At 33.5% G+C, this 57,671-nt stretch carries 56 protein-coding genes (2 of these 56 only partly in view); 30 read left to right on the top strand and 26 right to left on the bottom strand.

The features are described from left to right. From LNP04_RS01695 to pdeM, 9 genes are all read left to right on the top strand, one after another. Positions 1-28: the 3' portion of a PPC domain-containing DNA-binding protein gene (locus LNP04_RS01695; RefSeq protein ID WP_229984862.1), read on the top strand. Its footprint begins 443 nt before the window's first position; the window shows 28 of its 471 coding nt (coding positions 444-471); its start codon lies off the left edge, out of view; it ends in the stop codon at positions 26-28. A gap of 149 nt (positions 29-177) precedes the next feature. Further along, positions 178-630: a Crp/Fnr family transcriptional regulator gene (locus LNP04_RS01690; protein WP_229986334.1), complete on the top strand. Its 453-nt coding sequence runs from the start codon at positions 178-180 to the stop codon at positions 628-630. A gap of 105 nt (positions 631-735) precedes the next feature. After that, a complete protein-coding gene (locus tag LNP04_RS01685; protein WP_229984861.1) occupies positions 736-1,812 on the top strand; it encodes an SDR family oxidoreductase in 1,077 nt (358 codons plus the stop codon). 212 nt (positions 1,813-2,024) lie between these two features. Continuing rightward, positions 2,025-3,059, top strand: a complete 1,035-nt coding sequence (locus LNP04_RS01680; protein WP_229984860.1) for a ligase-associated DNA damage response exonuclease — start codon at positions 2,025-2,027, stop codon at positions 3,057-3,059. Between the two features lie 300 nt (positions 3,060-3,359). Then, positions 3,360-4,940: an ATP-dependent DNA ligase gene (locus LNP04_RS01675; protein ID WP_229984859.1), complete on the top strand. Its 1,581-nt coding sequence runs from the start codon at positions 3,360-3,362 to the stop codon at positions 4,938-4,940. Between the two features lie 54 nt (positions 4,941-4,994). Further along, positions 4,995-7,034, top strand: coding sequence for an AAA family ATPase (locus tag LNP04_RS01670; protein WP_229984858.1), 2,040 nt, complete (start codon positions 4,995-4,997; stop codon positions 7,032-7,034). Then, positions 7,034-7,963 carry an HNH endonuclease gene (locus tag LNP04_RS01665; protein WP_229984857.1) on the top strand — a complete coding sequence of 310 codons (930 nt, stop codon included), beginning with the start codon at positions 7,034-7,036 and terminating at the stop codon, positions 7,961-7,963. Before LNP04_RS01670 ends, LNP04_RS01665 begins: the two co-directional genes overlap by 1 nt. A 67-nt stretch (positions 7,964-8,030) precedes the next feature. Then, positions 8,031-10,439, top strand: coding sequence for a ligase-associated DNA damage response DEXH box helicase (locus tag LNP04_RS01660; protein ID WP_229986333.1), 2,409 nt, complete (start codon positions 8,031-8,033; stop codon positions 10,437-10,439). Positions 10,440-10,463: 24 nt separating this feature from the next. Further along, the gene (pdeM, locus tag LNP04_RS01655; RefSeq protein ID WP_229984856.1) at positions 10,464-11,108 is read left to right on the top strand and encodes a ligase-associated DNA damage response endonuclease PdeM; all 645 of its coding nucleotides are present in this window, start codon (positions 10,464-10,466) and stop codon (positions 11,106-11,108) included. A gap of 6 nt (positions 11,109-11,114) precedes the next feature. Here the strand turns inward: pdeM and LNP04_RS01650 are convergent, their stop codons facing one another. Beyond that, on the bottom strand, positions 11,115-11,417 hold the full coding sequence (locus LNP04_RS01650; RefSeq protein ID WP_229984855.1) for a hypothetical protein: 303 nt from the start codon (positions 11,415-11,417) through the stop codon (positions 11,115-11,117). Positions 11,418-11,719: 302 nt separating this feature from the next. Here LNP04_RS01650 and LNP04_RS01645 point away from each other — a divergent pair, with 302 nt between their 5' ends. Beyond that, on the top strand, positions 11,720-12,313 hold the full coding sequence (locus tag LNP04_RS01645; RefSeq protein WP_229984854.1) for a Crp/Fnr family transcriptional regulator: 594 nt from the start codon (positions 11,720-11,722) through the stop codon (positions 12,311-12,313). A 31-nt stretch (positions 12,314-12,344) separates the two neighbouring features. Here LNP04_RS01645 and LNP04_RS01640 read toward each other — a convergent pair whose 3' ends face one another. Then, on the bottom strand, positions 12,345-13,088 hold the full coding sequence (locus tag LNP04_RS01640) for an SDR family oxidoreductase (protein WP_229984853.1): 744 nt from the start codon (positions 13,086-13,088) through the stop codon (positions 12,345-12,347). Between the two features lie 35 nt (positions 13,089-13,123). Continuing rightward, a complete protein-coding gene (locus LNP04_RS01635; protein ID WP_229984852.1) occupies positions 13,124-13,738 on the bottom strand; it encodes a Crp/Fnr family transcriptional regulator in 615 nt (204 codons plus the stop codon). Between the two features lie 315 nt (positions 13,739-14,053). Here LNP04_RS01635 and LNP04_RS01630 point away from each other — a divergent pair, with 315 nt between their 5' ends. Continuing rightward, the gene (locus LNP04_RS01630; RefSeq protein WP_229984851.1) at positions 14,054-14,560 is read left to right on the top strand and encodes a pyridoxamine 5'-phosphate oxidase family protein; all 507 of its coding nucleotides are present in this window, start codon (positions 14,054-14,056) and stop codon (positions 14,558-14,560) included. A 30-nt stretch (positions 14,561-14,590) separates the two neighbouring features. Beyond that, positions 14,591-14,941, top strand: coding sequence for a hypothetical protein (locus tag LNP04_RS01625; protein ID WP_229984850.1), 351 nt, complete (start codon positions 14,591-14,593; stop codon positions 14,939-14,941). 3 nt (positions 14,942-14,944) lie between these two features. Here LNP04_RS01625 and LNP04_RS01620 read toward each other — a convergent pair whose 3' ends face one another. From LNP04_RS01620 to LNP04_RS01600, 5 genes are all read right to left on the bottom strand, one after another. Further along, positions 14,945-15,535 (bottom strand): Crp/Fnr family transcriptional regulator, encoded by a 591-nt coding sequence (locus LNP04_RS01620; RefSeq protein ID WP_229984849.1) that lies wholly within the window; start codon positions 15,533-15,535, stop codon positions 14,945-14,947. After that, entirely contained in the window at positions 15,532-15,915 is a 384-nt protein-coding gene (ytxJ, locus tag LNP04_RS01615; protein ID WP_229984848.1) for a bacillithiol system redox-active protein YtxJ, read from the bottom strand. The genes LNP04_RS01620 and ytxJ overlap by 4 nt, the downstream gene beginning before the upstream one ends. Then, positions 15,912-16,373 carry a DUF1569 domain-containing protein gene (locus LNP04_RS01610; RefSeq protein WP_229984847.1) on the bottom strand — a complete coding sequence of 154 codons (462 nt, stop codon included), beginning with the start codon at positions 16,371-16,373 and terminating at the stop codon, positions 15,912-15,914. Before LNP04_RS01610 ends, ytxJ begins: the two co-directional genes overlap by 4 nt. Next, on the bottom strand, positions 16,367-16,903 hold the full coding sequence (locus tag LNP04_RS01605) for a YfiT family bacillithiol transferase (protein ID WP_229984846.1): 537 nt from the start codon (positions 16,901-16,903) through the stop codon (positions 16,367-16,369). Before LNP04_RS01605 ends, LNP04_RS01610 begins: the two co-directional genes overlap by 7 nt. Before the next feature lie 200 nt (positions 16,904-17,103). After that, positions 17,104-18,246 carry a DEAD/DEAH box helicase gene (locus tag LNP04_RS01600; RefSeq protein WP_229984845.1) on the bottom strand — a complete coding sequence of 381 codons (1,143 nt, stop codon included), beginning with the start codon at positions 18,244-18,246 and terminating at the stop codon, positions 17,104-17,106. Between the two features lie 343 nt (positions 18,247-18,589). Here LNP04_RS01600 and pncA point away from each other — a divergent pair, with 343 nt between their 5' ends. Next, positions 18,590-19,195, top strand: a complete 606-nt coding sequence (gene pncA / locus LNP04_RS01595) for a bifunctional nicotinamidase/pyrazinamidase (protein ID WP_229984844.1) — start codon at positions 18,590-18,592, stop codon at positions 19,193-19,195. 127 nt (positions 19,196-19,322) lie between these two features. Here pncA and LNP04_RS01590 read toward each other — a convergent pair whose 3' ends face one another. Next, positions 19,323-20,270, bottom strand: a complete 948-nt coding sequence (locus LNP04_RS01590) for a pseudouridine synthase (RefSeq protein WP_229986332.1) — start codon at positions 20,268-20,270, stop codon at positions 19,323-19,325. A 390-nt stretch (positions 20,271-20,660) separates the two neighbouring features. On the opposite strand from LNP04_RS01590, the gene aroB reads away from it, so the two are divergent. The 4 genes from aroB (at position 20,661) to LNP04_RS01570 (ending at position 24,166) form a co-directional block, all read left to right on the top strand. After that, positions 20,661-21,707 (top strand): 3-dehydroquinate synthase, encoded by a 1,047-nt coding sequence (aroB, locus tag LNP04_RS01585; protein ID WP_229984843.1) that lies wholly within the window; start codon positions 20,661-20,663, stop codon positions 21,705-21,707. Between the two features lie 230 nt (positions 21,708-21,937). Next, a complete protein-coding gene (locus LNP04_RS01580; RefSeq protein WP_229984842.1) occupies positions 21,938-22,642 on the top strand; it encodes a porin family protein in 705 nt (234 codons plus the stop codon). Between the two features lie 296 nt (positions 22,643-22,938). Continuing rightward, positions 22,939-23,238 (top strand): hypothetical protein, encoded by a 300-nt coding sequence (locus LNP04_RS01575; protein WP_229984841.1) that lies wholly within the window; start codon positions 22,939-22,941, stop codon positions 23,236-23,238. A gap of 121 nt (positions 23,239-23,359) precedes the next feature. Then, entirely contained in the window at positions 23,360-24,166 is an 807-nt protein-coding gene (locus tag LNP04_RS01570; protein ID WP_229984840.1) for an enoyl-ACP reductase, read from the top strand. Positions 24,167-24,368: 202 nt separating this feature from the next. On the opposite strand, the gene LNP04_RS01565 is transcribed toward LNP04_RS01570, so the two are convergent. The 8 genes from LNP04_RS01565 to LNP04_RS01530 all read right to left on the bottom strand — a co-directional run bounded on the left by LNP04_RS01565 (position 24,369) and on the right by LNP04_RS01530 (position 37,505). Beyond that, entirely contained in the window at positions 24,369-25,190 is an 822-nt protein-coding gene (locus LNP04_RS01565; protein WP_229984839.1) for a hypothetical protein, read from the bottom strand. A 266-nt stretch (positions 25,191-25,456) separates the two neighbouring features. Beyond that, positions 25,457-26,392: a hypothetical protein gene (locus LNP04_RS01560; RefSeq protein ID WP_229984838.1), complete on the bottom strand. Its 936-nt coding sequence runs from the start codon at positions 26,390-26,392 to the stop codon at positions 25,457-25,459. A 209-nt stretch (positions 26,393-26,601) separates the two neighbouring features. Continuing rightward, positions 26,602-28,041: a glycoside hydrolase family 30 beta sandwich domain-containing protein gene (locus tag LNP04_RS01555; protein WP_229984837.1), complete on the bottom strand. Its 1,440-nt coding sequence runs from the start codon at positions 28,039-28,041 to the stop codon at positions 26,602-26,604. A 93-nt stretch (positions 28,042-28,134) separates the two neighbouring features. Then, positions 28,135-28,944 carry a family 16 glycosylhydrolase gene (locus LNP04_RS01550; protein WP_229984836.1) on the bottom strand — a complete coding sequence of 270 codons (810 nt, stop codon included), beginning with the start codon at positions 28,942-28,944 and terminating at the stop codon, positions 28,135-28,137. Positions 28,945-29,218: 274 nt separating this feature from the next. Continuing rightward, positions 29,219-31,441: a beta-glucosidase BglX gene (gene bglX / locus LNP04_RS01545; protein ID WP_229984835.1), complete on the bottom strand. Its 2,223-nt coding sequence runs from the start codon at positions 31,439-31,441 to the stop codon at positions 29,219-29,221. A 166-nt stretch (positions 31,442-31,607) separates the two neighbouring features. Next, a complete protein-coding gene (locus tag LNP04_RS01540) occupies positions 31,608-33,038 on the bottom strand; it encodes a glycoside hydrolase family 30 beta sandwich domain-containing protein (protein ID WP_229984834.1) in 1,431 nt (476 codons plus the stop codon). Between the two features lies 1 nt (position 33,039). Further along, positions 33,040-34,584: a RagB/SusD family nutrient uptake outer membrane protein gene (locus LNP04_RS01535; protein WP_229984833.1), complete on the bottom strand. Its 1,545-nt coding sequence runs from the start codon at positions 34,582-34,584 to the stop codon at positions 33,040-33,042. Between the two features lie 11 nt (positions 34,585-34,595). Next, entirely contained in the window at positions 34,596-37,505 is a 2,910-nt protein-coding gene (locus LNP04_RS01530; protein ID WP_229984832.1) for a TonB-dependent receptor, read from the bottom strand. Positions 37,506-37,681: 176 nt separating this feature from the next. Between LNP04_RS01530 and LNP04_RS01525 the strand changes: the two genes are divergently transcribed. The 4 genes from LNP04_RS01525 to LNP04_RS01510 all read left to right on the top strand — a co-directional run bounded on the left by LNP04_RS01525 (position 37,682) and on the right by LNP04_RS01510 (position 41,709). Further along, positions 37,682-38,866, top strand: a complete 1,185-nt coding sequence (locus tag LNP04_RS01525; protein ID WP_229984831.1) for a sugar MFS transporter — start codon at positions 37,682-37,684, stop codon at positions 38,864-38,866. Positions 38,867-38,888: 22 nt separating this feature from the next. Next, complete coding sequence (locus LNP04_RS01520; RefSeq protein ID WP_229984830.1) at positions 38,889-39,629, top strand: NrtR DNA-binding winged helix domain-containing protein; 741 nt, start codon at positions 38,889-38,891, stop codon at positions 39,627-39,629. A gap of 70 nt (positions 39,630-39,699) precedes the next feature. Next, positions 39,700-40,878 carry an acyl-CoA dehydrogenase family protein gene (locus LNP04_RS01515; protein WP_229984829.1) on the top strand — a complete coding sequence of 393 codons (1,179 nt, stop codon included), beginning with the start codon at positions 39,700-39,702 and terminating at the stop codon, positions 40,876-40,878. 156 nt (positions 40,879-41,034) lie between these two features. Beyond that, a complete protein-coding gene (locus LNP04_RS01510; protein ID WP_229984828.1) occupies positions 41,035-41,709 on the top strand; it encodes a GLPGLI family protein in 675 nt (224 codons plus the stop codon). A 7-nt stretch (positions 41,710-41,716) separates the two neighbouring features. On the opposite strand, the gene LNP04_RS01505 is transcribed toward LNP04_RS01510, so the two are convergent. The 5 genes from LNP04_RS01505 to LNP04_RS01485 all read right to left on the bottom strand — a co-directional run bounded on the left by LNP04_RS01505 (position 41,717) and on the right by LNP04_RS01485 (position 46,869). Further along, a complete protein-coding gene (locus LNP04_RS01505; protein ID WP_229984827.1) occupies positions 41,717-44,419 on the bottom strand; it encodes a PD-(D/E)XK nuclease family protein in 2,703 nt (900 codons plus the stop codon). After that, positions 44,416-44,952 carry a DUF922 domain-containing protein gene (locus tag LNP04_RS01500; protein WP_229984826.1) on the bottom strand — a complete coding sequence of 179 codons (537 nt, stop codon included), beginning with the start codon at positions 44,950-44,952 and terminating at the stop codon, positions 44,416-44,418. The genes LNP04_RS01505 and LNP04_RS01500 overlap by 4 nt, the downstream gene beginning before the upstream one ends. Then, positions 44,952-45,359 carry a hypothetical protein gene (locus LNP04_RS01495; protein WP_229984825.1) on the bottom strand — a complete coding sequence of 136 codons (408 nt, stop codon included), beginning with the start codon at positions 45,357-45,359 and terminating at the stop codon, positions 44,952-44,954. The genes LNP04_RS01500 and LNP04_RS01495 overlap by 1 nt, the downstream gene beginning before the upstream one ends. Before the next feature lie 65 nt (positions 45,360-45,424). After that, complete coding sequence (gene rsmG / locus LNP04_RS01490) at positions 45,425-46,060, bottom strand: 16S rRNA (guanine(527)-N(7))-methyltransferase RsmG (protein WP_229984824.1); 636 nt, start codon at positions 46,058-46,060, stop codon at positions 45,425-45,427. A gap of 92 nt (positions 46,061-46,152) precedes the next feature. After that, positions 46,153-46,869, bottom strand: coding sequence for a hypothetical protein (locus tag LNP04_RS01485; RefSeq protein ID WP_229984823.1), 717 nt, complete (start codon positions 46,867-46,869; stop codon positions 46,153-46,155). A 149-nt stretch (positions 46,870-47,018) separates the two neighbouring features. Between LNP04_RS01485 and LNP04_RS01480 the strand changes: the two genes are divergently transcribed. Next, entirely contained in the window at positions 47,019-48,209 is a 1,191-nt protein-coding gene (locus LNP04_RS01480; RefSeq protein ID WP_229984822.1) for a pyridoxal phosphate-dependent aminotransferase, read from the top strand. Between the two features lie 36 nt (positions 48,210-48,245). Here LNP04_RS01480 and LNP04_RS01475 read toward each other — a convergent pair whose 3' ends face one another. Then, the gene (locus LNP04_RS01475; RefSeq protein ID WP_229984821.1) at positions 48,246-48,422 is read right to left on the bottom strand and encodes a bacteriocin-like protein; all 177 of its coding nucleotides are present in this window, start codon (positions 48,420-48,422) and stop codon (positions 48,246-48,248) included. Positions 48,423-48,629: 207 nt separating this feature from the next. Here LNP04_RS01475 and LNP04_RS01470 point away from each other — a divergent pair, with 207 nt between their 5' ends. The 3 genes from LNP04_RS01470 to LNP04_RS01460 all read left to right on the top strand — a co-directional run bounded on the left by LNP04_RS01470 (position 48,630) and on the right by LNP04_RS01460 (position 49,944). Next, a complete protein-coding gene (locus tag LNP04_RS01470) occupies positions 48,630-49,262 on the top strand; it encodes a peroxiredoxin (protein WP_229984820.1) in 633 nt (210 codons plus the stop codon). 125 nt (positions 49,263-49,387) lie between these two features. After that, positions 49,388-49,693 carry a co-chaperone YbbN gene (locus tag LNP04_RS01465; protein WP_229984819.1) on the top strand — a complete coding sequence of 102 codons (306 nt, stop codon included), beginning with the start codon at positions 49,388-49,390 and terminating at the stop codon, positions 49,691-49,693. Between the two features lie 2 nt (positions 49,694-49,695). Then, a complete protein-coding gene (locus LNP04_RS01460; protein ID WP_059136935.1) occupies positions 49,696-49,944 on the top strand; it encodes a DUF6952 family protein in 249 nt (82 codons plus the stop codon). Between the two features lie 121 nt (positions 49,945-50,065). On the opposite strand, the gene LNP04_RS01455 is transcribed toward LNP04_RS01460, so the two are convergent. Both LNP04_RS01455 and LNP04_RS01450 read right to left on the bottom strand, forming a co-directional pair. After that, positions 50,066-50,755, bottom strand: coding sequence for a Bax inhibitor-1 family protein (locus LNP04_RS01455; protein WP_229984818.1), 690 nt, complete (start codon positions 50,753-50,755; stop codon positions 50,066-50,068). A gap of 23 nt (positions 50,756-50,778) precedes the next feature. Then, positions 50,779-51,237 carry a peptidylprolyl isomerase gene (locus LNP04_RS01450; protein WP_229984817.1) on the bottom strand — a complete coding sequence of 153 codons (459 nt, stop codon included), beginning with the start codon at positions 51,235-51,237 and terminating at the stop codon, positions 50,779-50,781. Between the two features lie 370 nt (positions 51,238-51,607). On the opposite strand from LNP04_RS01450, the gene LNP04_RS01445 reads away from it, so the two are divergent. After that, the gene (locus LNP04_RS01445) at positions 51,608-52,609 is read left to right on the top strand and encodes an IS110 family transposase (RefSeq protein ID WP_229984816.1); all 1,002 of its coding nucleotides are present in this window, start codon (positions 51,608-51,610) and stop codon (positions 52,607-52,609) included. A gap of 158 nt (positions 52,610-52,767) precedes the next feature. Here LNP04_RS01445 and LNP04_RS01440 read toward each other — a convergent pair whose 3' ends face one another. After that, positions 52,768-53,802 carry an acyl-CoA reductase gene (locus LNP04_RS01440; protein ID WP_229984815.1) on the bottom strand — a complete coding sequence of 345 codons (1,035 nt, stop codon included), beginning with the start codon at positions 53,800-53,802 and terminating at the stop codon, positions 52,768-52,770. 59 nt (positions 53,803-53,861) lie between these two features. Here LNP04_RS01440 and LNP04_RS01435 point away from each other — a divergent pair, with 59 nt between their 5' ends. The 4 genes from LNP04_RS01435 to LNP04_RS01420 form a co-directional block, all read left to right on the top strand. Next, a complete protein-coding gene (locus tag LNP04_RS01435) occupies positions 53,862-54,212 on the top strand; it encodes a 4Fe-4S binding protein (protein ID WP_054508722.1) in 351 nt (116 codons plus the stop codon). Between the two features lie 116 nt (positions 54,213-54,328). Next, the gene (serC, locus tag LNP04_RS01430) at positions 54,329-55,393 is read left to right on the top strand and encodes a 3-phosphoserine/phosphohydroxythreonine transaminase (protein WP_229984814.1); all 1,065 of its coding nucleotides are present in this window, start codon (positions 54,329-54,331) and stop codon (positions 55,391-55,393) included. A 107-nt stretch (positions 55,394-55,500) separates the two neighbouring features. Next, positions 55,501-56,460: a D-2-hydroxyacid dehydrogenase gene (locus tag LNP04_RS01425; RefSeq protein WP_229984813.1), complete on the top strand. Its 960-nt coding sequence runs from the start codon at positions 55,501-55,503 to the stop codon at positions 56,458-56,460. A gap of 7 nt (positions 56,461-56,467) precedes the next feature. Further along, positions 56,468-57,671: the 5' portion of a DUF1015 domain-containing protein gene (locus LNP04_RS01420; protein ID WP_229984812.1), read on the top strand. Its footprint extends 38 nt past the window's final position; the window shows 1,204 of its 1,242 coding nt (coding positions 1-1,204); its start codon is at positions 56,468-56,470; the stop codon falls past the right edge of the window.

Here is a 57,671-nt window from a genome sequence, read left to right as displayed (position 1 = left end):
TTTTGAAAAGTCTGATGAGAAAGCATAATTTTGTTTTAAATTACCCAGATGTTTGACGTACTCATTTCACATATTCAAAACAAAGTACATTTAACCGAAAAAGAAAAAATCTAATTACAATCTTTTTTCTCGGTTAAAAAATTAAAGAGAAAACAGTTCTTACTTCAGGAAGGAAATATCTGCACACATCTTTCTTTCGTAAGTAAAGGTTTGCTCAAATCTTATTTTGTTGATGAAAAAGGTGGTGAAAACATCAATATGTTTGCTTTCGAAGGCTGGTGGATTTCAGATTTTAAAAGTTTTATCAATAAGGAAAAAGCAGTTTTAAATATCGATGCAGTTGAAGAAACAGAAATACTCATGATCACTCTTGAAGGTTATGAAAAATTGATGCTCAAAATTCCGGTGATGGATCGTTATTTCAGAATTCTGTATCAGAATAGTCTGGTGACAAAAGATTATCGTTTGATTGCTTCCAACAGTTATACAGCCGAAGAAAAATATCTTGAGCTGTCTAAGAAAAATCCCGAAATGATCAAAAGAATTCCTCACAATCTGATTGCTTCATTTTTAGGTTTAGCTCCCGAAACCGTCAGCAGAATTCGTAAAAAACTTTTATTAAAAAGTTAAATCTAAATTTTTACCTTCAACTATCAACTATCAACTAAAACTCATGACTTAGATCAAGTGTTTTCGATTCTCATCCTCATAGCTTTGTAGAAGAAATTTTACAAAATGGAAAACAATAAAAATATCGCATTGGTCGTCGGCGCAACCGGAATTACGGGTAGCAATTTGGCAAACGAACTTATTTCTCAGGGCTGGACAACCTACGGAATCTCCAGAAATACAAACAACAATATCGAAGGATTAATTTCTGTAAAAGCTGATCTTTTGGATATCGAAAGTTTAGAAAATGCTTTAGAAAACATCGCTCCCACTCATGTTTTTTTTACAACATGGATGCGAAATGATACTGAAGAAGAAAATATCCGTGTCAACAGTGCTTTGGTGAGAAATCTGTTAAATGTTTTGTCTGAAAAAAAGTCAGTGCAGCACGTTGCTTTGGTAACCGGATTGAAGCATTATTTAGGACCATTCGAAGCCTACGCAAAAGAAGGAAAACTTCCCGAAACTCCTTTAAGAGAAGAACAGCCGAGACTCCCACTTCCCAATTTTTACTATGCTCAGGAAGATGAGGTTTATGCAGCTTCTGAACGAGATGGTTTTAGCTGGAGTATTCACAGACCCCATACCGTAATTGGCTATGCAGTCGGAAATGCAATGAATTTAGGAACGACATTAGCAGTTTATGCAAGCATTTGCAAAGAGACCGGTAGAAAATTTATCTGGCCTGGATCATCCGCACAGTGGAACGGAATTTCGGATGTGACGGATGCAAGAATTTTAGCTAAACAATTAGTTTGGGCATCAACCACAGAAGAAGCGAAAAATACAGCATTTAATATCACAAACGGAGACATTTTCCGTTGGAAATGGTTGTGGTACAGATTGGCAGATTATTTTGGTGTGGAAGCAATTGGTTATGAAGACGAAATCAAACCTCTCGAAAAAGAAATGCAGAATAATCAGGAAATCTGGAGAAAAATAGTCAAGAAATACAATTTAAAGGAAAAAAATATAGAAAGATTGTCATCGGCATGGCATACCGATCTTGATTTAGGAAGACCACTTGAGGTGATGACAGACATGACCAACAGCAGAAAAGCGGGATTCAGAGAATTTCAAAATACCGAAGATTCTTTCTTTGATTTGTTTAAAAAATTGAAGGAAGAAAAAATTATACCTTAAATATTTGTGAGAAGAGTTGTTTAGAAGCAACTCTTTTTTTTGATTAATAAAATTGTTTCAAAAGAAATATAAAAACAATTCAAGTTTTTAAATAATTTGAATAAGAAAATTTGAAAACGAACTTAAATTTAGAGCTAATTGCATATAAGTATCGAAAAAACATAATTTGGTTAGGTTTTTGAATATTCAGAAACACACTAATCATCACTCATTTGAAACTCATCACATTCACAAACAAAGGTATTTACTGTCCGCAGGGTAAATTTTATATTGACCCGTGGCGACCTGTAGATTTTGCAGTTATCACGCACGGTCACGCAGATCACGCCCGTTGGGGAATGAAAAAATATCTTTGCCATCACTTCACAAAACCCATCTTACATCAAAGGATTTCTCCGGATATCGAATGTCAGACTTTGCAATACGGCGAAGTTTTAGACATTAATGGGGTCAAACTTTCACTGCATCCGGCTGGTCACATTATTGGTTCGGCTCAGATTCGTTTGGAATATAAAGGTTATGTGAGCGTGGTTTCAGGTGATTATAAAGTTCAGGATGACGGTTTGAGTACGCCTTTTGAATTGGTAAAGTGTAATGAATTTGTTACAGAAAGTACTTTCGGACTTCCTATTTACAATTGGCTTGAAGTTCCTGATTTAAATAAAAGACTTCAGAATTGGGTTTTGCGGAATCAGGAAAATCAGAAAACTTCCGTGTTTATCGGATATTCTTTGGGTAAAGCGCAGCGAATTATGAAAGCCGTTGAAGGAATGGGAAAAATACACGTCCACTACTCGATTGGAAAACTCAATAAAGCCTTTGAAGAAGTCGGAATCGTGCTTCCAGATTATGAAGTTCCAGATTTCAGGGAAAGCATCAAACACGTTGCAGGTGACATTGTCATTGTTCCGCCGGCATTGTTAGACAGCAATGTAATTAAGAAAATTCCTGATGCTGCGACAGCAATTTGCTCCGGTTGGATGCAGGTTCGTGGTGCGAGAAGATGGCGAAGTATGGACGCTGGTTTTCCGATGAGTGACCATGCCGACTGGAAAGGATTGTTACAGGCAATCAAAGCAACTGAAGCTGAAATCGTTCACGTAACACACGGTCAAACCGAAGTTTTTTCTAAATATTTAAATGAAATCGGAATTAAATCTGATGTTGTGGAAACGCTGTATGGAGATGATGACGATGAAGTGACTGAAAAGGAAGTTGTATCAGATAAAAAAGATAAGCAAGCTTGAATAAGCGATTAATTTTCATTAAACCTTGAAAGTTTCGGAAGCTCCGTAGGAGCGAAATGTTTGTAGAAGAAGGTAATAATGTGAGAAGTTTGAGCTCCGTAGGAGCGACATTAAGTAATTAGTTTTAAACGTCGAATTGCCCGCAGCCCGACTTGAGTGGATTTCGAGGGAACAGAAGGCATAAATGAAAGAAAGGCGTAGACTTTTATTGAAATAAATTTACGAACGAAGGTCATAGCTGCCCAAAAATACAAAACATTCAATGGATGTAAATTATATCCAAATTAAAGAAATGAAGAAATGAAAAATTTCGCAGAACTCATCAATGCCTTAGAAAGCACCAATAAAACCAATGCTAAAATCGATGCCATCATCGATTATCTTGAGCGTGCGCCTGATGATGATAAATTGTGGTTCATCGCCTTGTTTACGGGGAAAAGACCCAAGCGGAATGTGAACACCAACTATATGAAAGAATGGGCTTTGGAAATTATCCAACTGCCTTTTTGGCTGTTTCAAGAAAGCTATTCTTCGGTCGGAGATTTGGGTGAAACGATATCATTGATTCTTCCTCCGCCTACAGAAAAAATCGAGAAAACACTGTCTGAATGGATGAATGAAATCATCGGACTGAAAACCAAAACTGAAGCCGAGAAAAAAGAATTTGTCTTAAATTCCTGGGCTGGTTTAGATTATACCGAACGATTAATTTTCAATAAATTATTAGGCGGAAGTTTCAGAATTGGGGTTTCCTCAAAGACTTTGATTAATTCTTTAACCAAATTTTCCGGACAGGAAGCAAGCACTTTGATGCACAGTTTAATGGGGAAATGGCAACCTGATGAAGTTTCATTCAAAGAATTGATTTCGGCTGAAAACATCAATCCCGATAATTCAAAACCCTACCCTTTTTGTTTGGCCTATCCACTGGAAAAAGAGTTGGAAGATTTAGGAAAACCTGAAGAATGGTTGATTGAATATAAGTGGGACGGAATCCGTGGACAAATCATCAGAAGAAATGAAGAAGTTTTTATCTGGTCGCGCGGGGAAGAATTGGTGACCGAACAATTTCCCGAAATTGCCGAGACCGTAAAAGCGATGAAAGGCAACTTTGTAATAGATGGAGAAATACTTGCGGTAAAGGAAGGTAACGTTTTAAATTTTAATGAATTACAGAAACGATTAAATCGTAAAACTTTAACTAAAAAAATGCTTACTGAAATTCCGATTGAGGTTTTTGCGTATGATATTCTGGAACTGGAAGGAACGGATTTAAGAGAAAAACCCATTTCTGCCAGAAGAGCAATGTTGCAGGAATTATTATTAAATGAATCTCCCGAAAACATCAAAATTTCTCAGGCTATTGATTATGAAGATTGGAGTAAATTAGATTTAATCAGAGAAAATTCAAGGGAAATCAACAGCGAAGGTTTGATGCTGAAACAGAAAAATTCGCATTATCATTCAGGACGAAAAAAAGGGGATTGGTGGAAATGGAAAATCAGTCCGTTGACGATTGATGCAGTTTTGATTTACGCCCAAAAAGGTAGCGGACGAAGAAGTGCCTACTACACTGATTACAGCTTTGCCGTGAAAAGTGGCGATAAATTGGTCACCATTGCCAAAGCATATTCTGGACTGACCGACAAGGAAATTATGGAAGTCAGCAAGTTTGTGAATAAAAATGCGATTGAAAAATTCGGTCCTGTCCGTACCGTAAAAGCTGAATTGGTTTTCGAAATTGCGTTTGAAGGAATTGGCTTCAGCAACCGTCACAAAAGCGGTGTGGCATTGCGTTTTCCAAGGATTCTAAGATGGCGGAAAGATAAAACAGTAAATGATATTGATGATATTGAAGAGATTAAGAAATTGATACAGTAATTTATTATTAGTTTCTTATTTTTTGTTTAGATATTTTTGTTAAAATTAATAATTATGAGTTTTAAAATTTTAGCAATTAGACCATTAAAAAACTGTAAAAAATCGTTTCTTAAAAACTTAGAGATTAATAGATTTTATAAGTTTTATAATGATTACGAATTTTTTAATGGAGATACAAAAATTGACAATTACGAAAATGAAATAGATATTTCAGACAAATCGATTACAGAAATTAAATACAATGAATCGATTCCTGAAAATTTCTATGGAAACAAAATCAATATTTCAGCCGTAGTTGGAAAAAATGGAAGTGGTAAAAGTAGTTTATTAGAGTTAATTTATATAGCATTTTATAATTTATCGATTGAAAATGGTGTCATCAAAAAAAGCAACAAATTTTTACAAATATCTGATATTAATTTAGAGCTTTATTTTCTTTTAGAAGAAAAAATTTATCAGATAATATTTTCCGCTAAGCCTACACAAATTAGATGTTTTGAAAAAGACAAACTAAAATTCGTACTAATTGATGATGAAAAAAATCATCTAAAAGAATTATTAGATAAAAACTCATTCTTATATAATATTGTAATTAATTATTCTCTTTATGGTCTAAATTCAAAAGAAGTTGGAGATTGGATAGAGTCTATTTTTCACAAGAATGATGGATATCAAACTCCCATAGTTTTAAATCCAATGAGAACAGAAGGGAATTTCGATATTAATACAGAAACTGATTTGGCGAAGCAAAGATTCATTACAAATTTAGTTCTTAACGAAAGTTTATTATCAATCGGATCCAATAAAAAAATTTTGAATTTTACAATTGAATTGAAGGAGTATGAAAATGATTTTGGTTATTATATTGATGATAATGATTCTTCTCGCTACTATGATGACCCTGATGTATATTTTAAGAATTATCTTCTAAAATTCTTTTTCAAATTTAATTCGAATGAACTGGATTTAACATATGATGGAATAAATAAAATCCTTATAAATTACATTCTACGAAAATTAGTGAAAATTACTGAGCAATATGATTTTTACAAAGATTATAATATTTATGTTGAAGGGGATAATATTACATATACTATTAATAATTCAAAAGAATTCTATACTCAACTAAACTTAGATAATAGTCATATTACTTTGAAACTAAAGCAGGCTTTAAATTTTTTATTTTTTAACAATTTACAAAATCGAAAACAAAATATTTTGTTTAAAAATTATTACGAAAAACAAACTTTTGTTGATAATAATTTTAGAGATTTTTTTGAAGAAGTAAATCAAAATGTAAGAAGCAAAATTGAATTTTTTAAAAATAAAAATAATTGTCAAGCTATCTATTTTTTGCCTCCAGCAATATTCGTGAGCGATTTCATTTTGGATGGAAATTATTCTTTCTCAGCATTAAGTTCAGGAGAGAAACAACGAATTTACAGTCTTAATTCTATATTATATCATTTACTGAATTTAAATTCAGTTCATTATAATAAAAATGCAAAATATAAGTATGAAAATTTAAATGTAATTCTTGATGAGATTGAACTTTATTATCACCCGGAAATGCAAATTAATTATGTGAAAGATTTAATTGATAATGTTAATAAATTAAAATTAGATTTTATAAAAAATTTAAACTTTACTTTCATTACACATTCACCTTTTATTTTATCTGATATTCCCAAACAAAACGTATTATTTCTAGAAGTTAATGAAAACCAAAAATCTCAACCAAAGGATTATGAGAATAAAAACACATTTGCAGGTAATATTTCCGAGCTTTTAGAAGATAGTTTTTTCTTAAATGATGGACTGGTGGGAGCTTTCGCTAAACAAAAAGTTGAAGAAACGATTCAGTGGTTGATTGAAATGGAAGAAAAAATAAAAACTAATAAAAATTTCCAAGAAAATATTGCACAAATAGATTATTATAAGAAAATAATTAATCTTATTGATGAAACTGTAATACATTATAAGTTGAAAGAAAAATTCTATGAACTTTTTCCTCTTGAATTCGAAGAAGACCAAAAAGAAAAAGAATTAAAAAAGTTAGCAGAAGAATTAGGATATAAAATTGAAAAACTATAATGATTTATTTAAAATTTAATAAAAAAGCATTTGAATTTCATACAGAAAAAGTTCAAAATATTTTTGATGAAATATTAGATAAAGGCTACATAAAAAGAGGTAGACCATCCTTAAATATACATTTAAATAAAGATTTTTTGGATTTTCTACATAATAATGCTACAGATTTAATTTCAGGAAAACCAAAAAGATTATTAGAAATTAATAAGGTATATGAAAATATTATTCTAAGTGATTCAGAGAAAGACTATATTAAAAATTTCTTTTTGCAGACGGGTTATGGTGGTTTTCAAAAAAAATATGGAAAAGAGTTTTTAGATTTAATAGGAGTTGATACTTGCGTCTATTGTAATAGAAATTATACAATTAATATAACAAAAAATCACTCTAGAGCAGAGCTTGACCATTGGTTTCCTAAAACACAGTTTCCTTTATTATCATTATCATTTTATAATTTAATCCCAAGTTGTCATTCTTGCAATCATATAAAAGGAAATCCAAAAATTGATTGGGACAATGCATTAAATGAATATATTCATCCTTATTTTAAAGAAAATAATGAGGGATTTAGTTTTGACTTTTTTTATAATAAATCTTTAGATAGATTAAATGTTGAAACTAAAAGTTTTAAAAAAAATATTAAAACAGACAAAACTCTCAACTTCAATAAAACCAAAGAAATTTATAATTCACATTCTGAAAAGGAACTAAGAGATTTAGTAAATCTAAGATATAAATATTCAAAAAATTATATAAAAATACTTACAGAAAATACTTTTGAAAATTTGAAGATTAGTAAAGATGAAATTTATAGAACAATTTTTGGAATAGAAATAAACGAAAATGATTATCATAAAAGGCCATTTAGTAAGTTCAAAAAAGATATAATTGATAAACTATTACGCATTGATAAAAATCTTTTAGATTAATTTAAATACCATTAAAATCTTGAGCAACTACGAAAATACAGAAGGCTTCAAAATCATTCAAAACTGGATGATGGAAAAAGGCAATTCCCCATTCAAATTTCAGGTGGATACCTGGAAGAAATTTGGCAGTGGCTACAGCGGAATGGTGGTAGCTCCGACCGGTTTTGGGAAGACTTTTTCTGTGTTTTTAGCTTTAATTTCAGATTTTCTGACGAATCCTGATAAGTATAAGAAAGGGCTGAAAATGATTTGGATTACGCCACTTCGTTCTTTATCCAAAGATATTGCCAAAGCAATGCAGGAAGCAATTGACGAGATTGGACTAGACTTGGCAGTCGGCGTAAGAAATGGCGACACCGACCCGAAAGTCCGTCAACAGCAGGTCAAAAATATGCCTGAAATTCTGGTCGTAACTCCAGAAAGTCTGCACTTGCTTTTGGCTCAGAAAAATCATCAGCGATTCTTTACCAATATGCATTGCGTTGCGGTGGATGAATGGCACGAATTGTTGGGTTCAAAACGTGGTGTGATGGTCGAACTGGGAATTTCACAACTCTTTCATTATGTTCCGAAACTTAAAATCTGGGGAATTACGGCAACTATAGGAAATCTCAATGAAGCGCAGGATGTTTTGATTCCTTATGACATTAAGAAAACAAAAATTACAGCTAAAGAACTCAAGAAAATTGATATTATTTCGGTTTTCCCAGATGAAGTCGAACTTTTGCCTTGGGCAGGACATCTCGGACAGAAATTAGCAGACAAAGTTGTTCCAATAATTTTGGAGTCAAAATCGACCATTGTTTTTACGAATACACGAAGTCAGAGCGAAATGTGGTATCAGCTTTTACTGAATGCATACCCCGATTTTGCCGGACAAATCGCCATTCATCACAGTTCAATTGATGCGCATTTGAGAATCTGGATCGAAGAAAATTTAAGTTCAGGAAAATTAAAAGCGGTTGTTTCCACTTCGTCTTTGGATTTGGGAATCGACTTTAAACCTGTTGATACGGTCATTCAAATTGGTTCTGCGAAAGGTGTTGCGAGATTTCTGCAACGTGCAGGACGAAGTGGCCACTCCCCTTTTGAGACCTCAAAAATCTTCTGCGTTCCTACGCATTCTTTGGAATTGATTGAAGTTGCCGCACTAAAAGAAGCTGTAAAACAAAAAGTTATTGAACCTCGTGAACCAGTGGTTTTGTGCTTTGATGTCTTGGTTCAGTTCCTGATGACTTTGGCGGTTGGCGACGGATTCTTTCCCGATGAAGTTTACGAAAGAATCAAAAAAGTTTATACGTTTCAAGAGATTAGGGATGAAGAATGGAAAGCGATGATAGATTTTCTAACGATTGGCGGAAGCGCGTTGAAAAGCTACGAAGAATACCATAAAGTTGTTGTGATGGAAGATGGTTTGCACAAAGTGACTTCCCGAAAAATTGCAATGCTCCATCGAATGAATATGGGCGCCATTGTCAGCGATGCTATGTTAAAAGTTAAATTTATTTCCGGTGGTTATATCGGGATGGTTGAGGAATATTTTATTTCAAGATTGAAAAAAGAAGAAAAATTTATTTTAGCGGGTAGAGTTTTGGAAGTGGCGATGATTAAAGATATGACGGTTTTCGTTCGGGCTTCCAAAGGAAAAGCGCAAGCGCCGAGTTACTTGGGTGGACGATTGCCTTTAAGTTCAAATTTGGGTCATTTTTTACGAGAAAAATTGTCCGGAGCGTTGAATCCGAAAGCTTCTGAGAAGGAACTGAAATTTCTACATCCGCTTTTGGCCAATCAGGAAAAGCGTTCACACATTCCGAAAGATGATGAATTTTTGATTGAACTCATTAAAAACCGTGAAGGCTATCATTTGTTTATGTATCCTTTTGAAGGCCGTTTGGTACACGAAGTGATGGCAGCGTTGATTGCCTACCGAATTTCCAAACTGGCTCCAATTTCCTTTTCAATGGCGATGAATGATTACGGTTTTGAACTGTTCAGCGATAAAGAAATTCCGCTGAATGAGGATAATTTAGATAAAATTCTGACGAGAGATAATCTGATGGTTGATGTGATTTCGAGTATTAATTCGGCCGAAATGGCGAGACGTAAATTCAGAGATATTGCGGTAATTTCAGGAATGGTTGTGCAGAATTTCCCTGGACAGCAACGTTCCAATAAAGCTTTGCAAAGTTCAGCCGGATTGATTTTCAAAGTATTGGAAGATTACGATCCGAATCATTTTTTGGTAAGGCAGGCTTATACGGAAGTTTTCAATATGCAATTGCAGGAACAACGTTTAGTAGAAGCTTTTAAACGAATTGAGAAATCGAAGTTTATTTTAAAATATTCCAATAAATTTACGCCTTTGAGTTTCCCGATTAAGGTCGACAGTTTACGGCAGACTCTGACGAGTGAAAATCTCGATGCGAGAATTCAGAAATTAATTAAACAATCCGGAAGAAATATTAAAGATGAATAAAAACTTCCGTCTTCCAACTTTACTATGAAGATAGCGACCAAAGACATAACCATTCAAAATGAAATCTTCACTTTAACCAACCAAAGAGCTTTGTATTGGGAAAAGGAAAAGGCGTTGATTTTTTCAGATTTACACATCGGAAAAACCGCTCATTTTCGTAAAAACGGAATTGCTTTAGCGAATCATATTATGAAAAATGATTTGGAGCGTTTATCCATTTTAATTGAGAACTTCCAGCCTGAAAAATTCATTATCGTTGGTGATTTATTGCATGCAGGAAACAATTCAGATGTTGATGAATTCTGTGCTTGGCAAAATCAATATCCTGATATTAAATTCATTTTAGTAGAAGGAAATCACGATAAGATCTCGAAAACATTAGAAAAAAAATTATGTTTGGATTCACGAAGTGCTTCGTTAGAAATTGAAGATATTGCTTTCGTTCACGATTTTGATCGTTCAAATCCTAAGTTTCAAATCACAGGACATATTCATCCAGGATTTGTTATCAATTCTCCAGTTAAGAAAATTAAACTACCCTGTTTTGCTCAAACTTCAAAGCAATTGTTGTTGCCTGCGTTCAGCGAATTCACAGGTCTGGATACAAAAAACATCCCTAAAAAAGGAATGTATTTTGTTTTTACAGATTCTGAAATTTATGAGATTTAGATAAATTTATAATTCATCAAACCATTTATAAATATCGACTGATGAAGAGATATTCAGTTTTTTTCTGATTCTGTTTTTTCTGTTTTGTATTGCTTTCGGGGTTACATAAGTGTAGGTCGCAATTTCTTTTGTCGTTAGATTCAATTTCAGATATATACAAAATATCAGCTCCGAATTTTGGAGATTGGTTTGTATTGCTGCCAGTTTTTCAAAAAAATCCGGATTTGAAGTTTTGAATTTACTCAAAAGTCGCGGTGAGTTGTCTTTAGCAAGTCTTATAATTTCCTCTTCTGCCAAATTTTTCATCATATTTCTCAATTATATTTTTTTCATTTCATAGTAGTACATCTATTTAATAGTAAGTTTTTAGATATAATTCTACCATCAAATGATTAATTATCATCAAATATATTAGATTATACCGTTGACTTTTTATGATTGAAATCAAGATGTCAAAATTTAAATTAAACTCAAATCAAAAACCATGTGGTATCTGTGTGGTAGCACATTAATTCACTATTAATAAAAATTATTTTTTCTTTACATTTTATTAAAATATCCCTATTTAAAGTAAATACAAGGAATAATAATTAGTGTTTTTAAATCAATTTATGATTAATGAAGATCTACTGTTTTCTAATGGTGCAGAATTAAAAAATTTCAAAGCAAACGAGATAATTTTTGCTGAAGGCGACACGCCTTCCTATTATTTTCAGATTACAAAAGGTAAAGTGAAAATAAACAACTTCAACGACCAAGGAAAAGAGTTTATTCAGGGTATTATTTCTAAAGGCGGAAGTTTGGTGCCAACTGCCTTCTTTACAGCAAAACCTTATCCTTTGAATGCTGTTGCCATTGAAGATTGTATAGTAATCAGATTACCAAAACATAATTATCTGCAGCTTTTAAAACAAAATCCTGAATTGTATGAAACTACTTTGAATTTCATTTCAGAAAATATGTATTACAAATACATTATGATGCAAAGCATGTCATTTCAAAATCCTGAAAATAAGCTTAAAACGTTGATGAATTATCTTAAAAATCAACATTATGATCAGTCGCAATATTCATTTCAAATTCCATATACTCGCCAGCAATTGGCTTCTCTCACCGGATTAAGCGTCGAAACCGTCATCAGAGTCACAAAAAATATGGAGAAGAACGAAATTTTAAAAATACAAAACAGGAAAATATTTTTTTAATACGTTCCCTATATTTTATTTAAAACTAAATTTATCCGTTTACAATCAATCCGCCGTTGGGATGCAAAACCTGTCCTGTGATCTGCACGGCCTGATCTGATGCGAGAAAAAGAAAACTTGCAGCAATTTCTTCTTCAGTTGCATTTCTTTGTAGTGGTGGTTTAGATTGATCTTCTTCATCTTCGCCGAAAGTTTCTTTAGTAAGTGGCGTCGCTACTGGTCCTGGTGCCACAGCGTTTACCCGAATTCCTTTGGGTTTAGCCTGTAATGCCAATGATCTTGTGAATGAGACAATTGCTCCTTTCGTTGCCGAATAATCTAATAGCTCTGCATGACCTTGATAAGCTGTAGCAGAAGTAGTATTGATTACAGACCCGCCCTCTTTTAAAGATGGAAACGCAGCTTTGGTCAATAAAATCATCCCGATGATATTTGAATTAAAAGTTGTACGAATGTTTTCTTCCTCCAAATTTTCAATACTATCACATGGAAATTGAGTTCCTGCATTATTGATTAAAATATCTAATTTTCCGAACTCTGAAACTGTTTTTTCAACTGCTTTGTTACAAAAATCTGAGTCATTGATATCGCCTTGTAAAATGATTGACTTTCTTCCTAAAGAAATAATTTCATTCATCACTTTTGCAGCACCCTCTTCATCCGAATGAAACATAATTGAAACATTGGCACCTTCTTTAGCAAAAAGTAATGCTACTGCTTTTCCTATTCCGCTGTCGGCTCCTGTGATGAGTACCGATTTGTTTTCTAACTGCATTTATATTTCGCTTTTTGGTTTGATTTAAATTAATTTTAAAAGAAAATTTTTCTATTGTCAATTTTCACGGTAAAATCTTTTTCCATTTTTTTTATAGTTCTGATAACCGTTTCTACACGAAGTCCTGTAAGATTGGCAATCTGCTGTCGAGTCAACTGAACCTGAAATGATAAAGGAATATCGTCACTGTGAAAACTTTTTAAATATTCTAATAAACCTGTCAATCTTATAACAGGATCATTCGAAGCTAGATTTTGCATCATAATAAATTGATAATGCATTCTTTGGGACATGCAAGAATTAATCTGAACAGATGTTTCCGGATGTTTCTCAATAAGATTCAAAAAATTAGGTTTAGCCAATTTTATCACTCTGCAGTCTGTGATTGCTTCAGCATTGATCGGGTATCTTTTGTCAATAAATAACATAGAATCTCCAAAGCTTTGACCCGCGCCTAAAATATTGTGTATAAATTCTCTACCTTCATCATCCTGATTATTTTCCTTCACTTTTCCTTCTACAATTTGAAAATAATACAAAGGAATTTCACCTTGTTGAAAAAACTTTTCACCCTCTTTGTATGATTTTATTTCACCTCCGAAAGCCTTTAAAAGATCTTCATCTAATTTAGTACAGCTAATAGTTTTCATATCATTTAATTAGTTTACCGAATTTTTAAGACATATTTTGTGCCAATTTCCATTGAAACATTACTTGATTTAGTAAATCAATCTTTATATCCTGAAACTTAATTCACTACAATTATGATTTGAATCATAATTAATCAATATATTTAAACTATTTAATGTATTTTTAAATTATTTTAAAGTAATTATCATTTTTTGAGCTATTTTTTAATTTTTGGTTAGATTTTTGAAGTTGAAAAATCAGTTAGAACATTTTTCTAACGCAAGAGAAATCTCCACTTCTCTTTTTTTATTAAATCACACTTAAATATTAATATTATGTCAACAGAAAATCTAACGCACCTTGAGGCGATTAAAAAAATTAAAGAACTTTCAGAAAAGGCAAGAATTTGTATGTTTGCTACAGATCTTGAAACTTTACCGATTACTTCAAGACCAATGGGGCTTCAGGAAACTGATGATGAAGGTAATCTTTGGTTTATCAGCAGCGAAGCAAGTAACAAGAATTTTGAAATCAGAGATGACCGAAGAGTACAGCTTTTCTTTATGAATAACAGCAATTCTGAATACTTATCAATCTACGGAGAAGCTTCAATTTATAAAGATAAAACCACCATCGAAGAAAAATGGTCAGCAATGGCAAATGCATGGTTTGACGGTAAAGAAGACCCAAATGTATCAATCATCCGAGTAGAACCTAAAGAAAGTTATTATTGGGATACCAAAGCAGGAAAATTGGTAAGTATGCTAAGTTTTGTGGCTGCAGCAGTGACCGGAAATAAAACTGATAATTCAGACGGAGTTGAAGGAAACGCAACGATTTAGAATTTTTTTAAAACTAAAAAAAATGTAGCCATGATTTTTGAAGACCAACCGCATGCTGTTCGCCAGGAAATGAACAGCATGCCACACGAAAACCTGAAGTTCATTACCAATATCATCAATTTTACCGGTGACAAATCTTTCATTCTCACCTCTCTGCAGAAAATTCAGAATAGCACACTCTGTGAGATTAAAAGAAATACCATCGATAAATTCATCAAAGAATACGCCATGAATTTTGACGGATTCGTTGAAAATGATATCAGTCTTCATCACAACTCAAACAAACAAGTCTGTCCTGTTTTTGCGAAGAGATCTTTTGATAAAGTAATGATGGAACAGGAATATCTGAATAGATTGGTAAGCATTCTGAATCCGGATTAATGACTAATCAGTTATAAAATTTTTTCTCGCCAACTCTTTTCTCACACGGCTTAAGCTTTCAGGTGTGATTCCTAAATATGATGCCACCATCCACTGTGGAACTCTGAGAAGCAGATCAGGATACATTTTGATGAATTTTAAATATCTTTCTTCTGCTGTTTCACCCAATAAAGAATTGATTCTGTCTTGTAAACTTTTCACATGTTTTTGGAGGACTAAATCATTTTTTTCTATGCTGTTTGGAAACTCTTCTAATAATCTATTAAAAAAATCACGCTGCAAAACTGAAACTTCAGAATCTTCTACTGCTTCAATATAATAGTTTGATTTTTCACTGAAATAAAGACTGCTTCGGTCGCCAATCAACCAGTTTTCAGGAGCAAACTGAATAATGTGCTCTTTTCCGTTTTTATCAATAGAAAACATTCTTAAAAGTCCTTTTTCTACGAAAAATGTATTGCGGCAAACTTCACCGTATTGCAACAAAAGCTCACCTTTAGAAACTTTTTTTGTTTCGTATTGTACACTGCAAAGGCTTAATCGTTCTGCTGGAACCTCTAAAACTTTTGCTAAATAATTGGTCATATTACTCATGAGGTGATCTGGCTTAAAGTGATATCCTGATGTGATGCATTATTGATTTCGTCACCATTTTCGATGACAATCAATTGCGGACTTTCATGTCTTATCCCGAAATCTTCTGCGATTTTATTCGAAATATTTCTGTGCGCCAAAAGGTCTAAAAAGTAAAGGGTAGCGCCATGTTCCTGAGCTTCTTCAATTTCTTTTTCAAAATTTTTCAAAACCGTTTTACTGATAAAACAGCTCGTAGAATGTTTGAAAATCGCAATTTTTCCAGAATACGATTTTTTAATAGCTTCTTCCAAATCTTTTTCAGATTCTATTAAATTCCAAAAAGATTTTGACTTATTTTCTTCTGTCTTTCCGCCAAATATTTTATCTAAAAAACTCATACATTAAATTGTTTTAAATGGTGATTGAGATGTTTATATTCCATAAAACCCCAATCCTTTTCTTTCATCGTTCCAAAAAGTGCGTGATCATTGGGCAAATTATGATTTTCATAAGCTTTTACGTATTCGTTTAGCGTGTTCAAAAGATTATTTTTTGCTCCCTCAAAATCACACTCAAAATTAACGATTAGTTTTTGAAAACTCGGCATATTATGCGGAATTCCGTTATTGAAAATCTGAATTTCTTTTTTAGTTAAAATTCCTATTGCTCTGAATATAAAATTTGGCTTAGAAAGATGAACTTTTTTCAATGGAACTTTTAAAATCAATTCGCAATGAGTGAGCATTTGTGCAACGTTCATCCTACCCCATTTTCTATGAGAATTTTCGGAAAGCAGTGAGATTCTTGAGATAATTTCATTAAAATCATTGCTGTTATGAAGACTTTTTTTTACCAAGCTTTTTCGTTCTTTAAGTTTTCAATGTGTGCAAAGTGATGATTGCAATGCCAAGCGTAAAAAGCCAAAAAATATCTGAGATTATAGTCATTTTCCTTTTCAGGATGACGGAAGGTTTTTTCAAACTGCTTATTGGTCATTGTTTTTAATAAGACATACCATCTTTGATGAATACCTTTCAACATTTTCATCGCTGGTTTTACCGGCATGCTTATGCTGTCCTGAAGTTCTGCCCACTTTGCTTCATCGTAAGGTTTTATCGTTGGATTTTGTTCTGTTAAAGCTAATTTAAAACGAATAAAACTGTTCGCATGACTGTCTGCCAGATGATTCACAAGTTGTCTTACCGTCCAGCCACCTTCTCTGTATGGTGTGTCTAATTGCTCATCTGAAAAATCTTCAATCAGTTTTTTTAGTTTTTCAGGGAAATTTTTGATGACTTTAATATGGCTTTCCAGCTCAATGTCGCAACTGGTATTATTTTCCTGAAATTTTCCGATGGGGAATTTTTTATGCTCTAAATTATCCATAGTTGATTTTTATTTGAGTCTTGCTTTTCCAATCTTTTTTAAGCAATTTTTGATAATAAGTTTTTTGTAAAAATATCAAAAATCCGAGAATTTAAATATGAAATAAACTTTAATTATCATTATTTTGTCTGAAAATTTTAGACAAAAAAAACTCCAATTCTTTTAAAAATTGAAGTTTATTATAAGTTTAATTGAATACATTAATAACCATGTAAATCAATACCTTCTGTACGCTGTAAAGTGATTTTCTTTCCCATTTTTTTCTGAATCACTCGAAAATGTTGCAATTCATCATCCGTCAGAATATTGATGGCAGTTCCTTTTTCGCCTGCACGACCTGTCCTACCAATTCTGTGAATATAATCTAAAGGCGAACGCGGCAATTCATAATTAATCACACAAGGCAAAGACTCGATATGAATACCACGACCAATCAAATCTGTTGCGACCAAAATCTGAGCGCCATTCACTTTAAATTCTTCCAGATTATTTCTACGCGCACCCTGCGATTTCTGACTGTGAATAGCAACAGCTTTAATTTTATTTTTCTTTAGTTTTTCAACCAAATTGTCAGCAGATTTTGTAGATGAGACAAAAATCAGTGCTTTCTCAACTTTCTTTTCTTTAATTAAATATCTTAAAAATGGACCTTTATTTTCAGGCGAAACGTGATATGCCATTTGCTCAATATTGTCGATTTCAACTTCTTCTTTTTTAATTTCAATCAATATGGGATTCATTGAAATACGTTTCTTCATCTCAGAAACCTTTTCATCTAACGTTGCAGAAAATAACGTCGTCTGTTTCATCACAGGCATCATTCCGAAAAGCTTATCCATCTCTTCTCCAAAACCAAGCTGAAACATTTTGTCGGCTTCATCAATCACCAAATGTTGAATTCCCGAAATGCTCAATGCATTATGATCGATCAAATCTAAAAGACGACCAGGTGTTGCAATAAGAACCTCTACACCAAACATTCCTTTCATCTGTGGGTTGATAGAAACACCTCCATACACTGCCATTGTACGAATCTCACGTTTCAAGTTTTCTGTAAAAGCTCTGAAAACTTCATCAATCTGAATCGCCAATTCTCTTGTAGGAACCAATATCAAAACCTGAACGTTACGATCTTTTTTCACGTCTGCATTTTGCAGTTTCTCTAAAATCGGCATTACAAAACAAGCTGTTTTTCCGGAACCTGTTTGAGCAATTCCCATCAAATCTTTTCCTTGTAAAATTACAGGAATAGCCTGTTCCTGAATTGGAAATGGTTTTAAATACCCTAACTTTTTAACAGAATGAATGATATTGCTTGATAATCCTAAAGACTCAAATAACATAAAATATTGATTTATTGCAAAGATAAGCTATTGGTATTTGTTTATTCCAGAAAATACTGATTGTAATAATTTTAATAAATAAAGACTTTTATTTAACCTTTTCATTTTCCGTGCAGTTTGTCATTCCGGAGGAATCTAAATATCGAAAATAAAGTATCATAGAGATTCCTCCGGAATGACAAACTGAGCGTTCATTTTTAGGTATTAATAAGCTTCTTCACATTTATAAAATTGATTGAGAACGATATTCTAAATGCCGTTTTGTCCGATAATTAAAATTTGGATAAATTTTTGAATATTAGATTTTAATAAATTATTAAAAAAATCAACCATAATAATAAGTATGAAAAAAGCATTAATAATAGTCGATGTTCAGAATGATTTTTGTGAAGGCGGAGCTTTAGCTGTTCCAGGAGCAAACGAAGTAATTCCGTACATCAATCTTCTGATGGAAGAAAATGAATATGACCAAATTGTTCTGACGCAGGACTGGCATCCTGCCAACCATAAAAGTTTTGCAAGCAATAACAATAGAAAAGTTGGCGAAAGTATTATTTTAAACGGTGTTCCGCAGTTTATGTGGCCAGATCATTGTGTGGAAGGAACGTTCGGGGCAGAATTTCATAAAGATCTGAACAGAGAAAAAGTAACTCATGTAATTCAAAAAGGGAAAAATACTGAAATTGATGCTTACAGTGGTTTTCAGGATAACAATCACTTTATGAAAACCGGTTTGGATGACTTTTTAAAATATCACGATATTCAATTGGTTGAAATTGTTGGGCTGGCATTAGATTACTGTGTAAAATTCACCGCTACAGATGCTGTGGCAAACGGTTACGTAACTTGTCTTCATTTTAACGGAACCCGTGCTGTCAATGTAAAACCAGATAACGGTAAAGATGCTGTTTTTGAGATGATTCAGAAAGGGGTGACGGTTTTGGGGTAATCTGTTATAAGTTTTGTATTATTAATTATGAGTTAATTATTAATACAAACTTAACTGATAATCTACTACACAAAAAAAGACGCAGAAATCAATTCTGCGTCTTTTATATTTTAAACTTAAATCTCTATTAAAGCATTTTCAAGTTATTCACTTCCAAATCTGTAAGGATTCTCCAATGTCCTCTTTTGATGTTTTTCTTCGTCATTCCTGCAAACATTACTCTGTCTAATGCTTCCACCTCGTATCCTAATCTTTGGAAAATTCTTCTGATAAGACGGTTCCAGCCGATGCTGATTTCCATTCCAATTTCATTTCTTGGTTTCCCTTCGATGAACGAAATTTGATCTACCACTGCAATACCTTCTTCCAAGCGAATACCTTCCGCAATCAGCTTCATGTCTTCATTGGTTAATTTCTTATCCAAAGTGACATGATAGATTTTTTTAGAATCAAAAGATGGGTGCGTCAGTTTCTTCGTCATGTGTCCGTCATTGGTCAAAAGAATAACTCCCGTTGTAGAACGGTCTAATCTTCCCACCGGGAACAGACGATATGGTGATGCATTGGCAACCAAATCCATCACGGTTTTTCTTGCTTTGTCATCTTTGGTTGTAGAAATATATCCTTTTGGCTTATTCAAAAGTACATAAACTGGTTTTTCCGGAGTAATACCCTGTCCGTCAAAAACTACTTTATCTGTTTTCTCAACCTGATATCCCATTTCGGTAACTACCTTTCCGTTGACTTCTACCAATCCTTGAACGATTAAGTCATCCGCTTCTCTCCTGCTGCAAATTCCTGAGTTTGCGATGTATTTGTTAAGACGAATCGTGTCTTTATGAACATCTTTTTCAACTTTCTTGAATCTTCTTTTCTGTACAAAAGATCTTGCTCTGTCATCATCTCTGTCAGTCTCGCTGCCAGGTCTTCTTCCATATTTTAAGCTTCCTCTTTCGTATTTATCTCTGGTATTGGTACTTCTTACACCACCCCTTTTAGATCCAAAAGATTTTTTTTCTTCACCCTTGTTGGATACAAATGGTTCTTTTTCAACTTTTGAGTATTTCTTTTCCATTCGACTCTCATAGCTAGTATCAGATCTCCTAGAATCAGGTTTTGAAAAAGGTGTAGAGCTGTCAGTATCTCTATCGCTTCTGCCGAAAGGCTTTTTTTCAAATTTTGATGAGCCGTTGTCATCTCTATCTTTTGGCTCAAAACTTCTTCCGCCAGTTTTAGAGAACGGCTTCTTAAAAGATTTTGAATCTGAAGAATTTCCAGATTTAGGAGAGCGAGGACTGTCCGAATTTCTTGTTGAAGATCTCGGTTTTTTTGGTCTTCCTGAATTATTATTGTCTCTGCTCATTCTAAATATTTTTGCAAAGATAGTGATTTAGTTACGAGTTAGAAATTAAGAATCATAACTTTGTACAATTGTTTGCTTATTAATTTATTCAAAAATCAAAAAATGATTACTTTTTTAGACCAAAATTTTTCTCAGCTCAACGATTTTATTACCCAAAACACATTCAGCAAAATATTTATTCTTGTAGACGAAAATACGCATGAATATTGTCTTCCTGTACTTCTGGGGAATTTGGAAACAGAAATCAGTTTTGAAATTCTGGAAGTTGAGCCTGGCGAGGAAATGAAAAACATTCAGACGGTCACTCAATTGTGGGAAATTTTAACTGAAATGCAGGCTGACCGAAAAGCTCTGATCATCAATGTTGGCGGCGGCGTGATTACTGATATGGGTGGTTTTATTGCTTGTACTTATAAAAGAGGGATTCAGTTTATCAATATTCCTACTACTCTTCTATCCATGTGTGATGCTTCTATCGGCGGAAAAACCGGTATTGATCTGATGCATTATAAAAATATGGTAGGAACCTTTAGTTTTCCGGAGCAGATTTTTGTGTATCCTCAATTTTTAGAAACGCTTCCTTATAAAGAACTTCGAAGCGGCTTTGCTGAAATGCTGAAACATGGTTTGATTGCAGACAAAGCTCATTGGGAAAATTTAATTCAGATTCAGAAATTAGACGTTGAAGGTATTTTTCCACACATTCAGACTTCAATGGATATTAAGCAGGAGGTTGTAGACAAAGATTTTCACGAGAAAAATGTAAGAAAAACCCTGAATTTTGGACATACGATTGGTCATGCAATAGAAAGCTTATGTTTAGAAAAAGAAAATCCTATTCTCCACGGTGAGGCTGTGGCACTTGGAATGATTTGCGAAACGCATCTTTCTTATCTGGAAGGTTTGATTTCAATAGAAGATTCAGAATTGATTATCGAAAATATTCAGAAATATTATTCATTTATAGATTTAAGTGAATTTAAAGATGACGATATTTTCAGATTATTACTAAATGATAAGAAGAATACAGACACGAAAATTAACTTTTCCTTACTTTCAGGAATTGGATCTTGTATTTTTGACCACGAATGCAAGACACAAAACATTCAAAAATCATTGGATTTTTATAGAAAACTGAGTGATTTTTAAAACTAAATTTAACAAATATTATTCATAACATATTATTTCAATGCATAATTTAAACACCTGATTTTAAGGTATTTAAAAATAAACATTCAATTTAATGATATCTGTCATGTCTTATCCAGACCTATAATTATGGTTTTGGCAAACAATTTGAAAGATACCATTCGTCAAAATGAAAAATTTGACAGTAAAATTTAAAATTAGGAAATAGTAAATATTAAAAATTTAAAGTTATGAAAAAGTTAATTTTAGGACTAGCAATTACAGCAGGTTCATTAGCATTCGCTCAGACAACTACAACTACTACAACAACAAGATCAACATCTTCATCAGATGTAAGATTCGGTGTTAAGGGTGGTATGAACGTTTCTTCTTTATCTAAAGATGCAGGTCTTGAAGACCAAAAATCAAAAATCGGTTTTAACGCTGGTATTTTTGCAACAATTCCGGTAGCAGAATCTTTTAGTATTCAGCCAGAGGTTTTGTATAGCCAGTATGGTGCTAAAATAGAAAGCACAGACGAATTTACAGTACTTGGTACAACAACTAGAAATGTTGAATCTTATTCAACAAATCTTGATTACATAGCAGTTCCTGTAATGTTCCAATATAATTTTGTACCAAACTTCTATGTTGAAGCAGGTCCTGAATTCGGATTTTTAGTAGGTGCTAAAAATAAAGGTGATAGAACTACTACCGTTACAACAGGTTCTAACACTTCTACATCATCAGCAAGTTATAGTGACAAAATTGATAAGGATAATTTAAATACATTCAATTTCGGAGTAGGTCTTGGTGCTGGTTATTATTTCACAGATAATATTGGTATCACAGCGAGATATGTTGCTGGTGTAACTGATGTTGCTAAAGACAGACCAAATGGTTCTGATGCTGTAAGAAACAATACTTTCCAAGTAGGTTTGGCTTACAAGTTCTAAGAAAAAATAATCTTATTTCAATAAAGATGAATCCGTCATACAAAATCGTATGACGGATTTTTTTTTGTTTAAATAAAACTATTGCAATGTTTTTTCAAAACTCATTGATCATCACGTTAAAATGCTGATGAGTTAGAATTACTTTAAAAAATCAAATCATCGTAATTCTACAAGTATAAATTTTACACAAACGTAAAAGATTATTTAAATTTTATGAAAATTTTAACTATCGTATTTTTTTTTAGGAATAGTTCTTGTTTAACATAGTATATATAACACTTAAATACAATAATATTATGGACAATCAAGATTACAACAAAGCAGAAAAAGCAGTAAATAATACAGAAGATGCATTAAGAAATACTGCAAGTGACGCAAAATGGAAAATCAGTGACCTAGCTGACAAAGCAAGAGATTATATCAAAGAAAAACGTGATAATGATCAGGAAGCTACTCAGGAAGACTGGCTAGACAGAGTGAAAGCTAATGCTTCTGAAACTTGGGAAGACATTAAAGATGGCGCAAGTGATGCCTGGGAAAAAACAAAAGATGCTGCTGAAGATGTGAAAGCAGAATGGAACAAGAAAACGAATTAGAAAAATTCAGTCTTTTAAATATATTCAAAGAAAATGGAGTCTTTTTACAAAGGCTCCGTTTTTTATTATGTCCTAAACATAAATTATTGCTACATTTGTAGATATTAAACATTAAAAAATTATGTCATACGGTTTACTTAAAGGGAAGAAAGGAATTATTTTTGGAGCCCTTAATGAACAATCTATCGCATGGAAAGTTGCTGAGAGATGCCATGAAGAAGGCGCTGAATTTATATTATCTAATGCTCCTATCGCTCTAAGAATGGGAGAACTGAACGGATTAGCTGAAAAAACAGGCTCTGAAGTAATTGGCGCAGATGCTACTTCTACTGAAGATCTTGATAAACTTTTTGATGCTGCAATCGCAAAATTTGGGAAAATAGATTTTATTCTTCACTCGATAGGAATGTCCGTAAATGTAAGAAAAGGAAAACACTACACTGAGATGAATTACGATTGGACAGAGAAAGGTTGGGATATCTCAGCAGTATCTTTCCACAAAGTAATGCGTACAGCGTGGGAAAAGAACTGTATGAATGAATGGGGAAGCATCTTGGCTCTTACTTACATTGCAGCTCAAAGAACATTCCCGGATTACAATGATATGTCTGACAATAAAGCATACTTAGAAAGTATTGCAAGAACTTTCGGATATTACTGGGGCGAAAGAAAAGTACGTGTGAATACAGTTTCTCAGTCTCCAACAGTTACTACTGCAGGAAGCGGAGTAAAAGGTTTTGGAGGTTTCTTAGGATATGCTGAAGATATGTCTCCACTGGGAAATGCATCAGCTCTTGAGTGTGCAGATTACTGTGTAACTTTATTCTCAGATCTTACCAAGAAAGTGACGATGCAGAATTTATTCCATGATGGAGGATTCAGTAACACCGGAGTTACTCAGAAAGTGATTGAGAAATATGATTTTTAGTCCCAAAATATTACATTAAAATAAAAAAAGACCAAAGTGAAAATATTTACTTTGGTCTTTTACTTTATAGTATATGATGTATTTCAAAAAAAATGATTTGTAACTTCCGCTTCTGTCGTAATAATTTAAAGAACGACTTAAAAAAAAACAAAGCCAAAGCAATTGCCTTGGCTTCATTGAATAGAATAACACTTGATATAATTTATTGAACTCTTTTTAAAGAAATTCCAATAACAGTATTCGATGCAGCGGTATTATAGGAGGAATTAGTAGAGTATGCTACGATAGACATTCTGTAATATTTACCATCTTCAAACAAGATTTCTACAAGATCTTGTTCCATATTTCCATAATTGGTATTCAGCCAGTCGTCACCATCAATAGGAGTACTATAATAATTGGGAAGTATTGTCATATTAGGTGAGTTTTGTAAAGGATTGCTTGTAGATAATGTTGCATAAGAGACTAATATGTTACTGTTTGTAGTATTGTAAAAACGCGGCTTCAAAACACTATTCTCTCCTCCTAAAACATCTAATCTAAGACCTTCAAAAAGTGGCAGTTCTGCTGGATTTACAAATTCGGAAAGTGCTTTTCTGTTGATAGTTCCTGTTTGAGATGCTAGCTTTCCCGTCATTTGATTTTTACTTGTATTTCCAGTAGAATTTTGAAAGGTTCCCGGAACAAGAAATCTATATCCTCTTTCTTCACCAATCTGGAAATCACCACCCCCATCTGCAATACCAAATCTCGTCCATTTAACTCCGTCCCAATAATAATATCCTTTTGTTTTCAGTAATCCTAAGCCCGTATTAAAAACTAATAATCCCGTAGCCGGATTAGCGATAGTGACTACGTCTGTGGCTGAATTCAGATCTATACGCGGAGGAAGGAATCCCATGTTTGTAGCTTCTAAGTGTAGAATTGCAGACTGATTCGGAGTTTCGGTATTGATACCTACATTTTGTGCTAAAATAGATCCTGCTAATAAATTGCTTAATAAAAATAATGTTCTTTTCATCATATAAGGTTCATTGTAAACTTAGTTTTATAAAGTCTATAAATCCCGCTAGGGGAAGCTGGGACATTATATGAACCCAGCTTCTGGTATATAGACAAGTGTGTTTTTGTATGACAAATGATTATTAATTCATTTTCATGCTGCAATAGTATAAATAGAATACGTCACCCCAAAAGAAAACACAGCTCACAATTACTCACAAGCATACTCACATATACTCAAATGATTAATTAGTTGAAAATCAGAGTTATTAAATTGTAAAATAAGAATTAATATGTATTAATTATATGAAGATTAATATCCGTATCAGAAGAAATATTAAGCTTTCTGCGTATTCTGTATTTTTTATTTTCGATCGCTCGTATGGTAGAGTTGGTTGCGGTAGCTATTTCCTTAGTACCCATATTTAATTTTAGCATGGCACAAACTTCCAGTTCTGAAGAAATAATAGTAGGAGAATTTTGCAGAATCTTTTCAAAAAAATCTGGATATTGAGATTTAAAATAAGTTATGAATAATGAATTTTTGCTAAGTGCCAAATCGTATAATTCACCTGAGAAATTAATACGATCTGTTTTTTCAAGAAGATTATTTAATCTTTCTTTTTCTAAATGATATTTGATAATCATTTTTTCTTTTCTATTGATAAAATACATTCCTACAAAAGTACAGATTGATATCTCCAATACTTTATAGATTCTCACATACCATTGTTTTTCGGGCGATAAGTGTTCCTGAAATGATAAAAATAAAGAATAATTGGTAACTATATTGATTAGAAACCAAAGAAGATAAGATCCAATGAGAAAAAAAATAACATATTTATCAGAAGTGTAATTAAAGAAAAATGACAGAGCAATTGTAAGTGATACGTAAGATAAATAATTCATACAGCCTTCACCACCAATGATATCACAGAAAAATATAATTATTCCTAAAAAGAAAAATATAATTGCCAGATTAATTCTCTTAAAGCGAATTTTATCCGGCCAAAATAATGTGCTGATCATCAACAAAGTCAGACCAAGAAAGACAGTAGCATTTTGATAGTCTTCGAGGAAAATAATATTAAGAAATATATTACATCCTAAAATAAAAATAAGAACAATGGTGTATATGTCAAAAAGAAGACTTTTTTCATATTCAATTTCATCATTTGTTATTTTTTTTCTCTCTAATGCTGCGTAAAATATAGATTTTAACATATTAAAAATATATAAGGAAAATAATAATTTATATTAAAGCATAAGCAAGTTAACACAAAAAAATAATTCCTAACGTTTTTCAGGAAATAATTATAATGACATTTTCGGTTGCATCGTGCAAGAATATTTTTCATATATTCTGCTATCGCCAAATCGGCGACACCAAAGGTATCGCCGATTCTTAATAATAAAAATGTTAATATGATGTGCTATAAAATTACGGTCTGTATAGAATGTGCAGGTGCAGATAATTTTGCAGACATTCCTTCGATCCAAAGATTGGTGTCGATATCGTTATCAGAATCATTCATGATGACGGTTACCAATTGTCCGTTTTCATTCATGAAAGTTGTAGAAGTAAGAGCTGCTCTGTTCGATGAAGTTCCGATTCTCTGAGCATTTGGCTTAATGTATTTCGAAACGTGTCCAACATAATAATATTCATAAGTATAATGAACTTCACCCGTTTTTGTATCTGCGATGATCGGTGCAAAACAAAAATTTCCAACGTGATTTGGACCGCCTGTTTCATCAAGAAGAACATTCCAGTCTGTCCATAAAGCCGTTCCTTTGTTGAAATCGTTGATCATATTTCTTCCGTATAATTCGCCCAATTTTACGTCATAAATTTTAGACATATCAAATTGCTCTTTACAACCTTCTGTAAATGCTAAAAACTTATCCGGAAAAGCTCTCTGTGTTTCCGATAAATTATCAAAAAGCTGCGTCTTGTTATTCCATGTTTCGTACCAGTGATAGCCGATTCCATGCGCATATTTTGAAGTTTCGGTATCGCTTAGTGTTGTGGTCGCTCTTTGGTAAATTAAATCACGATTGTGATCCCAAATCATTACTTTTTTATCTTTAAAGCCGTTTTTCCAAAGCGTTGGCCCTAAATTATTTTTAAGAAACTCTCCTTCTTCTTCAGCAGTATAAATACAAGATTCCCAAGTTTGTGTTGCCATCGGCTCGTTCTGAATAGTCAATCCCCAAACATTAATTCCTCTTTTTTCGTATTCGCTGATGAATTTCACATAATAATCAGCCCAGGTTTGGTAGAAAGTATTTTCCAGTCTTCCACCTTTCAACATATTTTTATTAGATTTCATCCAAGCTGGTGGACTCCAAGGAGAAAAGTAGAAAGTAAAATCTTTTCCAATTGCCTTTTGAGCTTCCTTAATCATCGGAATTTTAAACTTCTCATCATGCGCAACGTTGAATGATTTTAAAGATTTATCATTTTCCGTAACGTAGGTATAGGAATCGCTGGAGAAGTCACATGAGTTCATATTGGTACGAACAACGGTATATCCCAAACCGTTTTTCCCGTAGTAAGCTTCAATGATTTCTTTCTGTTTATTTTTTGGAAGTTTATAAAAAGTTTCGGCAGATGCATCAGTAATAGCACCACCGATTCCTATTAATTTTTGATACTTAAAATCCGGATCTACAAAAATACAGGCATCAGTTTCTTTTGGCTGAGCCATTTTTTCGAACTTCACCGTTCCTTTATCAACCATTTTTTCGTTGGTCTTAGAATTGGTGAGAATTACTTTTGCAGATTTTCCTGCATTTTTTTTCCAGTAATTTTGTGCGTTTGCATTAAAAAAAGCTCCCATTACAAAACAACTTACTACTAGTTTCTTCATTATTTCTTCTTTCTATTCTTATATATAATTAACCACCCCGTCAAAAATTCTTTTGAATTTTCGCCACCCCTCCAGAGGAGGGGAATTTTAATACTAATCATTTTTATATACCCTTACGTAATCAATGTAATATTTCTGAGGAAAGATTGTGTCATCAATTCCTTCTTTTCCGCCCCAAAATCCACCGACAGCAAGATTTAAAATGATAAAATAGGGTTGATCAAAAGGCCAGGATTCATAGGTCTTTTCTTTATTTTCATACGTGAAAAACTTTTGATCGTCTATATAAACATCAATTTTTTCAGGTGTCCAATCTGCTTTGTAGATGTGAAATTTTTCACTAGCATTTTTCACGATCAACGTATCGGTTTTCTGTGTTCCAATAATGTGATTATACTTTTTGGTATGCACGGAAGCATGAATATAACCTTGATTAAAACCAACATGCTCCATAATATCCAGTTCGCCGTCATCGGGCCATTCTTTCATATTTTCACTCATCATCCAGATTGCAGGCCACGTTCCGCGACCTTTCGGAAGTTTAGCTCGGACTTCAATTGTTCCATATTGAAAGGATAATTTTCCTTTGGTTAACAATCTTGCCGAAGTATATTTATTCTTTTCCCAGTTTTCTTTTCTGGCTTCAATGACAAGATTTCCGTTCTCCATTCTTGCATTTTCCAAACGACTTTTGGTATAAAACTGAGCTTCATTATTTCCGTAACCATCGCCGCCAACATCATAATTCCATTTGGAAGAATCTGGTAAACCTTTCCCGTTGAATTCATCATTCCAGATTAATTTTCTGTTGGAATCAGGCTTGTTTGAAGCACAACCTTCAACACAGAAAGCCAAAGCTCCTCCGATTAAAAGGTGAATGATATGTTGGAATTTTATATTCAAAGTTTTATTTAAAATTTATTATTAAGATTATCTCCAAAGCTTGTCATTCTGACGACGGACGAATCTCCATTATAATTGAATAGATTCCACGCTCCACATCGTTTCGCTCTGAATGACAAACTCGGGTTTATTTTCAAAGTTTGTCATGCTGGAAGCATCTCTACAAAGATTATCTAGATTCTTTCAGAATGACAAAGATTACGTTTACTTAAAAACTCACGTCTTTTACCACCAAAAGCGGGTTTCATCCCGCTCTTAGTAAGTAAACTAATATTTATTTTGACCAATTAATTCTTTTTGTCTGAACATTTTGAGAATCGGTTCCGACCATAATATCGAATTCTCCGCCTTCCCAATCAAAATTTAACTGATCATCATAGAATTTTAAATTTTCAGGAGTTAATGTAAAATTGACGGTCTTACTTTCTCCTTTTTTTATGAAAACTTTTTGGAAACCTTTTAATTCCTTCACAGGTCTTACCACTTTTCCTACCAGATCTCTGATGTATAATTGCACTACTTCTTCCCCATCATAATTTCCAGTATTAGAAACTTTTACATTGATATTTAAATTTTGATTTCCTTTAAGATTTGTTGAACTCAAATTCATATCAGAATATTTAAATTGAGTATAACTTAAACCAAAACCAAATGGAAATTTAGGATCATTATCCAAATCGATGTAAGCCGAAACGTAATTTCTGTCTGTATTGTTTTTTGCAGGTCTTCCGGTGTTGTAATGATTATAATAAACAGGGATTTGTCCTTCAGTTCTTGGGAAGGTCATCGGCAATTTCCCACCAGGATTTATTGTTCCGAAAAGTACATCTGCAATTGAATTTCCTGCTTCGGTACCCAACCACCAATTGTACATAATTGTAGGAATATTGTCTGCCGCCCAGTCAAAAACCAAAGGTCTTCCGGCATTGATCATTAAGACAATCGGTTTTCCTGTTTTTGCAATTTCTTTTAATAAATCTTCCTGAACTCCCGTGAAATGGAGATTACTCCTGCTTTTCGCCTCACCGCTCATCGCATGACCTTCACCTAAAGTCATGATGACAACGTCTGCTTTTTTTGCCGTTTCTACAGCTTCTGCAAACATCGATTTGTCCTGATCATCAACGTTGGCACCTTTTGCATAGAGTAAAGTTGAATTTTTGTCTAACTGATTTTTGATTCCATCAAATTGGGTTACAATTCTTTGATTGTCATCTTTAAATGCAACCGACCAAAAACCGTGATTGGCTGTGGTTTCTTTCCCGAAAGGTCCAATTAAAGCAACAGTTTTAATCGATTTTGAAAGTGGAAGAATATTTTTTTGATTTTTTAATAAAACAATACTTTTTGAACCAAATTCTCTCCCGAATTTTCTGTTTTCCTGATTGTTTAATTGCTCTTTCTGTCTTTTTTCGTTGCTGAATCTGTAAGGATCATCAAATAATCCCATCTCAAATTTCTTAACTAAAATTCTTCTCGCTGCATCATCAATCAACTTCGGATCAACCTTTCCTTCTTTAACTAAATTAGGAAGTTCTGCCATGTAAGCACGGCTTTCCATGTCCATATCGCTTCCTGCATTGATTGCTTTTTCGGCAGCTTCTCTATTGTCTTTTGCGTACCCGTGAGGAACCATTTCGCCGATACTTCCCCAATCTGAAACCACAAAACCCTGATAGTTCCATTTGTCTTTTAATAAATCTCTTAAAATATATTTGTTTGCCGTTGCCGGAATTCCATTGATATCATTAAAAGAGTTCATAAATGTGGCAACTCCCGCTTCTGCAGCTGCTTTGAACGGTGGTAAATACGTTTCGTGCAATTGTCTTAAACTCATGTCAACAGAATTGTAATCTCTTCCGCCAACCGCTGCTCCATATGCTGCGAAATGCTTTGCACAAGCCATTATTGCATCAAGATTTCCCAAACCTTTTCCCTGAAAACCTTTAATTCTTGCCAAACCAATTTGAGTTCCGAGATAAGTATCTTCACCCGAACCTTCCATCACTCTACCCCATCTTGGATCTCTTGCGATGTCAACCATCGGTGCAAAAGTCCAGTGAATTCCGTAAGCAGAAGCTTCTGTCGCAGCAATTCGTTCTGATTTTTCGATTAATCCTAAATCCCAGCTCGCAGCCTGACCAAGATTTACAGGAAAGGTAGTTCGGTAACCATGAATCACGTCCTGACCGAATAACATTGGAATTTTTAATCTTGATTTTAAAGCTAATTCCTGAAATTTTCTCGTTTCTTCAGCACCCGAAACATTAAGCATTGATCCTACTTTACCTTTTTTAATTTCGTCTAAAACAGATGCCGAATTGGAATTTTGAGGTCCTGTTGCATATTCGAAGCCGCTATATTGTACGAGTTGTCCGACTTTTTCTTCCAAGGTCATTTTAGATAAAAGCTCAGAAACTTTCTGGTCAATTGTTTTTTGTCCAAAGGCATTAAGTCCAAATGCGGTAAATGCTAGTATGAAATAAAGTTTTTTCATTTTAATTTATTTTTTGCTGGAAGCTTTAAATTAATTTTAACACAAAGTCCACAAAGATTTTTTTGCAAATAATTCTGTTGATTTTTATGTTCGCAAAGGCGTTCTACTTAGCAAAGAACACAAAGTTTAATAAATTTAAAAATTGCTAATTGTTTTGCATATAATTTTAGAAAATGTAGGTGGCAACCGAACTTCCTGTAATATTTGCCGGAGCTGTTTTGTTTTTATATCTAATATTAAAATTTTCGTCTGTCTTATTATAATTCTGAACAATCAAAACCGTTTTTCCTTCAGGAGTTTTAAATGCAACTGTTGATAAGTTATCTGTCTGATTTGACGAAATTCTCTGAGAATTTGCAGGAACAAATTTTGAAGCATGAGCTATGATATAATATCCTACGTTTCTCGTAAAATTCTCTTTATCTGAAACCGTAATTGCACCTTTGCATTCTGTACAACCTCCCGGAGTATGGGGTTTAAATTCAGAATCATTGGCAAGATTCCATTCTAAAGCGATTTTGCTCCAATTTCTCATGGAACCGATGACAACGTTTTTTGTATGCCAGTTTAAATCTTCATTAAAAGTACCTTTTGCACCCGTCCATTGTTCTGTGAAGTATAAGTTTTTATTCGGATGAGCTTTATAAACGGTGCTTAAAGCTGAAATATCTCCTTCATATAGATGGAAAGCCGAGCCATCGATGTATTGATTGGCTTCAGCATCGTTTAAAATATTGATCGCATATTCTGGTTTGTTACAATTGTGATCGTAAACGACAATTTTGGTTTTAATTTTATTTGATTTAAAAATTGGTCCCAAACTTTGCTTAATAAAATCTTTCTGCTGATCTGAAACCATCAGCAAACTCGGATTATTTCCCGGATGTAACGGTTCGTTTTGAGGTGTGACTGCATCAATGGTAATTCCCTCTTTTTGCATTCCCTGAATGTATTTCACAAAATATTTTGCATAGATATCATAAAATTCAGGTTTCAAGCTTCCGCCAATTGACTTTCCATTATCTTTCATCCAAACCGGAGGTGACCAAGGTGCTGCAATGATTTTTATTTTAGGGTTGATGACTAAAATTTCTTTCAACATCGCAATTAAATCTTTATCTCTCGCCAAACTGAATTTAGATAAAGTAGGATCAGTTTGTCCCTGAGGTAAATCATCATAAGAGAAAACTTCACCATCCAAATCTGATGCGCCAATACTTAATCTCAAGTAACTTATAGAGATCGAATTTTTATCTTTTCCGAAAAGTTCGTTCAATAAAGCTTTTCTTTTGGATACTGAAAGTCGGTTAATTACTTCGACACTTCCGCCTGTTAATGTATATCCGAAACCATCAACATATTGAAACTTTTGACTATCATCAATTTCAATATTCTGAAAATTATTAGATGTATCTACAAAACTGATTGGAGTTTGCTGTTGTAATTTTACACTTTCATCACCTCTAGTAAGCCAAATTTGAACTTTATTATCTGCCGTTGAAACAGACTTGCACGAGGTTAAAGATAAAAGTACCACACCGCTGAATAGCAGTGCAGTACTCTTTAAAAAGAAACTATATGATTTTTGAAACTTCATTTTAGTAATTAGGATTTTGTACCAAAGCCGTGTTTGTAAGCTCGTTAAAAGGAATTGGTAAAATTTCATTTTTACCGGCGGTAAATCCTCTTGCACCTAATTTTGCAGGAGCATCCCCCCATCTTACCAAATCAAAGAATCTGTGACCTTCGCCAGCCAACTCTCTTCTTCTTTCGTCTTTTATAGCCTGCAAAGAAACCGGAACTGATGCTAATCCAACTCTAGCTCTTACTGCATCTAAAAGCGCCTGAGCTCTTGATCCTGATCCATTTAATGCCTCTGCTTCCATTAAATAGGTGTCTGCTAATCTAATTGCCATATAATTTTGACGGAAGTTTAGTTCTGGTGTACCAGGTAGAGTAGATTTATCTGCTTCTCTAGGCATAAATTTATTCAAGAAATATCCTGTATCTCTATATCCTCCTGAATACGTGATTTTGCCGTCCTGAACTAATTTTTTAGCATTAAAAACGGTAGCATCCAAACGAGGGTCACCTTGCATGAAATTAAATAAGTCTACTGTCATCGGATTGAAGCCCCATCCCGAAACCATTTCTGGAGCGTTATTGGCTGGAGCTCCTGCAGGCGGTACAACTTTACCATAAGAAATAATACCTATCATTTGATTAACCGAATTCCCTTCATCTTTTCCTGAACCCCAAAAACTCCAATCTGAATTTCCTTTGTTGGTGTGCATTACTTCCAAAATAGATTCTGTGGTAAATTTGTTGTCAATTACCCATAAATCTGCAAAATTGCCAACCAATTTGTAGCCATATTGGCTTGTTCCTCCAGGAGTTCCATTAACCATTTCGAATTGGGTTGCTGCTTCACTGTATTTTTTATTGTACAAATAAATTTTACCCAAAATAGCACGTGCAGTTCCCTGCGTTATTCTACCTTTTTCAGCACCTGTTGCGGTCATTGGTAAATCTGATACTGAAGCTAAGATATCCGTTTGTATTTGTGTATAGATATCTGCCACATTTGCCTGAGGAATATTGTAGTAATCATCATTTGATTTGATAGGAATCAGAATTAAGGGAACTCTACCAAACATTCTAACCAATTCAAAATAATAAAGTGATCTTAATGTTTTAGCTTCAGCAACAAATCTTTTTCTGGTCTGATCATTCATATTTGCATTTGGGATTCTGTCAATCAAGAGATTTGCTCTTGCAATCCCTTGATAATAATCTCTCCAATAACTTGCGGGCATGATAATCGGATTGATTGTAAAATTTGACATTCCCTGAATACCAGCTCCGTCTGTAGAACTACCACCTCCTGAGAAAAAATCATCGGAAGCTGCATTGAAAAATGTAACGTCATTTTCAAAACCGCCAGAATACTTTCTTAATAGATCATATACTGCCACTAATCCACTAAAGGATTGCTCCTCATTTCTAAAGTAATTTTCTGTATCAAATGTTCCTGTATTTTTTACATCTTCAAGATTAGAGTCATTACAAGAAACAGCACCGAAAGTTGCTCCTGCTAAAAGCAACACCGATAAACTTTTATATAAAAATCTTTTATTTTTCATTTTTTCTTTAATTAAAATTGAACATTAGCACCAAAGAGGAAGGTTCTTGACTGAGGATAGTACGCTCTGTCTATACCAAAAGTATCTCCACCTGCAATTTCAGGATCATAACCTGTGTACTTTGTAAAAGTAACGATGTTTTCACCAGTCACATAAAATCTCACTTTAGACGCACCTATTGTTTCAGAGATATTTTTTGGAAGTGTATAACCAATCTGTACTAATTTTAGACGTAGATAATCACCTTTTTGAAGATAGTAATCAGACATTCTTGTATAGTTTTGATTAGGATCATCTCTTGTTACTCTTGCAATAGTATTGGAAGTACCTGCACCAGTCCAACGATCTAAAATTGCAGTTTGGTAATTAGCATCCTGAATATCTAATCTTCTTAACCCTTGGAAAATTTTGTTTCCTGCCTGCCCTTGAGCAAAAATCATAAAATCAAAGTTTTTGTAGTTCATGTTTAACGTAAAACCGAAAGTATATTTTGGAACTGAATTACCTAAATTTACATAATCATCTTCAGTAATTTTACCATCACCATTTACATCTGTACGCTTGAAATCTCCAGGTTTTGCATTAGGCTGAATTAAACCTCCATTTGCATTTTTATAAGCATCAATTTCTGCTTGGGTTTGGAAAATTCCTGCATTTTGATATCCGAAAAATGAACCATAAGGTGCACCAACCTGTAATCTAGAAACGGCTCCCATAGATTGGAAAGAGGCAAAGTTTTCAAATACTTTATCATCTTCTAATCTTGTAACTTCATTTTTAAGATATCCGAAATTTCCATTCGCAGAGATTCCAAAATCATCCCAGTTTTTCTTGTAACCTAAGCTAACTTCCAAACCGTCATTCTGCATATCACCTATATTTCTCCACGGGTTATTCGTAACTCCTACATACCCTGGAATATTTACCTGTCTTAAAATATCCGTCGTTTTTTTACGGTAAACATCAACAGTTAAGTCAAAATTTCTAAGTAATTTTAAATCAACCGCAAAGTTAAGTTGAGAAGTTCGTTCCCATTTTAGGTCTGGGTTTTCTAAGGTACTTGGTGCATAACCTATGTTGATATTATTGTTTCCAAAAGAATAGTTACTTCCTGGAACCAAGAAACTCGCAAATTGGAAATCATTAATTGCATCATTTCCTAAAACTCCATACCCTCCTCTCAGTTTTACACTGTTAACGATGTTATTTTCTCTCCAGAAATTTTCATTAGATAAATTCCAACCTAATGACATTGCCGGAAAATTCCCCCAATGATTATTTCTACCAAATTTTGAAGAACCATCTCTACGCATTGTACCTGTGAACAAATACTTATTTCTGTAATCATAAACTACTCTGGCAAAATATGAAGTCTTATGGGTTTCTTTTCCATCCCATGCATTACCTGTTCTGTTTTCTGGAGCAATATCAAAGTTGAATGATGCGTCTTCCCAATTATTTACAGGAAGATTGGTGTAGGTGGTATTCTGACCTGAGGCTATGTTAAATTCATAATATCCCTGACCTAACAACACACTTAAATTATGGTCTCCAAATTTGTTTTGATAATTTATTGTGTTCTCTGTATTCCAATCAAATCTTTTTTGTGTTTCTCTGAAAAGACTGTTGAATGTGTCATTTTTAAAAGATGGACTTAAATAAAATTTTGGACTGAAGCCTTGATTTCCCCAATATGATAATTTTCCGTTGATACTAGATTTAAAAGTAAAATGATTTAAAAACTTGGCCTCTGCAAAAACGTTTGCAATAAAATCATCGGAATATCTGTTTCTACCCAGCTGTGTTTGTTGAAATGCTAATGGGTTAGACATTTCTTTATTTACATAATGTGAAATTCCGTAAGGATTACCTATGTCATCTCTCAATATAAATGGGTTGTTGTAGTCACTTGGAAAAGGTTGATTAGCAATTCCATTAGTTACTGTCAATGGAGTAATTGGATCTAAGTTGATTGCAGAACTTAGAGGACCTCCAAATTCACCATTTTCATTAATACCTTGTGCTTTTACATGAGTGTAAGCTAAAGTCTGCCCTATTGTTAACCAGTCAAGAACTTTATGAGTTGAATTGATTCTTGCATTTAATCTTTTGTAATTAGAAATATCACGCATTACAATACCTTGCTGCTCATATAAACCGAAAGATGTATAAAATGTAGATTTATCACTTCCACCACTGATGCTAAAATCGTGAGAAGAACGCTGAGCACTGTTAAAAATAACATCTTGCCAATCGGTACCTCTACCATATGATGAAGGATTTGAGAATAAAGGATCTCGTCCGTCATTCACATTAGCTTCATTCATGATTGTTGCGTACTGAGAAGCATCTAACAAGTCAAGCTTTTTTGCAGCACTTCCGACGCCGAAAAATCCATTGTAAGAAAGGTTCAATCTGCCTTTAGCACCTTTTTTAGTTGTAATAAGAATTACACCTCTTGCAGCAGAGACTCCATAAATTGCAGCAGACGCTCCGTCTTTAAGAATTTCCATTCCTTCGATATCAGCTTGGTTAAGCCACGCTATGTTATCTACCACAATACCATCTACAACCCAAAGCGGATCATTACTTCCGGCTCCAAAACTGGTAATACCACGTACTCTTACCGTTGCAGCTGAACCTGGCTGTCCAGAATTAGATATTACCGAAACCCCAGCAGCACGACCTTGCAGAACTTGCTCTGGTCTACCCGCAGGAATATCTTCAATATCTGAAGCTTTTAAACTTGATATTGCTCCTGTTACATTACTCTTTTTCTGAGTACCGTAACCAATCATAACTACTTCTTCAATTTTCTGCTCCTTTTGAACAGTATCTGCAGGTGTAGTTTGTGCATTGAAATTTGCCGTAAAATAAAGCGCGGCAATAATTCCTAAACTTCTTGATATTTGTACATTCATATACAGTTAGTTTTTTAATTCTCAAATTGAGACAATAAAAATATATATTTTTTTGGTTAATTAACATTTATTTAATAATTATTTTAATATTTCCACTATTTTTGGGGTTTCAAAGGCATAAATAGATGGTAATAATTAGTTAATATTGACTAAAAAACGTTAAAAATAATCCCGAAATGAGTGTTAAGCAACCCAATATTTCTCTTCCGCTAAAGCTTACCTTCCTTGTTTTTTCAATGGTTTTGAATTGTATGGGCATTGTGATACTGCAGCTTTCAGAGCAAAATATCACTTATGATAAATTGGGATTTTTAGAATCTTTTAAAGATATACCGATTGCCATTTTTTCACTTTTCGCAGTTAATTTTATCAGCAGATTCGGGACGAAAAAATCATTGATTTTTGCATTAATGTTAGTCGGCACTTGCTCATTATTTTTGCCATTTGTTGAAGTATTTTGGTTTTTCAAGCTGTGGTTTGCAATTATCGGAACTTGTTTTGCGATTGGGAAAATCTGTGTTTACGGAATTATCCGTAATAATATGACCGAGGAAAAATCTTTAGCAAAAACCATGAATAGTGTAGAAGCATCTTTTATGATTGGTATTTTTGTTGTGAATACAGGCTTTGGATGGTTAATTTCAAGTCAGTTTGGAGAATATTGGAAGTTTGGATTCATGTCTATTTCTCTCATTTCTTTTTTTACGGTTTTCCTTTTTGTAAGAACTAAAGTTGCTGAACCGGAAAGTAAAAACACCAAAGTTCTTCCCGATTTATCTGGATTCGGAAAATTGCCATTTATTCTTTTTTTTGCCGTTAGTTTTTTCATTATTTTTATTGAACAAAGCTTTAGTTCCTGGCTTCCAGCTTTTTATAAAGATCATTTGAAAGTCAATTCTTTTTTTGCATTGCAGGCATCCTCTTTCTTAGCACTTTTCTCCTTCACAGGCAGAGCAATCACATCAAAGATTATTCATAAATTTTCATTATCCAGATATTTCATGATGTGTTTATTCATGATCATATTTTTGCTGGTGGTCATCTCGGTAATTCAATTTAATTTTACAGAAAATCCCAAAGTTCTATTATTTCTATTTCCAGTCATCGGATTGTTTCTCTCACCTCTCTATCCGGTGATTAACTCAAAGATGATCGCTAAAATTGACAAAGATAAAATCAATACTTTTACTTCTTTAATTGTAATTGTGTCGTCAGTAAGCAGTTCTTTAAACTCAATGACAATTTCATTATTATTTAAAAATCAAATACTTACCTATTACTCTCTCTACATTTTGGGAGCAGTAATTATGGTTTCCGTATTAGCTTATTCTTATTTTAAAATTAGTATGAATAAAATTTAAAAAATAATTTTATTTTTACTGCATGAAAACTGACCATAACAGAAACATTGAAACCCTTAAGGAACTTGTCGAGAGCAAAGACTTTATACCCAATCTATCCGTAGACTGTACGATTTTTGGTTTTCATGACAATATTCTGAAAGTTCTTTTGCTTAAATACCATGATCTCGATTTGTGGTCGCTTCCCGGCGGTTTTGTATTTATAGATGAAGATCTGAGAGAAGCTGCGGATCGCGTTTTGTACGAAAGAACACATCTTAAAGGTCTATTTTTAGAACAGTTTCATACATTTGGCAGGCTAAATCGTACACAAAACAATGTGCACAGAACATTAATTCAAAATAAAGGTCTTGACGTCCCAAAAGATCACTGGATTCTGCAAAGATTTATCACTGTAGGATATTGCAGTCTGATTGATTTTTCTTTAGCAAATACCTTTCCTGACGCTTTCAACGAAACATGTGCATGGTTTGAAGTCAGCAAACTTCCGGCGATGGCTTTCGATCATGATAGAGTTATCGCTGAAGGCTTGGAATATTTACGTAAAAACATTGATACTCAGATCGCTGCAAGTAATCTTTTACCGGAGAAGTTTACTATGAAAGATTTACAGTCGCTTTATGAAACTATTTTAGGCGAAAAATTCAGACGAAACAACTTCCAGCGTAAAATACTAAGCATGAATTCATTAGAAAGAATGGAAAAACTTTTCGACGGTTCTGCTAATAAGGCTCCTTATCTCTACAAATTCATCAAAGATTAGTTTTTTTATTTTTCTTAAAAAATTTTCTCAGACCAAGTGAAAAGTATTATTTTTAGGAAAATTAAATTACATGTCATATTATCCTCTTACAAGCATTCCCGATTACTACGGAATTGATGCTTTACTTACCGAAGAACACAAGCTTATCCGCCAGTCTGTGAGAGATTGGGTTGAAAGTTTTGTAATGCCGAATATCGATCACGCTGCTCAAAATCACACCGATTTACCAAATCTGATGCAAGAATTGGGGAAAATCGGAGCTTTAGGCCCTTACATTCCTGAGGAATACGGCGGTTCTGGTCTTGATCAGATTTCTTACGGTTTGATTATGCAGGAATTGGAAAGAGGAGATTCTGCCGTACGTTCTGCAGCGTCTGTACAGAGCTCTTTGGTGATGTTCCCTATCAACGAGTTTGGTTCTGAGGAACAGAAGAGAAAATACTTACCCAAATTAGCTTCCGGTGAAATGATCGGTTCTTTCGGTCTGACTGAGCCAAATCACGGTTCAGATCCTAGTTCTATGGAATCTCAGTTTAAAGATATGGGTGATCATTATCTTTTGAATGGTGCTAAAATGTGGATCACCAACTCACCTCTTTGCGATATTGCAGTGATTTGGGCTAAAAACGAAGAAGGAAAAGTACAGGGATTAATCGTTGAAAGAGGAATGGAAGGCTTTACAACTCCTGAAACGCACAACAAATGGAGCTTGAGAGCTTCTAAAACGGGAGAATTGGTGTTCAATAATGTAAAAGTTCCTAAAGAAAATCTACTTCCTGGAGTTACCGGATTGAAAGGACCTTTATCTTGTTTAAATTCTGCACGATACGGAATTTCGTGGGGCGTAATTGGTGCTGCGATTGACTGTTATTGTACTGCTGTTCAATATTCTAAAGAAAGAAAACAATTCGGAAAACCAGTGGGTGCGTTCCAGTTGCAGCAGAAAAAATTAGCTGAATTTTTAACTGAAATTACTAAGGCTCAATTACTTTGCTTACAATTAGGAACATTGAAAAATGACCATAAAGCGACACCAGCTCAAATCTCCATGGCGAAAAGAAACAACGTAAAGATGGCGATAGACATTGCAAGAGAATCTCGTCAGATTCTTGGCGGCATGGGAATCATGGGTGAGTTCCCGATGATGAGACACGCTGCCAATCTAGAATCGGTGATTACTTATGAAGGAACGCATGATGTTCACTTATTGATTACAGGCTTAGATATTACAGGCTTTAATGCTTTTTAAATAAATGAAAGTCCGGTTTTTTTAACCGGACTTTTTTTTAATAGATATGCTAAACTTTTCTTAAAGTTGATATTGAGCACTTTCACACAAAAATATTTTATTAGATTTGAATTCACACCTAAAGGATATCAATCACCAATAATCTATTTTTTAAATATGAATAAAATTTACATTCTATCCCTCCTGCTTCTGCCGTTTTTAAGTATTTCTGCACAATCTTTCAAAATAGAATACGAAGCTCATTTTAAGTCAGACAACACTTATGAAGGTGCGGGAAGTGAAGAATTTAAAAAGCAGATAAAAGAAATTGGAAGCCAACCTCAAAAACATATTCTTAACTATTCTGAAGGGAATTCAGTATATCAGTCTTATCCACCACAAATGATTTACGATAATAATGGAAATAACAAATTAAATGTAACAGGAATGTATCGGAACAGTTACAAAATTAATCCGATTAAATTATTTAAATTTAAAGAAGAAGCAGGAGCCTATTCCTTAAAAAATGTACAAAATGTGGAATCATATCAGTATATGATACCGATTTTTAATAAGATCCAAAAACTCGAAGGCAGTGACATTATTTTAGATTATCAATGTAAAATTATTGAAGTTGAATTGATTAATAAGAAGAAAGCAAAGGTCTGGTATACAGAACAGATTCCTGCGAGAACAGGACCTCTGAATTATTTTGATTTCCCTGGAGTTGTCCTTAAAGTAGAGACTGAATTCATGTCTGTTCAGGCAAAAAACATAGAGAAAAACTTAGCAAATATTGACCTAGAGAAGATGGATAAGAATCTAAAGGTTTACGAAGCTGAGAAACTATAAAAAATGTTTATCTACTTTGGAATGTTTTGATATTTTCCAGAAAGCTGATATCCGGATTTAGGATTTCCATGATCAGGCTTTTCACAGACTGCATGGCATCATCGAGATTTCCCTGGGCAAACTCAAGAGAAGCCACTCCTTTTTTAGCATCGGCAAAGCTCCAGATTCCTGTTTCGATCGGGAAGCCCCAAAATTCAGGCAAACTCTGAATAACATATTGATAAATGCATAACTGTAAAGCCTGCTTTCTGTCATCTTTATGGAAATAATCATCAATATTTTCAGAGTCAATTTTTACCGTTAAATTCTTAATTTTTGCGGTTTTATAATCTATAATCCTTACAGTTCCGTTCAATCGGTCAATTCGGTCAATGAATCCAAAGAAGGAAACTTTGTCATTTTTAGCTTCATCTAAATAGAAATCTACGCTTTCAAATCTTCTTTCTATATCGATGATTTCTAAAGAATTTCCTTGTTTTATCAATTCCAGATCATGACTCAGAATATTCTCAATAACTTTTTTGGCAATCGCTTTATGAATGAAATTCATCCCTTTATTATAAAATTCAGGTTGATGTTTTAGCTTTTCAATAGCAATATTTATATATTCATCTATTTGTTTAATTGATTTCTCTAAATCATTTACTTTTAAAACTTTACCTTTTATAATCTCATAAATTTCTTGGAGTGTATAATGGACAAGATTTCCGTAATTCCTTATAGAAAGTTCTTCTTCAATTTCATCTGTTTCAGAAGTATTTAAAATTTTAGATAAATAAAAATCTATCGGATTATACAGATAGCTTGTAAGATGCGAGGCAGAAACTTTTTCTTTCCATTTTTCCAGCTGCTCCATTACAATATCTGTTTTCGTAATTTCAATAGGCTGGCTTGAAATAGGCTCAGAAGTATTTTCAACAATCAAATGTTCAATATTGTGATTGCTTTCCATCTCAATTTGTGTAATAAAACGGCTTTTTTCACCCGTATTTACACCAGAACTCAAGGCGTTAAACAATAAATGAACATTCTGAGCATCCTGAATCAAACGGTAGAAATGGTAAGCATAAATACCATCATTTTCAAGAAATGTATGCAAATTAAAATGCTTTCTGATATCAAACGGAATATAGGTGTTCTGCGAATTTCCTAATGGCAATTTTCCTTCATTTACAGAAAGTAAAATCACATTTTCAAAATTAAGCAAACGGGTTTCTAAAAGTCCCATCACCTGCAAACCTTTCAATGGCTCACCCTGAAAATCGATGCTTTCTGAATTGATATGCTGGTTAATCAAAATCTCCAAAGTATCCATTTTTATTTCAAAACCGTAGGGTGTAATCTGGTTTTTTATGACCTTAAATGCATTTTCGAAGTGAGAGACGTTTTCATACTGTATATCATCAAGTTCCATCCATTTAATACGCTGACAATATTCAATTAAAATATCTAAAAAAAAATATCCGGAATCAGCCTTTTGAAGCAAATTAAAATATGACAGATCACTCAACAATTCATTCAGAAGATTGGCAGAAATATAGACAATATTTCTCTCTTCAATTTTAGATTTAAAATCATTGATGACCTTTTCATCATCATCAGTTCTGGGAAGTTCTTCCAAAATCGGGAAAATATCACGGTAATAATAAGAAGATTTATTTTTTTCTAATTGTTTTTGAAGGTAAAAAAGTTGCTTAACGGCATTTGAAAATGAAAGGTTTTTCAATGGGAAACCCATCGTTATGTTCAGATTTTCAACATCATGCATAACATCCAGACTTGCAGGCAAAAGATTTTCATCAAGCAGAACTACAGCAGTATTGGTAAACGTTTTATTATCAATATCTTTAAATAAATCAGGAAGAACTTTTGTTTGGGTAACGTTCCCTGAAACTTCATAGATTTTAATGTTTTTTGGCTGATTAAAATCGTCTTCAATCCAGCTGAAAGTTCTGCTGTCATTGAATTCTTTCCATAGTTTATGATTTCGGAGAAACTTTCCGGCTTCTTGTCTTTCGTCATCAAAATAATAATGGTCTGCCTGAAAAAAACATTGCGCCTTGTCCCACTGCAGAAGATTTCTTACTAATTTTTCTTCAACCGGCGTGAACGCATTAAAACCACAAAAAACAAAATTCTTATCCGTATTTTTTGCAAAATCAATGATTTTCTCTATCGCAGATTCATGAATCATTCCGGGAGTTGCCCAGTTTTTTTCTTTTAATTTTTGCTTTAAAATAGGCAGAAAGACATTCATATTTCGCCAAAAATTCAAAAACTTTTTTCTTGGAACTTCTTCATCATCACCCAGATCCTGCGCCCATTCTTTGATACGCTCTTCATCAAACATATATCGCAAAACCGCAACGTCACTTTCAGAAAACTTCAGAATATCATCCCAATCTTTCTGTAAAGTTGGAAACCACTTCAAAAATTCAGCAAAATCATCTTTTGGAATAAGATTTAAGCTTTTGTAAACATCAAATGAAAAAAGCCACAATGCAATCCCCTGAATGGTTTGCAGATCGACGATATCAACAATCAGTTCTTCAATCGTAAAAAAGCTGGGAAGAAATCCCGAATAATTGTTTTCTTCTAAAATCTGCCTGATAAAAACGATAGGTCTTTTACCCGGCAAAACGATATTAAACTGAGACAAATCTGTATTTTGTGCCAGCAGCTCGTCTATGATTTTATTTAGAAATTTCAAGGTTTTTGGAAGTTTTTTAATTGTTCAAGCTCGTTGCTTATCAGCGTATCATATTCGGCCTGTTTTTCTTTGTTCATGCCATGTTCTGTAACGCCATCATACAAAGCCTGAAAATTTTTATAATCTTTGACAATCCTGTTGTACAGTGTCTGAAAATATTTGTCATAATCGCTTGTAGTCTTTATCTTTTCTGCGATTTCTTTTCGTATTTTTCTGGCAAAGATTTCAGCAATATCAAAATGTTTCTGCTCGTGATTGAGAACATAATCATTGATTCTTTTGTCGTCTTTCCAGGATTTATCTTCGTTAAAAATTGTTTCTATGGTTACTTTTGCTTCACCTTTCGGGTTTGATGATTTTATGACAGAATATGCCCAGCCACAATGGGTGTAAGCAACAATATCTTTCCCTCGCTGGTTATTAATCTTACTTTTGAAATTACTCCATACCAGCTTTTTATCTTCCTTCCACTCTATTCGTTGACTCCATAAAATACTTGAAATCAAAAGTAAAACTAACAACACTCCTTTCATTATTCTACAACAATTGTTTTGGTAATCCATGTATTATTACCATTCCAAAATCTAAAAGTATAAGTGCCAACCTGCTGCGGACTAAAATTTAATTGATTGGCAGATGTATGAGTTCCTTGGGTACAGATTCCGTCAGTCTTGAATTGATATGCAGTGACATCTCTACCAAAATTTCCGTTATGAATATAATCATAACCGTAAAAACCCTGACAACCAGATGTATAATTAGAATACGTTCTTATACTTTGAACCGAATAAACATCCATTGTATCATTTACGATAGACACACTGTCGATCTTTACTTTATCTACAGACTCAATCGTTTCGTAGTCATCATCATCCTTACAAGACATCAATGAAACTGAGGCAAAAGCCAAACATAAACCAATATTTAAAAACGATTTCATAGTATTATAATAATTTATAATTATTAAACGTAAATTATCAAAAATTATTCCTCTAAACTATTGAATTAAGAATTAAAATTACCTTTTGATAAATAAACCACTTTTTTGGTATCAAAAAATTCTTCTTCAAAATAATTTTTTAGGTTAAAAATTTCGCACTTCAGTCCTGCCAACTCTTCAGCTAAATCTCCACCTTTCAAATATAAAACCCCATTGTGTTTAGGGTTAATCTGTTCTTTTTCAAATTTACCTTTCAGCCATCTTAAAAATTCCGGCATCTGCGTCACAGCACGGCTTACCACAAAATGAAATTTCTCTTTCACTTTTTCAGCTCTGCCGTGAATTGAAGTCACATTCGTTAACCCAACACCTTCTGCTACAGCATTTACCACTGTAATTTTCTTTCCAATAGAATCAATTAGCGTAAACTTTGTTTCAGGAAACAAAATTGCCAAAGGAATTCCTGGGAAACCACCACCTGTTCCGATGTCTAAAACTTTAGTTCCGGGAGCAAATTCCATGATTTTGGCAACACCTAAAGAATGAAGAATATGCTTTTCATAAAGCGATTCCATATCTTTTCTGGAAATGACGTTTATTTTTTCATTCCACTCACCGTAAAGGCTTTCTAATTTTGAAAATTGCTCGATTTGTTTTTCGGAAAGTTCCGGGAAATACTTTTGGATTAACGCTATTGACATACAATTGAATATAAAAAGCAAAAATAAGTTTAAAAAATAAAAAAAACTTCTTTGAACAAAAGAAGTTTTGAATATTATGATTTTATGTTTTTTTAAAGTTTCCCGCTTACCAATTTATATCCATGATCAAGAAAATTAGCATGGAGAATAAATTTATGAGCTTTACCAAATAGTAAAACCATGTTTTTTTCCTTGTTTTCTGAAACTTTTTTTACAACAAAATCATCTCTATAACCTTGAGTCATACAATAGACGCATCCTTTTTTATTCTTCCTCATCTCATATTTTTCATTCAGAGCTGTTTTCAAATCATATTCATTGAGTTGTATTTCGCCATGTGCTTTCTCATAATTTTTAATTAAATCATCTAATGTAACATCAAAAACAACATCCTTTTGGGTATCAATGCCTAACAGAATATTATTTTGAATGATATAATCTTTTTTGTTATAAAAATCTGGTAAAGATTCTTTTGACTGGTTCATATTACCAACGTGAAACCCTAAAACCTTCCTTAATTTTTTCGAATTAAGTTCATAATCTGCACTATCACTATTCATTATAATACCTTCATACGCAATCATATAATTTTCTTTACGCAAAGAATCGACAACCTTTTTGATGGAATCAAAATACTCTTTTTTTCCAGTATGTACTGTCGGAAGATAAACGAGTGTTGAGCCGTTTTCGTTTTTATACGTCAGTATTTTTTTATTAATATTCTTATCGGCGATTAATCCAACCAGTAACGATTGGGAAAAGTCTACAGTAAAATAGAAAAGCAGCAGCAGCGTCAGTATTTTTCTCATCAGTGTATTTTAAAACAAAAAAATAAAATTTTAATATAATATGCAAATATTTTTTTGAAGATTGATGTTAATCTGCACAAATGACTTGAATAAGTATTTTTCATTCAAATTAACTTTTTATATATTTGTTAAAACGACAAAAAGAATACATGAATAAACTTTCAGACAGAGTAAATAGACTAGGATACTCTCAGACTTTCGTAATGTCAAACAAAGCCAGAGAAATGAAGGCTAATGGTATTGACGTCATTTCTTTAACATTAGGCGAACCGGATTTTGATGTTCCCGACAATATAAAACAGGCAGCTTTCGATGCCATCAACGAAAACTACAGCCACTACTCGCCTGTTCCAGGATTCTTGGAACTTCGTCAGGCAATTTCAGATAAATTAAAAAGAGACAATCAGTTAGATTATAAACCGATACAAATTTGTGTCTCCAACGGTGCAAAACAAGCAATCATCAATGTTTTAGCAGCAATTATCAATGATGGAGACGAAGTAATACTTCCGACTCCTTATTGGGTAAGCTACGATGAAATGGTAAAAATGATGGGAGGGAATTCTGTAATGCTTCCAACTTCTTATGTTACTGATTTTAAAATTACTGCAGAACAGCTGGATGAGGCGATTAATGAGAAGACAAAAGCCGTTCTTTTTAGTTCGCCTTGTAATCCTTCAGGCGGATATTATACATTTGACGAATTAAAATCTTTAGCAAAGGTTATCGCAAAATATCCTCATGTGACGGTAATTTCAGATGAGATTTACGAATATATCAATTACGAAACAAAAACCACTTCTATTGCTCAGTTTCCTGAAGTATACGAACAAACCGCAGTAATCAACGGAATGTCTAAAGCTTTCGCAATGACAGGCTGGAGAATCGGCTATTCTGCTTGTCCGCAATGGTTGGCAAAGGCCTGTGAAAAAGTTCAGGGACAAATGACGAGCGGTGCAAATACAGTGGCTCAAAGAGCTTCAATCGTTGCTTTAAAAACTGATCCTTCTGAATACAAATACATGATTGATGCTTTTGAACAAAGAAGAAATGTCATGTTTGATTTAATGAAAGAAATCCCTGGCTTCAAAGTTCTTTTACCAAAAGCAGCATTCTATTTCTTCCCGGATATTTCATATTATATCGGAAAAACATTGAACGGAACCGAAATAAAAGATGCAGATGATTTTGCAATGTATCTTCTAGAACACGCACATGTTGGTTGCGTCGGAGGGGTTTCTTTCGGCAGTCCGGAATGTATCAGATTTTCTTATGCAGCTTCTGAAGAAGAATTGCGAGAAGCAATGAGACGAATAAAAGAATTACTCGCAAACGTATAAAATGAAAGTTCTTCCATTAGGAAGAACTTTTTTAATTTAAAGAGAACCTCCTTCTACAGGTGTTTCCGGTACAATAATATAGCATTCTTCATTAATCGCGACACAAACATCAGCTTCAGGACAATAATACCTTCCCGGAGGACATTTTGAAGTAACTGCTGCTCCTTTAATGTTTTTCAATTCTTTTCTTGAAAGAGTTTTTAAATTTTTCATAATAATTCTTTTTTGGTTGGTGAAATTATAATTCAATATTTTCAAAGTTACTAATTTATTTTACTAATTTAAATTATTTTGCGCCCTACTATATTGAGTTATAAGCCAAAAACAATTATAGATTTTATTTATCAATATTCATTTTTTCGATAGATGAAAATATTATATATTTGCACTATTAAATTATAAATCAAAAATTAGAAAATTATGTCTTTAGTAGGTAAAAAATTTCCAAATGTAACGATTGACGCAATGTCAGAAATGGGTGATGATCTTAAAATCAACATCTTTCAAGAAACTACAACTAACCAACAGAAAGTTCTTTTGTTCTGGTATCCGAAAGATTTCACTTTTGTTTGCCCAACTGAGCTTCACGCTTTCCAGGAGGCTTTAGGTGAATTCGAAAAAAGAAACACGAAAGTAATCGGTGCTTCTTGCGATACAAACGAAGTGCACTTTGCTTGGTTGAACGTTTCAAAAGACAACGGTGGTATTGAAGGAGTTACTTATCCGCTTTTAGCTGATACTCACAGACAATTGGCAAATCTATTAGATATTGTTGATCAGGATCTTGAGTTTGACGAAGAAGGAAATGAGTTTTTCACAGGTTCAAACGTAACTTACAGAGCTACTTATCTTATTGACGAAACTGGAAAAGTATTCCACGAGTCTGTAAATGATATGCCTTTGGGAAGAAACGTAAAAGAATATTTAAGATTAATCGATGCTTACACTCACGTTCAGAAGCACGGTGAAGTTTGCCCGGCAAACTGGGAAGAAGGAAAAGATGCAATGAAAGCTGACAGAACTTCTACTGCTGAATATTTAGCAAAGAACTAAGATAATGTGTTAATTTGAAGATGAGATAATTTGAAAATTAGTCGCATGATTATTTAAAAATTATCTCATTTTCTATTTAATAACATTTTCAAATTAATAGATTTCCAAATTTTCAAATTGAAATTATGTATACAGAATTAACAGAAGATACGCTTCAGAATATTGTAAGTGACAACGAAAAAGTTGTGGTACAGTACGGAGCAACATGGTGCGGAAACTGCAGAATTATGAAGCCGAAATTCAAAAAATTAGCTTCAGAAAATGATGCCATTCCGTTTTTATATGTAGATGCAGAAAAACTTCCTGAAAGCAGAAAATTAGCTAAAGTTGATAATTTACCAACGTTTGCAATTTTCAAAAATGGCGAATTGGTGAACCAGGTTCAGTCTAATCAGGCGGAAAGTTTAATTAACTTATTTAACGAATTGTAATTATGAAGTTGCCAATTATCAGACAATTTTATCAAAACCAAACTCCTGAAAATCTTGAAAAAACTTTAGAAGTTTTGGAAAGTTTCAGCGAATTCAGAGGAACTAGCGAAGAAGATTTGAATGTTGCCGGAGAATTGATCACAAATATCTGCGGAGCTTTAGAAGTTCACGCCAACGTACAAAACGGAATGAGCGAGAAAGATGCTTTAAACTCATTTGCTCAAAAGGTTTTAGGATCTATTGATAAATAAATTTGAGACATTCGTGTCTACACTAAAAAAAACAAAAATCCCGATGAAGTAGCATCAGGATTTTTTTTGTTTAAGAGTTTTGAAAAATTCAAAACTCAAAACGTATAATTTATAATTTTAATTAGCTTCTTCTGCTCATCAAAATTCTCAAGATATACCAGAATAACAACATGATTGAAGCAAAAAGCTGTAAAGAAGCTCCAACGTATTGATTGGTCGTGTAAGAGTCTTTCAGTTTACTGGTTTGATACAAAATTGTAACCGAAGCCAAAATTACCATTCCTACTGAAAACCAAAGTCCAAGATCAAAACCGAAGATCATTCCGGCAACGATTAATCCGATCGCAATAAAACCTCCGATTGTGATGATATTTCTAAGGAAAGAAAAATCTCTTTTAGAAGTAAATGCTACTGCAGAAATCCCGGCAAACATTGCTATCGTAAGGGTTGCTGCTTGAAAAATCACTTGTCCGCCATCAGTATAAGCCATTGCAATGTACATCATCGGCAAAAAGATAACGGCCTGAAGCAATACATAGAATCCTAATCCTAAATATTGTGTTGATCTGCTTTGTGCCATTGCCCATTTTGACGCTAAATAAGAAGCCAACCAAAAGACTCCAAGGACTAAAAGCCAACTGTACTTCTGACCAATCATTAGGTAAATATATTCCGCAGGAACAGTTTGCAGTAAAACAGTTTCAACGCCTACAAAAGCCAAAATTGCCAATGCTACGTGTAGATAGGTCTTTTTGTAAAAACTTGCCTTTTCAACATCTGTTGAATGCGCAACTAAAACATCTGTCATCATATTATATTTTAATTTTTTAAAATTTATTTTATTTGTTTGTAAGGTTTTATACCCATAATTTTCCCATCTTCTTCAAAAACAGCCGTAATAATTTCTTTCGGATCAGGCTTTGTATGATCGTCCGCATATTTATATTGAATCATAGGAAAGTTTTCACCACTCATGAAAGACTTATACCCTGTTTTATAAATCACTATTTTTCTGGTAAAACTAATGTCTTTAGTAAGGTTTTCATAAACCTTATCAGTCACCATCGATTTTGTTTTTTCAGACATCAGGCTTTCCATTGCTTTTTTATCTGATGCTTTCAATGCAGTGATAAACTGCTCAAATTTCCCATTAAGCAGTTCTTTTTGAGTCTTATTAAGCTCTAATTTCTGCTCAGTCGTTCGATTGTCTTTTATTACTTCCGCTTTTTTCACCTTTTGAGCCAAGCTCATTTGGAAAGCTACAAAAGAAAGAATGATTGCTATTTTTTTCATTAAATATTTTTTCGTTGATAGGTAAATTTAGTAATAAAAAATTAAAAGACACTTTTAATCTCCTAGAGATAAAATTTTTAAATCTATTGAAAATTTCATCTATGAAAATCCGTGAGCGTTTTTATACCCCACAGACTACCTTTAGATTTGCCAAAGGATTTAGCATTAACTTAGATAATAATTATAATTCTGAAGAACCAGAGAAAATAAAGTGAACTAAACAGATTGCCAGAACAGAACTATTCTGTGTATCAGACTTTATTTTCTCTTTTGAATTACTGCCATTTAGAATGTTAAGCATTGAGGCTTATTAAAGGTTTTAGCATCATTCAAGGTTGGTTCATTCAGGCTTATTCCTAAATCCAAAATTATGAAAAATTATTTTGTCGGAATAGACATTTCTAAAGATACATTGGATGTCTGTGTAATGAGTGAGAATGACGAAAAAGAGATTTTCTTTAAGGTAGAAAACTCGGTTGAAGGAGTTGAAAAGATGATTTCAACTAACGTAAGAAAGGATTCCCAGTTACGGTATTGCTTTGAAAACACCGGTAACTACGGGCTTCTTCTTGCTAAAATATTAGAAAACCATAATCTGCCTTATTATCAGATTCCTGCCTTGGAAATAAAGTTGAGTCAGGGAATTCAGAGAGGGAAAAATGATAAAGTAGATTCGTGGAGAATAGCAAGGTATGCAAAAGTTCACTGTAATGAACTCAAAATCCATGCTCTTCCGGAGAAAGAAATTCTTATAATAAAAAACCTTCTGACCTACAGAAACCATTTGATAAAGATAAGAACGCAGTTTAAAAATGAGAAACAATCTTTTCATCAAATAAATAAAATTGCCGATGTTAGCTATCAAATAGATGAGATTGCAGAACACATCAAACGATTGGACAACAATATTGATTTGGTAGAAAAAAGAATACAGCAGGAAATTGATAAACAACAGCAAATAAGCACGAATTATAAGAAAATAACCAAAGTAAAAGGAGTAGGTATGCTGAACGCTGCTTATATGATTGTTTTGACTAATAATTTTACAGCGTTTCAGAATCCCAGAAAATTCAATTGCTATGCAGGTTTAGCTCCCTTTGAGCATTGCTCGGGAACGAGTATTAAAGGAAAGACCAAAACCAGCAAGCTTAGAAATAAGAGGATTAAAACGGTACTCTTTAATGGTGCAAATTCGGCAGTTATTTACGATGAGGAGCTAAAATCTTATTACAAGAGAAAAAAAGAAGAGGGAAAAGCCCATAATTCCATTATTAATGCTGTTTGCTGTAAACTTGTTTACAGAATGTTTGCCGTTGTAAAAAGAGAAGAACCTTTCGTAAATTTAGTGAGATATAATTTGCATATGTCTTAGAATACACAGATTTTCACGGATTTAATCCATAAAACAAACCTGCTAAATTAGCTGAATTTGCGAGAGGAATATTTTTAAAAAAGGTAATGTATTGAAAAATAATTTTAGTATTTTTTCTATAATGATCTGTGAAAATCCGTGAAATCTGTGGGAAAACATTAAATAACCTCCAAAAACTGCATCGTATCTACATTGTCCGCATACGTATCAAGTCCAGGGTTTTGGGCTTCACCGAAATATACCGTTTCCATTCCCAAATCATTTTTACCAACGACACATTGAATATCTTCTTCATTTTCATTAATGAAATTTTTCACATCATCCAAAGAAGAATATCTGCTGAAATGAATCACAGACAAAGGACTGAAAAGTTTCTCATCTTCTTTCAGCATTACGAAATTATTGTCCCAGAATTTATCTTGATTCAAAAGATAAACCGCACGATTGTAATCGTAATTGTTGGCATACTTATTATGATTAACGATTTCTTTAAAATCGATAAAACTTTCAAAAACTCTATCAATAACAAAATCTTCCGGAATAAAAAGTCTCGTCACATTTCTGCATCCTAATCCAAAATATTGGAAAATATCCTGAGCCAAAAGTTTTAATTCTTCTTCCGTTTCATCACCTTTTATAACTGCAATCGAAGTTCTGTTTTTTCTAATAATGCTTAAATGATTTTTAAAATAATATTCTAAATATCTTGCCGTATTATTGCTTCCTGTAGCGATAACGGCATCAAAATCTGTCAATCTCTCAACAAACTCATACTCAATTTCATTCTCAGAAAATTCTTTCCATTTTTTTAATAAAAAAGGAATCATCTGTTTGTCTTTTGAAGATAATTTAATCAAAGGAACATGATTGCTCAGAACCACTGAAATCACATCGTGCCATCCCACCAAAGGAATATTTCCGGCAAGGATTAATCCAACTTTTTTCGTGGTTTTTGATGGTGAATAATTGCTGAGCCAAGACTTCAAATTCTCATCTGTCAACAAATCCGACCATTGCTTTAAAGCATATTTTTGATTTTCTATGGTAAACCAAGGGTTTTCTATTTCAGACTTTTTCACTACCGATTCAAATTCAGAATCATTTTCGTTAAAATCTTCATTATTTTCTGCTAAATAGCTCTTTATATAATCACTTAATTTAATAAGTCCTAAAACTTGTTTTTCGATATTCATAATTACTGTAAAAGTGGGGAATATTTTGTAATTTTGTGCAAATTTAAAAAAAATTAGCGATGGCTATTAAAATAACTGATGAATGCATTAATTGCGGAGCCTGCGAACCAGAATGTCCCAACAATGCAATATATGAAGGAGCAGTTGACTGGAAAGCTTCCGAAGGTACCGAATTAAAAGGTACAGTAACATTACCATCGGGATTAACGGTAGATGCAGATGCACCACAAGAGCCCGTAAATGATGATGTTTATTTCATTGTTACTGATAAATGTACAGAATGTAAAGGCTTCCATGAAGAGCCACAGTGTGCAGCGGTTTGCCCTGTAGACTGCTGTGTTCCGGATGAAGATCATGTAGAATCTGAAGAAGCATTACTAAACAAAAAAGCATTTTTACACGGTGAATAAAAATACGCCGTCTCATTTTTCTTGAGACGGTTTTTTTATCTTTATATTTTTATAAATCAAATACGAAATAGCAGATTGAGAAATCCGCAAAATCTCAAAAAACAAAAAGTAAAATTATGAGCAAAAAGCACAATTTCAGCGCAGGACCATGTATCTTACCTCAGGAAGTATTCGAAAAATCAGCAGCAGCAGTTTTAGATTTTAACGGAATCGGTTTATCTCTTCTTGAAATTTCGCACAGAAGCAAAGATTTTGTTGCGGTAATGGATGAAGCTCGTGCAATTGTAAAAAGATTGATGAATTTGGGTGATGATTATGAAGTTTTGTATTTGGGAGGTGGCGCAAGTCTGCAGTTTGCGATGGTTCCTTATAATTTGATGAAAGTGGGCGGAAAAGCTGCTTATCTAGATACAGGAACTTGGGCTGCTGGAGCAATTAAAGAAGCCAAAAAAGTAGGAACAGTAGATGTTGTAGGTTCTTCAAAAGAAGAAAACTATTCATTTATTCCTAAAGATTATACAATAGGTTCAGAATATGATTATTTTCACTGTACTTCAAACAATACAATCTACGGAACTCAAATGAAGTCATTCCCAGAGGTCGATACTTTGATGGTTTGTGACATGAGTTCTGATATTTTCTCAAGACAATTAGATTTTTCTAAATTTGATTTAATCTACGCCGGAGCTCAGAAAAACATGGGACCTGCAGGAGTTACTTTAGTGGTAATAAAAAAAGAAATTCTTGGCAAAACAGGAAGAGAAAACATGTTCTCAATCTTAGATTATTCTCAGCATATTTCAAAAGAATCAATGTACAATACTCCACCGGTTTTCCCTGTGTATGCATCTTTATTGACATTACAGCATTTAGAAAACAACGGAGGAATTGCTGCTGCTGAAGCAAGAAACGAAGCCAAAGCAAAACTTTTATACAGCGAAATCGACAGCAATCCATTATTTGAGACTTTCTGCGTTGAAGAAGACCGTTCTTTGATGAATGTTTCATTTAAATTAATTGACGACAGCAAAAAAGAAGAATTTGATGCTGCATGGAAAGCCGCAGGAATCAGCGGACTGAACGGTCACAGAAGTTTAGGGGGATACAGAGCAAGTCTCTATAATGCCTTACCTATTGAAAGCGTGCAGGTTTTGGTTGATGTGATGAAGTCAATAAAATAACTTAAATTAGGCAACTCAAAAATTGAAAGATGACAAGATTAAATTGATTAAGCAAAATCATTGAATTTTTTAATAATTAATCTTAAAATCCTTAAATTGAAAAAAATATGAAAATCTTAGCTAACGACGGAATTTCCAAAGCAGGGGAACTTGCTTTAAAAGCAGCAGGAATCGAAGTGCTCGACAACAGAGTTGCGCAGGATCACGTTATTAATTTCATTAACGAAAATAACGTAGACGTTCTTTTGGTGAGAAGTGCTACCAAAGTAAGACAAGATTTGATTGATGCTTGTCCGGGTCTGAAAATTGTCGGAAGAGGCGGTATCGGAATGGACAATATTGATGTAGAATATGCCATTGAAAAAGGTTTGTACGTAATCAACACTCCAAACGCATCATCAAGATCGGTTGCTGAGTTGGTTTTTGCGCATTTCTTTTCATTAGCAAGATTTCTTCACGAATCCAACAGGTTGATGCCATTGGAAGGCGATACTCATTTCAATGCTTTGAAAAAATCTTTCAACAATGCGTATGAGCTTTCAGGTAAAACCTTGGGAGTGATAGGATTTGGAAGTATTGGTCAGGAAGTGGTGAAGATGGGAATTTCTTTAGGAATGAAAGTAAAAGTTCTGACTAGAAAACCAAAAACAAAAACCATCAGTTTGAGTTTTTTTGACGGACAAACTGTTGATTTTGAAGTTACATCAACCAACGATTCTGATGCTTTCTACAAAGACACAGATTTTATCAGCATCAACACGCCAAAAACGAATGAATATGTTGTAGACACCCCCGAATTTGAAAAAATGGAAGATGGTGTGTTTATTGTAAACACTGCAAGAGGCGGTGTCATTAATGAAGTAAGCTTGGTAAGTTATATTGAATCAGGAAAAGTTGCCGGAGCAGCCTTAGATGTTTTCGAAACTGAGCCGACTCCAGAATTGATTTTATTAATGAATCCTAACCTGTCTCTCACCCCCCATCTTGGCGGAAACACCATCGATGCTCAGGAAAAAATAGGTGTAGAGCTTGCAGAACAGATTATTGAGATTAAAAAGAAACTATAAATTATATATGCCAGTTTTTAAACCTTTCCGTGGAATAAGACCTCATAAAGATCATGAGTCTACATTTCCTACTCATCCTTTAGATAATTTCACGCAGGCTGAAATCGCTGAAAAAGCGCAAAAAGAAAAGACTTACATCAATATGATCAAACCCTATGTTGTAAGTAAATCTAAAGATGTCGACCGGAATTTAAGGAAGATTCGCACGACCTTTGAGGAACTCATGGAGGATAAAACGTTGGTTCAAGACAGTTCTTCATATTATTTGTATGAGCAGATCTACCCAAACAAACAGGTTTTTAGAGGACTTTTAGGGTTAACTAATATAGAAGATTTTTGGGCTGGTAAAATCAAAAGACACGAAAGTACCATTCCTCAGAGGAAAGAGAAATTGGCTCATTATTTAGATAAAGTAAACCTTCAGGCAGAACCTGTATTATTAACGTATCCATCCAATTCAAAAATTGAATTGCTGATGAATCATGAGGAGAAAAATGTTCCGATTTTTAATCATGTGGATACAGTTGGGATCAGACACAAAATCTGGAGAATAGATAACCGTCTGAAACTACAGCAGTTCAAGGAAGTGATCGATCAGATTGATTCTTTCTACATTGCCGACGGTCACCACAGAATTGGTTCTACTGCGCTTCACGCAAAGCGTCTTAAGGATAAAAATAAAAAGCACAATGGTACAGAAGCTTATAACTTTGTTTACAGCTTCATTGTTTCCAACCAATCAATCAAGATTCACGACTATAACAGAATTGTGAAAAGCATCGGAGATTTGACGACAGAAGAATTTCTGAAAAGTCTTGAGAAATATTTCTTAATTCATGAAAAAGAACAAGCTCCATACTATCCGTCGCAGAAATTTCACATTTCTATGTACATCGATGGGAAGTTCTACTCTCTTCACGTAAAGCATGACCTTCGTTCTCAGGAGATGTCTTTGGATAATTTAGATCATCATCTTTTAGATAAATATATTATAAAAGACATTTTGAAGATTGAAGATTCAGATAGTTCAGACCAGATTTCTTACATCAAAGGAAGTTCAAACATCGAAGGAATCAAGCTTTTAAAAGAAAAAGTTGATAGTGGAGAAGGAAAAGTAGGTTTCGGAATTTATCCTGTGAGCTTTAATGATATGATTAAAATATCTGATTTAAAACTCCGTATGCCTCCGAAATGTACGTTCATTGAACCAA

The sequence above is a fragment of the Chryseobacterium sp. C-71 genome, assembly GCF_020911865.1.
In the GTDB taxonomy this organism is placed as follows: Bacteria; Bacteroidota; Bacteroidia; order Flavobacteriales; family Weeksellaceae; genus Chryseobacterium.
This window is presented reverse-complemented; position numbering and strand designations above follow the sequence as displayed.

Bases quoted from the DNA above. Each gene is read 5' to 3' on its own strand.
- LNP04_RS01530 (WP_229984832.1), bottom strand. From the start codon at position 37,505: ATGAATGTACAAATATCAAGAAGTTTAGGAATTATTGCCGCGCTTTAT.
- LNP04_RS01520 (WP_229984830.1), top strand. From the start codon at position 38,889: ATGAAAACTGACCATAACAGAAACATTGAAACCCTTAAGGAACTTGTC.
- LNP04_RS01510 (WP_229984828.1), top strand. From the start codon at position 41,035: ATGAATAAAATTTACATTCTATCCCTCCTGCTTCTGCCGTTTTTAAGT.
- LNP04_RS01445 (WP_229984816.1), top strand. From the start codon at position 51,608: ATGAAAAATTATTTTGTCGGAATAGACATTTCTAAAGATACATTGGAT.
- LNP04_RS01535 (WP_229984833.1), bottom strand. From the start codon at position 34,584: ATGAAAAATAAAAGATTTTTATATAAAAGTTTATCGGTGTTGCTTTTA.
- LNP04_RS01620 (WP_229984849.1), bottom strand. From the start codon at position 15,535: ATGAGTAATATGACCAATTATTTAGCAAAAGTTTTAGAGGTTCCAGCA.
- LNP04_RS01555 (WP_229984837.1), bottom strand. From the start codon at position 28,041: ATGAAGAAACTAGTAGTAAGTTGTTTTGTAATGGGAGCTTTTTTTAAT.
- LNP04_RS01425 (WP_229984813.1), top strand. From the start codon at position 55,501: ATGAAAATCTTAGCTAACGACGGAATTTCCAAAGCAGGGGAACTTGCT.
- LNP04_RS01605 (WP_229984846.1), bottom strand. From the start codon at position 16,903: ATGGATAATTTAGAGCATAAAAAATTCCCCATCGGAAAATTTCAGGAA.
- rsmG (WP_229984824.1), bottom strand. From the start codon at position 46,060: ATGTCAATAGCGTTAATCCAAAAGTATTTCCCGGAACTTTCCGAAAAA.
- LNP04_RS01670 (WP_229984858.1), top strand. From the start codon at position 4,995: ATGAGTTTTAAAATTTTAGCAATTAGACCATTAAAAAACTGTAAAAAA.
- LNP04_RS01635 (WP_229984852.1), bottom strand. From the start codon at position 13,738: ATGAAAACTATTAGCTGTACTAAATTAGATGAAGATCTTTTAAAGGCT.
- pdeM (WP_229984856.1), top strand. From the start codon at position 10,464: ATGAAGATAGCGACCAAAGACATAACCATTCAAAATGAAATCTTCACT.
- LNP04_RS01580 (WP_229984842.1), top strand. From the start codon at position 21,938: ATGAAAAAGTTAATTTTAGGACTAGCAATTACAGCAGGTTCATTAGCA.
- LNP04_RS01570 (WP_229984840.1), top strand. From the start codon at position 23,360: ATGTCATACGGTTTACTTAAAGGGAAGAAAGGAATTATTTTTGGAGCC.
- aroB (WP_229984843.1), top strand. From the start codon at position 20,661: ATGATTACTTTTTTAGACCAAAATTTTTCTCAGCTCAACGATTTTATT.
- LNP04_RS01575 (WP_229984841.1), top strand. From the start codon at position 22,939: ATGGACAATCAAGATTACAACAAAGCAGAAAAAGCAGTAAATAATACA.
- LNP04_RS01590 (WP_229986332.1), bottom strand. From the start codon at position 20,270: ATGGAAAAGAAATACTCAAAAGTTGAAAAAGAACCATTTGTATCCAAC.
- LNP04_RS01455 (WP_229984818.1), bottom strand. From the start codon at position 50,755: ATGATGACAGATGTTTTAGTTGCGCATTCAACAGATGTTGAAAAGGCA.
- LNP04_RS01495 (WP_229984825.1), bottom strand. From the start codon at position 45,359: ATGAAATCGTTTTTAAATATTGGTTTATGTTTGGCTTTTGCCTCAGTT.
- ytxJ (WP_229984848.1), bottom strand. From the start codon at position 15,915: ATGAGTTTTTTAGATAAAATATTTGGCGGAAAGACAGAAGAAAATAAG.
- serC (WP_229984814.1), top strand. From the start codon at position 54,329: ATGAGCAAAAAGCACAATTTCAGCGCAGGACCATGTATCTTACCTCAG.
- LNP04_RS01665 (WP_229984857.1), top strand. From the start codon at position 7,034: ATGATTTATTTAAAATTTAATAAAAAAGCATTTGAATTTCATACAGAA.
- LNP04_RS01640 (WP_229984853.1), bottom strand. From the start codon at position 13,088: ATGCAGTTAGAAAACAAATCGGTACTCATCACAGGAGCCGACAGCGGA.
- LNP04_RS01560 (WP_229984838.1), bottom strand. From the start codon at position 26,392: ATGTTAAAATCTATATTTTACGCAGCATTAGAGAGAAAAAAAATAACA.
- LNP04_RS01625 (WP_229984850.1), top strand. From the start codon at position 14,591: ATGATTTTTGAAGACCAACCGCATGCTGTTCGCCAGGAAATGAACAGC.
- bglX (WP_229984835.1), bottom strand. From the start codon at position 31,441: ATGAAAAAACTTTATTTCATACTAGCATTTACCGCATTTGGACTTAAT.
- LNP04_RS01470 (WP_229984820.1), top strand. From the start codon at position 48,630: ATGTCTTTAGTAGGTAAAAAATTTCCAAATGTAACGATTGACGCAATG.
- LNP04_RS01500 (WP_229984826.1), bottom strand. From the start codon at position 44,952: ATGAAAGGAGTGTTGTTAGTTTTACTTTTGATTTCAAGTATTTTATGG.
- pncA (WP_229984844.1), top strand. From the start codon at position 18,590: ATGAAAAAAGCATTAATAATAGTCGATGTTCAGAATGATTTTTGTGAA.
- LNP04_RS01540 (WP_229984834.1), bottom strand. From the start codon at position 33,038: ATGAAGTTTCAAAAATCATATAGTTTCTTTTTAAAGAGTACTGCACTG.
- LNP04_RS01435 (WP_054508722.1), top strand. From the start codon at position 53,862: ATGGCTATTAAAATAACTGATGAATGCATTAATTGCGGAGCCTGCGAA.
- LNP04_RS01600 (WP_229984845.1), bottom strand. From the start codon at position 18,246: ATGTTATTTGAGTCTTTAGGATTATCAAGCAATATCATTCATTCTGTT.
- LNP04_RS01650 (WP_229984855.1), bottom strand. From the start codon at position 11,417: ATGATGAAAAATTTGGCAGAAGAGGAAATTATAAGACTTGCTAAAGAC.
- LNP04_RS01630 (WP_229984851.1), top strand. From the start codon at position 14,054: ATGTCAACAGAAAATCTAACGCACCTTGAGGCGATTAAAAAAATTAAA.
- LNP04_RS01645 (WP_229984854.1), top strand. From the start codon at position 11,720: ATGATTAATGAAGATCTACTGTTTTCTAATGGTGCAGAATTAAAAAAT.
- LNP04_RS01440 (WP_229984815.1), bottom strand. From the start codon at position 53,802: ATGAATATCGAAAAACAAGTTTTAGGACTTATTAAATTAAGTGATTAT.
- LNP04_RS01675 (WP_229984859.1), top strand. From the start codon at position 3,360: ATGAAAAATTTCGCAGAACTCATCAATGCCTTAGAAAGCACCAATAAA.
- LNP04_RS01480 (WP_229984822.1), top strand. From the start codon at position 47,019: ATGAATAAACTTTCAGACAGAGTAAATAGACTAGGATACTCTCAGACT.
- LNP04_RS01565 (WP_229984839.1), bottom strand. From the start codon at position 25,190: ATGATGAAAAGAACATTATTTTTATTAAGCAATTTATTAGCAGGATCT.
- LNP04_RS01465 (WP_229984819.1), top strand. From the start codon at position 49,388: ATGTATACAGAATTAACAGAAGATACGCTTCAGAATATTGTAAGTGAC.
- LNP04_RS01485 (WP_229984823.1), bottom strand. From the start codon at position 46,869: ATGAGAAAAATACTGACGCTGCTGCTGCTTTTCTATTTTACTGTAGAC.
- LNP04_RS01660 (WP_229986333.1), top strand. From the start codon at position 8,031: ATGATGGAAAAAGGCAATTCCCCATTCAAATTTCAGGTGGATACCTGG.
- LNP04_RS01515 (WP_229984829.1), top strand. From the start codon at position 39,700: ATGTCATATTATCCTCTTACAAGCATTCCCGATTACTACGGAATTGAT.
- LNP04_RS01450 (WP_229984817.1), bottom strand. From the start codon at position 51,237: ATGAAAAAAATAGCAATCATTCTTTCTTTTGTAGCTTTCCAAATGAGC.
- LNP04_RS01685 (WP_229984861.1), top strand. From the start codon at position 736: ATGGAAAACAATAAAAATATCGCATTGGTCGTCGGCGCAACCGGAATT.
- LNP04_RS01460 (WP_059136935.1), top strand. From the start codon at position 49,696: ATGAAGTTGCCAATTATCAGACAATTTTATCAAAACCAAACTCCTGAA.
- LNP04_RS01525 (WP_229984831.1), top strand. From the start codon at position 37,682: ATGAGTGTTAAGCAACCCAATATTTCTCTTCCGCTAAAGCTTACCTTC.
- LNP04_RS01475 (WP_229984821.1), bottom strand. From the start codon at position 48,422: ATGAAAAATTTAAAAACTCTTTCAAGAAAAGAATTGAAAAACATTAAA.